This is a genomic window from Streptomyces sp. NPDC104831 (genome assembly GCF_055583025.1).
In genome coordinates, this window is sequence record NZ_JBVJOT010000051.1 from 1 (window position 1) to 56,140 (window position 56,140).

Annotated in this window: 50 protein-coding genes, 3 pseudogenes and 2 CRISPR repeat arrays (1 of these 55 cut by a window edge); of the genes and pseudogenes, 23 read left to right on the forward strand and 30 right to left on the reverse strand. The window is 70.4% G+C overall.

Annotation, left to right across the window (positions count from 1 at the left end; translation table 11 throughout):
• Nucleotides 1-718 precede the first annotated feature (718 nt).
• Nucleotides 719-1,854: pseudogene (locus tag ACZ63H_RS29330) on the forward strand (IS110 family RNA-guided transposase).
• Between the two features lie 133 nt (nucleotides 1,855-1,987).
• A complete protein-coding gene (locus ACZ63H_RS29335; protein WP_469870148.1) occupies nucleotides 1,988-2,398 on the forward strand; it encodes an Imm10 family immunity protein in 411 nt (136 codons plus the stop codon).
• A gap of 74 nt (nucleotides 2,399-2,472) precedes the next feature.
• Here ACZ63H_RS29335 and ACZ63H_RS29340 read toward each other — a convergent pair whose 3' ends face one another.
• From ACZ63H_RS29340 to ACZ63H_RS29350, 3 genes are all read right to left on the reverse strand, one after another.
• The gene (locus ACZ63H_RS29340; RefSeq protein WP_469870150.1) at nucleotides 2,473-2,994 is read right to left on the reverse strand and encodes a DUF6420 family protein; all 522 of its coding nucleotides are present in this window, start codon (nucleotides 2,992-2,994) and stop codon (nucleotides 2,473-2,475) included.
• A complete protein-coding gene (locus ACZ63H_RS29345; protein WP_469870152.1) occupies nucleotides 2,991-3,158 on the reverse strand; it encodes a hypothetical protein in 168 nt (55 codons plus the stop codon). The genes ACZ63H_RS29340 and ACZ63H_RS29345 overlap by 4 nt, the downstream gene beginning before the upstream one ends.
• A 461-nt stretch (nucleotides 3,159-3,619) precedes the next feature.
• Entirely contained in the window at nucleotides 3,620-4,615 is a 996-nt protein-coding gene (locus ACZ63H_RS29350; RefSeq protein ID WP_469870154.1) for a hypothetical protein, read from the reverse strand.
• Between the two features lie 331 nt (nucleotides 4,616-4,946).
• On the opposite strand from ACZ63H_RS29350, the gene ACZ63H_RS29355 reads away from it, so the two are divergent.
• Nucleotides 4,947-5,300 (forward strand): hypothetical protein, encoded by a 354-nt coding sequence (locus tag ACZ63H_RS29355; protein ID WP_469870156.1) that lies wholly within the window; start codon nucleotides 4,947-4,949, stop codon nucleotides 5,298-5,300.
• A gap of 269 nt (nucleotides 5,301-5,569) precedes the next feature.
• On the opposite strand, the gene ACZ63H_RS29360 is transcribed toward ACZ63H_RS29355, so the two are convergent.
• Together ACZ63H_RS29360 and ACZ63H_RS29365 are read right to left on the reverse strand one after the other, a co-directional pair.
• On the reverse strand, nucleotides 5,570-5,806 hold the full coding sequence (locus ACZ63H_RS29360; RefSeq protein ID WP_469870158.1) for a hypothetical protein: 237 nt from the start codon (nucleotides 5,804-5,806) through the stop codon (nucleotides 5,570-5,572).
• 50 nt (nucleotides 5,807-5,856) lie between these two features.
• Nucleotides 5,857-6,417 carry an RICIN domain-containing protein gene (locus ACZ63H_RS29365; protein ID WP_469870160.1) on the reverse strand — a complete coding sequence of 187 codons (561 nt, stop codon included), beginning with the start codon at nucleotides 6,415-6,417 and terminating at the stop codon, nucleotides 5,857-5,859.
• A gap of 599 nt (nucleotides 6,418-7,016) precedes the next feature.
• Between ACZ63H_RS29365 and ACZ63H_RS29370 the strand changes: the two are divergent.
• Nucleotides 7,017-7,202 (forward strand): annotated as a pseudogene (locus ACZ63H_RS29370) (IS630 family transposase); the annotation flags it as partial.
• Between the two features lie 83 nt (nucleotides 7,203-7,285).
• Here ACZ63H_RS29370 and cas6e read toward each other — a convergent pair.
• From cas6e to cas3, 6 genes are all read right to left on the reverse strand, one after another.
• A complete protein-coding gene (gene cas6e, locus ACZ63H_RS29375) occupies nucleotides 7,286-8,062 on the reverse strand; it encodes a type I-E CRISPR-associated protein Cas6/Cse3/CasE (protein ID WP_469870252.1) in 777 nt (258 codons plus the stop codon).
• Between the two features lie 5 nt (nucleotides 8,063-8,067).
• Nucleotides 8,068-8,859, reverse strand: coding sequence for a type I-E CRISPR-associated protein Cas5/CasD (cas5e, locus tag ACZ63H_RS29380; protein WP_469870162.1), 792 nt, complete (start codon nucleotides 8,857-8,859; stop codon nucleotides 8,068-8,070).
• Nucleotides 8,856-10,043: a type I-E CRISPR-associated protein Cas7/Cse4/CasC gene (gene cas7e / locus ACZ63H_RS29385; protein WP_469870164.1), complete on the reverse strand. Its 1,188-nt coding sequence runs from the start codon at nucleotides 10,041-10,043 to the stop codon at nucleotides 8,856-8,858. The genes cas5e and cas7e overlap by 4 nt, the downstream gene beginning before the upstream one ends.
• A 150-nt stretch (nucleotides 10,044-10,193) precedes the next feature.
• Nucleotides 10,194-11,402, reverse strand: coding sequence for a type I-E CRISPR-associated protein Cse2/CasB (gene casB / locus ACZ63H_RS29390; protein ID WP_469870166.1), 1,209 nt, complete (start codon nucleotides 11,400-11,402; stop codon nucleotides 10,194-10,196).
• Entirely contained in the window at nucleotides 11,399-13,075 is a 1,677-nt protein-coding gene (gene casA, locus ACZ63H_RS29395) for a type I-E CRISPR-associated protein Cse1/CasA (protein ID WP_469870168.1), read from the reverse strand. The genes casB and casA overlap by 4 nt, the downstream gene beginning before the upstream one ends.
• A 275-nt stretch (nucleotides 13,076-13,350) precedes the next feature.
• The gene (gene cas3 / locus ACZ63H_RS29400; RefSeq protein WP_469870170.1) at nucleotides 13,351-16,281 is read right to left on the reverse strand and encodes a CRISPR-associated helicase Cas3'; all 2,931 of its coding nucleotides are present in this window, start codon (nucleotides 16,279-16,281) and stop codon (nucleotides 13,351-13,353) included.
• A 728-nt stretch (nucleotides 16,282-17,009) separates the two neighbouring features.
• A CRISPR array of direct repeats spans nucleotides 17,010-17,405; the repeat unit is 29 nt.
• Between the two features lie 282 nt (nucleotides 17,406-17,687).
• Nucleotides 17,688-18,265: direct repeats of the CRISPR family, unit length 29 nt; unit sequence GTCGTCCCCGCGCGAGCGGGGGTTGCCCG.
• A 41-nt stretch (nucleotides 18,266-18,306) separates the two neighbouring features.
• On the opposite strand from cas3, the gene ACZ63H_RS29405 reads away from it, so the two are divergent.
• Both ACZ63H_RS29405 and ACZ63H_RS29410 read left to right on the forward strand, forming a co-directional pair.
• Complete coding sequence (locus ACZ63H_RS29405) at nucleotides 18,307-18,591, forward strand: hypothetical protein (protein WP_469870172.1); 285 nt, start codon at nucleotides 18,307-18,309, stop codon at nucleotides 18,589-18,591.
• On the forward strand, nucleotides 18,588-18,833 hold the full coding sequence (locus ACZ63H_RS29410) for a hypothetical protein (protein WP_469870174.1): 246 nt from the start codon (nucleotides 18,588-18,590) through the stop codon (nucleotides 18,831-18,833). The genes ACZ63H_RS29405 and ACZ63H_RS29410 overlap by 4 nt, the downstream gene beginning before the upstream one ends.
• A 315-nt stretch (nucleotides 18,834-19,148) precedes the next feature.
• Here the strand turns inward: ACZ63H_RS29410 and ACZ63H_RS29415 are convergent, their stop codons facing one another.
• Both ACZ63H_RS29415 and ACZ63H_RS29420 read right to left on the reverse strand, forming a co-directional pair.
• On the reverse strand, nucleotides 19,149-19,610 hold the full coding sequence (locus ACZ63H_RS29415; protein ID WP_469870176.1) for a hypothetical protein: 462 nt from the start codon (nucleotides 19,608-19,610) through the stop codon (nucleotides 19,149-19,151).
• Nucleotides 19,611-19,937: 327 nt separating this feature from the next.
• The gene (locus tag ACZ63H_RS29420; protein ID WP_469870178.1) at nucleotides 19,938-20,117 is read right to left on the reverse strand and encodes a DUF6233 domain-containing protein; all 180 of its coding nucleotides are present in this window, start codon (nucleotides 20,115-20,117) and stop codon (nucleotides 19,938-19,940) included.
• Nucleotides 20,118-20,575: 458 nt separating this feature from the next.
• Between ACZ63H_RS29420 and ACZ63H_RS29425 the strand changes: the two genes are divergently transcribed.
• A complete protein-coding gene (locus ACZ63H_RS29425; protein WP_469870180.1) occupies nucleotides 20,576-21,019 on the forward strand; it encodes a hypothetical protein in 444 nt (147 codons plus the stop codon).
• Here the strand turns inward: ACZ63H_RS29425 and ACZ63H_RS29430 are convergent.
• The gene (locus ACZ63H_RS29430; protein ID WP_469870182.1) at nucleotides 21,010-21,480 is read right to left on the reverse strand and encodes a GNAT family N-acetyltransferase; all 471 of its coding nucleotides are present in this window, start codon (nucleotides 21,478-21,480) and stop codon (nucleotides 21,010-21,012) included. The genes ACZ63H_RS29425 and ACZ63H_RS29430 overlap by 10 nt on opposite strands.
• Nucleotides 21,477-22,673 (reverse strand): cytochrome P450, encoded by a 1,197-nt coding sequence (locus ACZ63H_RS29435; protein WP_469870184.1) that lies wholly within the window; start codon nucleotides 22,671-22,673, stop codon nucleotides 21,477-21,479. The genes ACZ63H_RS29430 and ACZ63H_RS29435 overlap by 4 nt, the downstream gene beginning before the upstream one ends.
• Nucleotides 22,674-23,214: 541 nt before the next feature.
• Between ACZ63H_RS29435 and ACZ63H_RS29440 the strand changes: the two genes are divergently transcribed.
• Together ACZ63H_RS29440 and ACZ63H_RS29445 are read left to right on the forward strand one after the other, a co-directional pair.
• On the forward strand, nucleotides 23,215-23,775 hold the full coding sequence (locus ACZ63H_RS29440; RefSeq protein WP_469870186.1) for a hypothetical protein: 561 nt from the start codon (nucleotides 23,215-23,217) through the stop codon (nucleotides 23,773-23,775).
• A 152-nt stretch (nucleotides 23,776-23,927) separates the two neighbouring features.
• On the forward strand, nucleotides 23,928-24,695 hold the full coding sequence (locus tag ACZ63H_RS29445) for a transposase family protein (RefSeq protein ID WP_469870254.1): 768 nt from the start codon (nucleotides 23,928-23,930) through the stop codon (nucleotides 24,693-24,695).
• Between the two features lie 245 nt (nucleotides 24,696-24,940).
• On the opposite strand, the gene ACZ63H_RS29450 is transcribed toward ACZ63H_RS29445, so the two are convergent.
• The 5 genes from ACZ63H_RS29450 to ACZ63H_RS29470 all read right to left on the reverse strand — a co-directional run bounded on the left by ACZ63H_RS29450 (nucleotide 24,941) and on the right by ACZ63H_RS29470 (nucleotide 32,389).
• Nucleotides 24,941-26,464, reverse strand: coding sequence for an ATP-binding protein (locus ACZ63H_RS29450; protein WP_469870188.1), 1,524 nt, complete (start codon nucleotides 26,462-26,464; stop codon nucleotides 24,941-24,943).
• 35 nt (nucleotides 26,465-26,499) lie between these two features.
• On the reverse strand, nucleotides 26,500-27,240 hold the full coding sequence (locus tag ACZ63H_RS29455; RefSeq protein WP_469870190.1) for a response regulator transcription factor: 741 nt from the start codon (nucleotides 27,238-27,240) through the stop codon (nucleotides 26,500-26,502).
• Nucleotides 27,241-27,325: 85 nt separating this feature from the next.
• Complete coding sequence (locus ACZ63H_RS29460) at nucleotides 27,326-28,783, reverse strand: streptophobe family protein (protein ID WP_469870192.1); 1,458 nt, start codon at nucleotides 28,781-28,783, stop codon at nucleotides 27,326-27,328.
• A gap of 30 nt (nucleotides 28,784-28,813) precedes the next feature.
• Complete coding sequence (locus tag ACZ63H_RS29465) at nucleotides 28,814-31,018, reverse strand: MMPL family transporter (protein WP_469870194.1); 2,205 nt, start codon at nucleotides 31,016-31,018, stop codon at nucleotides 28,814-28,816.
• Nucleotides 31,019-31,198: 180 nt separating this feature from the next.
• Nucleotides 31,199-32,389 (reverse strand): serine hydrolase domain-containing protein, encoded by a 1,191-nt coding sequence (locus tag ACZ63H_RS29470; protein ID WP_469870196.1) that lies wholly within the window; start codon nucleotides 32,387-32,389, stop codon nucleotides 31,199-31,201.
• Nucleotides 32,390-32,568: 179 nt separating this feature from the next.
• On the opposite strand from ACZ63H_RS29470, the gene ACZ63H_RS29475 reads away from it, so the two are divergent.
• Nucleotides 32,569-33,948, forward strand: a complete 1,380-nt coding sequence (locus ACZ63H_RS29475) for an MFS transporter (protein WP_469870198.1) — start codon at nucleotides 32,569-32,571, stop codon at nucleotides 33,946-33,948.
• A gap of 113 nt (nucleotides 33,949-34,061) precedes the next feature.
• Here the strand turns inward: ACZ63H_RS29475 and ACZ63H_RS29480 are convergent, their stop codons facing one another.
• Nucleotides 34,062-34,658, reverse strand: a complete 597-nt coding sequence (locus ACZ63H_RS29480) for a TetR/AcrR family transcriptional regulator (protein WP_469870200.1) — start codon at nucleotides 34,656-34,658, stop codon at nucleotides 34,062-34,064.
• A 161-nt stretch (nucleotides 34,659-34,819) separates the two neighbouring features.
• Between ACZ63H_RS29480 and ACZ63H_RS29485 the strand changes: the two genes are divergently transcribed.
• Nucleotides 34,820-36,376, forward strand: coding sequence for a class I adenylate-forming enzyme family protein (locus tag ACZ63H_RS29485; RefSeq protein WP_469870202.1), 1,557 nt, complete (start codon nucleotides 34,820-34,822; stop codon nucleotides 36,374-36,376).
• A gap of 22 nt (nucleotides 36,377-36,398) precedes the next feature.
• On the forward strand, nucleotides 36,399-37,592 hold the full coding sequence (locus tag ACZ63H_RS29490; RefSeq protein WP_469870204.1) for an acyl-CoA dehydrogenase family protein: 1,194 nt from the start codon (nucleotides 36,399-36,401) through the stop codon (nucleotides 37,590-37,592).
• A gap of 1,068 nt (nucleotides 37,593-38,660) precedes the next feature.
• Here ACZ63H_RS29490 and ACZ63H_RS29495 read toward each other — a convergent pair.
• The 4 genes from ACZ63H_RS29495 to ACZ63H_RS29510 form a co-directional block, all read right to left on the reverse strand.
• Nucleotides 38,661-39,026, reverse strand: a complete 366-nt coding sequence (locus tag ACZ63H_RS29495) for a hypothetical protein (protein WP_469870206.1) — start codon at nucleotides 39,024-39,026, stop codon at nucleotides 38,661-38,663.
• A 267-nt stretch (nucleotides 39,027-39,293) separates the two neighbouring features.
• Nucleotides 39,294-40,187, reverse strand: coding sequence for a hypothetical protein (locus ACZ63H_RS29500; RefSeq protein WP_469870208.1), 894 nt, complete (start codon nucleotides 40,185-40,187; stop codon nucleotides 39,294-39,296).
• A 73-nt stretch (nucleotides 40,188-40,260) separates the two neighbouring features.
• Nucleotides 40,261-40,422, reverse strand: a complete 162-nt coding sequence (locus ACZ63H_RS29505) for a hypothetical protein (RefSeq protein WP_469870210.1) — start codon at nucleotides 40,420-40,422, stop codon at nucleotides 40,261-40,263.
• 225 nt (nucleotides 40,423-40,647) lie between these two features.
• Nucleotides 40,648-41,451, reverse strand: a complete 804-nt coding sequence (locus tag ACZ63H_RS29510) for a DUF3472 domain-containing protein (protein ID WP_469870212.1) — start codon at nucleotides 41,449-41,451, stop codon at nucleotides 40,648-40,650.
• Nucleotides 41,452-42,269: 818 nt separating this feature from the next.
• On the opposite strand from ACZ63H_RS29510, the gene ACZ63H_RS29515 reads away from it, so the two are divergent.
• Nucleotides 42,270-43,052, forward strand: coding sequence for a hypothetical protein (locus tag ACZ63H_RS29515; RefSeq protein WP_469870214.1), 783 nt, complete (start codon nucleotides 42,270-42,272; stop codon nucleotides 43,050-43,052).
• Between the two features lie 67 nt (nucleotides 43,053-43,119).
• A complete protein-coding gene (locus ACZ63H_RS29520; RefSeq protein ID WP_469870216.1) occupies nucleotides 43,120-43,356 on the forward strand; it encodes a hypothetical protein in 237 nt (78 codons plus the stop codon).
• Between the two features lie 1,317 nt (nucleotides 43,357-44,673).
• Here the strand turns inward: ACZ63H_RS29520 and ACZ63H_RS29525 are convergent.
• Complete coding sequence (locus ACZ63H_RS29525; protein WP_469870218.1) at nucleotides 44,674-44,808, reverse strand: hypothetical protein; 135 nt, start codon at nucleotides 44,806-44,808, stop codon at nucleotides 44,674-44,676.
• Between the two features lie 373 nt (nucleotides 44,809-45,181).
• Between ACZ63H_RS29525 and ACZ63H_RS29530 the strand changes: the two genes are divergently transcribed.
• The 4 genes and pseudogenes from ACZ63H_RS29530 (at nucleotide 45,182) to ACZ63H_RS29545 (ending at nucleotide 48,553) form a co-directional block, all read left to right on the forward strand.
• Nucleotides 45,182-45,682, forward strand: coding sequence for a ricin-type beta-trefoil lectin domain protein (locus ACZ63H_RS29530; protein ID WP_469870220.1), 501 nt, complete (start codon nucleotides 45,182-45,184; stop codon nucleotides 45,680-45,682).
• Between the two features lie 365 nt (nucleotides 45,683-46,047).
• Entirely contained in the window at nucleotides 46,048-46,548 is a 501-nt protein-coding gene (locus ACZ63H_RS29535) for a ricin-type beta-trefoil lectin domain protein (RefSeq protein ID WP_469870222.1), read from the forward strand.
• Between the two features lie 67 nt (nucleotides 46,549-46,615).
• Nucleotides 46,616-46,747 (forward strand): annotated as a pseudogene (locus ACZ63H_RS29540) (IS5/IS1182 family transposase); the annotation flags it as partial.
• Between the two features lie 1,128 nt (nucleotides 46,748-47,875).
• A complete protein-coding gene (locus ACZ63H_RS29545) occupies nucleotides 47,876-48,553 on the forward strand; it encodes a hypothetical protein (RefSeq protein WP_469870224.1) in 678 nt (225 codons plus the stop codon).
• 223 nt (nucleotides 48,554-48,776) lie between these two features.
• Here ACZ63H_RS29545 and ACZ63H_RS29550 read toward each other — a convergent pair whose 3' ends face one another.
• Nucleotides 48,777-49,139, reverse strand: a complete 363-nt coding sequence (locus ACZ63H_RS29550; RefSeq protein WP_469870226.1) for a helix-turn-helix domain-containing protein — start codon at nucleotides 49,137-49,139, stop codon at nucleotides 48,777-48,779.
• Nucleotides 49,140-49,344: 205 nt separating this feature from the next.
• Between ACZ63H_RS29550 and ACZ63H_RS29555 the strand changes: the two genes are divergently transcribed.
• From ACZ63H_RS29555 to ACZ63H_RS29565, 3 genes are all read left to right on the forward strand, one after another.
• Nucleotides 49,345-50,274, forward strand: a complete 930-nt coding sequence (locus ACZ63H_RS29555; RefSeq protein WP_469870228.1) for a hypothetical protein — start codon at nucleotides 49,345-49,347, stop codon at nucleotides 50,272-50,274.
• A 221-nt stretch (nucleotides 50,275-50,495) separates the two neighbouring features.
• Nucleotides 50,496-51,410 carry a hypothetical protein gene (locus ACZ63H_RS29560; protein WP_469870230.1) on the forward strand — a complete coding sequence of 305 codons (915 nt, stop codon included), beginning with the start codon at nucleotides 50,496-50,498 and terminating at the stop codon, nucleotides 51,408-51,410.
• Nucleotides 51,407-52,927, forward strand: a complete 1,521-nt coding sequence (locus tag ACZ63H_RS29565; RefSeq protein ID WP_469870232.1) for a hypothetical protein — start codon at nucleotides 51,407-51,409, stop codon at nucleotides 52,925-52,927. Before ACZ63H_RS29560 ends, ACZ63H_RS29565 begins: the two co-directional genes overlap by 4 nt.
• Before the next feature lie 590 nt (nucleotides 52,928-53,517).
• Here ACZ63H_RS29565 and ACZ63H_RS29570 read toward each other — a convergent pair.
• Genes ACZ63H_RS29570 through ACZ63H_RS29580 form a run of 3 tightly spaced genes read right to left on the reverse strand, consistent with a single transcriptional unit; the run spans nucleotide 53,518 to nucleotide 55,153 of the window.
• Nucleotides 53,518-54,366, reverse strand: coding sequence for a helix-turn-helix domain-containing protein (locus ACZ63H_RS29570; protein WP_469870234.1), 849 nt, complete (start codon nucleotides 54,364-54,366; stop codon nucleotides 53,518-53,520).
• Nucleotides 54,367-54,393: 27 nt separating this feature from the next.
• Nucleotides 54,394-54,921, reverse strand: a complete 528-nt coding sequence (locus ACZ63H_RS29575; RefSeq protein WP_469870236.1) for a DUF6879 family protein — start codon at nucleotides 54,919-54,921, stop codon at nucleotides 54,394-54,396.
• Entirely contained in the window at nucleotides 54,893-55,153 is a 261-nt protein-coding gene (locus ACZ63H_RS29580) for a hypothetical protein (RefSeq protein WP_469870256.1), read from the reverse strand. The genes ACZ63H_RS29575 and ACZ63H_RS29580 overlap by 29 nt, the downstream gene beginning before the upstream one ends.
• A 290-nt stretch (nucleotides 55,154-55,443) precedes the next feature.
• Here ACZ63H_RS29580 and ACZ63H_RS29585 point away from each other — a divergent pair, with 290 nt between their 5' ends.
• Together ACZ63H_RS29585 and ACZ63H_RS29590 are read left to right on the forward strand one after the other, a co-directional pair.
• Nucleotides 55,444-55,851, forward strand: coding sequence for an ATP-binding protein (locus ACZ63H_RS29585; protein WP_469870238.1), 408 nt, complete (start codon nucleotides 55,444-55,446; stop codon nucleotides 55,849-55,851).
• Nucleotides 55,848-56,140 carry the 5' portion of a hypothetical protein gene (locus ACZ63H_RS29590; protein WP_469870240.1) on the forward strand. 46 nt of this gene lie beyond the right edge of the window, so only the first 293 of its 339 coding nucleotides appear in the window; its start codon is at nucleotides 55,848-55,850; its stop codon lies beyond the right edge, outside the window. Before ACZ63H_RS29585 ends, ACZ63H_RS29590 begins: the two co-directional genes overlap by 4 nt.

Here is a 56,140-nt window from a genome sequence, read left to right on the forward strand (position 1 = left end):
CCGTTACGACAAACGCGGGTACGTCTTCCTCGGCACCGCCACAGCAGCAGCCCTGGTCATCTGGCTGCGAACTTGATCGCCCGGACAAGTCCTAGTCGTCCTCCACGGTCCGGAAAACTGCCTGCCAGTTCCGACGATCGTGGTCGATACCGACGTTTCCGCAGGTCAGAGGCCATCTGAAGCATGCAGTCTCTTCCCCTATAACAACCCGCCGTCTTGCTGCCGCTAACCTCCCGGCAGCTGGCGAAGCTGGCACCGCCACGAAGCCGTGGAACCCCCCTCACTGCCTTCCGTACCGGTCACGAACCATGAACCCCGGCCAGGGCACACCCGACCCGTTCGGCGCTTCGGCTGTACTGCGGGCTGACCACCTCAGGTCAGCCGCCGTCGGCCCTCTGCCGACGACGTCCCGTCGCTTTCCGGCGCGCACGGTCTGTACGACGACGAAACGGATTCGCGCCGGAAAGTGGCGGGGCAGCGGGGTCCAGGGGCCGGCGAAGGCCCCTGGTACCACGCTGCTTCACCACCGCCAGGACCGTCCGGGCGCTTGGGCTCCTTCACGGCCTGGACCCACGTATCAGGTAGGAAGTGGTGAACCCGCACCCGATGGCCTACCTGCACCAGCAAGAGAGGTCTGCGGAACAGCGGGAATCGCGACTCGATCGCTCCGTAAGACAACGTCGGCGAGGTCGTCTGCGGGAGCGGATGTAACGACGAGCTGGCGGAGGGGAACGGGCCCGAGATCTGGGCCGGACTGGACATCGGCAAGAAGCACCACCACGCAGTGGGGATCGACGCCGACGGCAAGCGGCTGCTTTCCCGCCACGTGCTGAACGATGAGAGCGAACTGCTCCAGCTCATCGCCGATGTCCTGGAGATATCCGGTGACGTGCTGTGGGCCATGGACACCAACACCGGCATCGCCGCACTGGCCACCGGCCTCCTCCTGAACCACGGACAGCCCGTCGCCTACCTCACCGGCCGGGCCATCCACTAGGCGTCCACCACCTACCGCGGCAAGGGCAAGACCGACGCCCGTGATGCCGCCCCAGCGACGACATTGCCCTCGACCTGCGGCTCCTCACCGCCCGGCGCCTGGACGTCGTCCACGACCGCACCCGCCAGATCAACCGTCTGCGCGCCCAGCTCCTGGAGTTCTTCCCCGCGCTCGAACGGCCCCTGGACCTGATGAAGAAGGGCCCCGTCGTCCTGCTGACGGCTTACCAGACACCGGCCGCGATCCGCCGCATGGGCGTTCGGCGGCTGGAGACCTGGCTGCGCAACCGCAAGGTCCAGAGGGCCGGCGCGCTCGCGGCCGCAGCCGTGGAAGCAGCCCAGGCCCAGATGACCGCCCTGCGCGGCGAGGAACTCGGAGCCGAGCTCGTCGGCCGGCCCCCCGCTCGGTGGCCGCCCACAACGACGAGGCAGCCGAACTCGACGCTCTGATCGAAGCCCGCTTTCGCCAGCACCGGGACGCCGAGATCATCCTCAGCATGCCCGGCATGGGCCCCACCAACGGCGCCGAGTTCATCGCCGCCACCGGCGGCGACCTCAGCACCTTCGCCAGCCCCGACAGCCTCTCCGGCTTCGCCGGACTGGCCCCAGTCCATGGGACTCCGGAAAAGTCAGCGGCAACCTGCGCAGGCCCCGTCGCTACCACCGTGGCCTCTACCTCTCCACCCAGTCAGCATCTTCTTCTGCCCGGTCTCGAAGGCCTACTACGACCGGAAGAGGAAGGAGGGCAAAGGGCACAAGCAAGCCGTCATCGCCCTCGCCCGCCGACGCGTCAACGTCCTGTGGGCCATGATCCGCGACCACACCCCCTTCCAGACCGCCCCAGTCGCTGGCGCCTAGGACGACATCCAAGCAGCCACGGCACCGGCTCCGCTGACCCGGTGAGGAACGGTCTGAAACAGCCTCTCCTTGGACCTCGTGGTGCAGACAACCGCATCCGCTCCCTGTCCGACCGCCTTGATAAAACCTCTTCATGACATTCCGATTCACTGCGCGCGTCGCCGGAGTTGAGATCGATCCCGACGGTTACTTCACCGAAGCCGGCCTCTCGGAGACCGAGGACGGCAGCGGCTTCATCCTGTCGTTCATGTCAGGCGAGGAAGATCCCGACGACCAGGAGGTCGCCCTGGGGATGGACACTCACTGCCTGGTCACGGCTGGGCAGGGGACGGCCTACGGCTGCGTCCGCGAAGCCGTCATGGAGGGCAATGTCCTTCGCGTCGTGCTGGACCCCGAGGCGCTGGAGAGCCTTCGGCTGGAGGACAGCGAAATCGAAGCTGTCATTGAGGCACCGGCGCAAGATGTGGCCCGGTTCCGGGAAACCCTCGCTCTGGTACTCGCCTATGGGAGGACGGATGCCTTGCCTACCCGGGTAGCGGTCTGATCCGAGGAGTAGGGCCCCACCGGGCTTGACAGTCGGCATTGGGAAGTCGCCTCTTCGCCCCACAGTCGAACCTATTAGGCCCAATGGGTGTAAAGGGCCCCTGCCTGGTCTTTCTCGCCCGAGTCCTGTGGGCGGTGGACAGGCCCGACCCGTGCTTCGGTCTCCTTCAGAAGCCGGTCAGCAAGGGAGGGGTCGCCCAGTTCGACCGCGAGCGCCGCGCGTACGAACGCGGTGAGCGGGATGCTGCCGGTGCGCACCTCGAACGACCTGAACACCCCGTCCGTGTAAGCGGCGGGGTGGCGGCACTTCGCATGGAAGCAGTAGCCCTCGGCGGCCAGGGCGAGCCGCTTGAACGCGGCGTTCTTCTCCTCGGTGCACTGCGCGGGACAGCCGAGGTGATCCAACGTGATCCGCGTGTGCGCGGCGTTCTTCGCGGGCTTGCGGATGGTCAGCCGCCCGCCGCTGGGGGTGATGTAGCGCCCGGCCTCGACGGGGGCGTACGGATGGATCAGCGGCAGCTTCACCTCCGAGCCGTGTAGGACGGGCAGCCCGTCGTACTCGATGTACGGGCCGGCGGCCCCGCGGTCCTCGGTCATGCGCTCCTCGTCTCTCCCGCCCGGTCGTCGGCGGGCTCGTGGTCCTGGTGCTCGTGGTCCTGGTGGTCGTCGACGGGCCAGGGGCCGAACGGGCCAGCCCAGCCGGGGCCGGTGGCGCCGAGCTGGGCGGCGCCACCCTTGAGCCGGTGGTGGTCGCGGATCACGGGCGCCGTTCTCCGGGCGGGCGACGGGCGGTACGGGCCCATGGTGGCCTCCCGCCTCCCGCCGTACGGCGCATTCCGGCCGCACGCCGCCTGGTCAGGCGAAAGCCCCGCGCGGGGAGGGCGGGGCCGGGTTGGATCTGTTGGCCCCAACGGGTCTACAGCGGAGCGAGGCGGGCGGCGCGGTCCAGGGCCCGCAGCAACTCAGGCTCCCATCCGGCGCGCGGGGTGACGTAGGCGAGCACGCCGCAGCGCGCTGCTCTTGAGCTGGTAGTAGTCCCGGATCAAGAGCGGAGCACTGGGCCGGTCTGGGGGGCGTGGCGGGCACGTTCCGCAGCAGTGCGGCGGTCATCGCCAGGAGAGTCTCTGCCTCGGCGCGGTCGTAGGTGAAGTCCTTGGTGACCGCGTCGTTGTGCATGGCACCGGACGTCTGGCTGTAGAGGGCCTCCCGGATGCGGACAGGGTTAGCGGGTGAGGGTGGGGTTGCCGATGACGACCTCGCCCAGACTGCAGCGGCCTTGGTTGCCGGGGTCAGCGCCATTGAAGGTGATCCGCAGCCGCAGGCCGTTGGCCACGTCCAAGGAGAGGTGTGCGGGTTTACCGACCTCGACTTGCTCCTTGAAGAGAATCTTGCCGTCGAGGCTGACCGTGATCTCAGCAGTGTGCTCGGGCGAGGTATCTGAGACACCGGCGGCCATGGTCAGCTTTTTCCAGGCTCGGCCCAGGTTGTACTCCGAAAAGCCGTCGACGTACCCACAGGGGAGCGGGTAGTTAGGCGGGTAGTCGGTAGAACGAGTGAAGACGAGGGCGTGCCCGTAGCCGTAGTGAACGGTGTCCATGATGGCACTGCCGACGCCGAGGTAGTTGGGGGTGGGGTAGCCACCCCCTTGGTCAACCGGCTGCAGCTCGGTCATCAGCTTGCTCTTTGGGGCCGCTGTCTTCGTCGACGACGGGCTGGGGTCGGGGCCGGGTGTCGGGCTTCCTGTTCCTGGAGGCACGGTCGTGACCACGACAACGGGTGTGGGCGATGTCCGGGGCTGGACGGGCCCGTCGGAGTCGGTCGTCCGGTAGATCAGCCAGCCTCCCAGTACAGCGATGACGACGGCGCCGGCCACGATGGCCTGGGTGGGGGCGCGAGGCGGGGTGTTGCGCTGCGGCGACGGCAACTCCGGCGGCTGTTGCGGGGGCACGCCAACCGGGCGAGTCTCGGGGCGTCGGGGCGCCTTGTAGGCGTCCAGGTCGGACACGACCGCCGCACGACGTCGGGCCAGTCCGGCACGGCGCTGTTCGAGGGCCGCGGCGTTCTCCTCCAGGCGTTGTTGCCGCTCGCGATCGGTCGCCGTTTTGCACCGGTTTCCTGGAGCCCGGGCCTCATCCCGGGTGGCGCGGCCGGCGGGCGTGGTGGCCCGGGCGTCGGGCAGGGCGGCGAGCTGGCGGCCGGCCGTCTCCAGGCGGTCCATGAGGTCGGCGGCTTTCTCCGCGTCGGGGCGGGGAGGGACGAGACCCCGCTGAGGGGTGGCGGACGTCGGGGAATTGTCGCAACACGTGGTCACTGACGTGTGGTGGCGAGCAGTGTGTGCAGGCGCTCGGCCGGGGAACCCCGGCCGAGTGTTTTGGGTGGGCCGTTGTCGAGTTCGGCGGCAGCCACCCCCAGCTCTTGGCGGTTGTGCCCGGCCGACGAGTCTCCAGTTCCTCAAACGGGTGAATCTCATACAAAGCGCTTGACGGGATGCTGGGCTCGGACGTTACTTGTCGGTGCTCGCTGCATGAATGCCGACCAAAGGGGATTCAATGCGAAAGATCATGCGATCGAGGCTGACTGTCACGCTGGCGGTTGCCGCCGTCGTGGGCCTCGCCCTTCCGGGAGTTGCTGGTGCGGCGGATGGCTCGACCCAGCTCAGGTCCAACACGGCCTGTAACGACGGCAAGGCGACAGCAGTGGAAAACGTGGCCATCCGCACCAGTACCAGTACCAGTGCCGCTCTGGTGACCACTGCCCTGAAGGGGCAGACGTGGGCCTGTGGTGCAAACAGCGTCATCCTGGGCGGCCGGTATACCGCTTGCGGGACATCGAACGGCAACGGCTGGTTTTACGTTTACAACGACAACTACGCGGGCTATACCGCGGCAGGTTGTTGGGGGTGATGCTACCCGGGTGAAACCTCCCACCGCCGAGAGGCGCGTTGTACGGAGGGGGAACAGACTTGATCAGCCTCCGTGTGGGCAGGTCGGCCATTGACAACCAGTGCCCGGAGCGCCGGCGAGAAGTGTGGCTCGGTGCCGACCGGCCACGCGGAGCCTGGTGACAACTGCCGTCGCCGCCGGGCGGTGATGGGTGGAAACGGCCGTGGACACGATCGGAATTCCTGACCCCGGCAGTTGCAACGCCGGGATCAGGACGCCTGCACGGGTGGCTATCCGAGCCAGGTGATGGTGAGGACGGACAGGCAGCGCAGGGGCCGGTGCACCCAGTAGGTGAGGGAGAGCTGGCCGACGGAAGCGTGCCGGACGTCCGCGCCCTCGGGATCGTCGGCGTTCCGCCGCCGGAAGCCCCACGCCTTGTCTTCGACATGCTCGGGCAGAGTGCCGAGGACCTTCGCGGCCGGGGCGGCTGCCCGTTGCCTCCCGATGCTGACACTGAGCGCATGCAACAACTGGTGCCAGGACACGCCCGGCCGAGCCGCGCCAGCCCCGTCGCGGCCTAATGCCACTGTGCGTTCTGGTTCAGGTGCGGCCACAACGAGACCTGGCTGCCGCGCCCGTTTGCGCCCCGGTGGATCTTCAGGCTCTGCTTCTCCCACGGACCCATGATCGTGTACTGGAAGGCGCCGCCGTCGGTCGAGACGGGCTGGACGTAGAACACCTGGTTCTTCCCCTTGTTGCAGTTCCAGACGATGAGGCCCTGCCCCTTCTTGTAGCGGGCGTCAGGCACGTCCAGGCACAGGTTCCGGTTGTCCCAGGGGCGGAGATTCCAGCCGTAGCCCTTGGGGCCAGGCGTCAGGCACCACTTCTCGTTCCCCTTGCCGCCCGACCACGGCCACGTGATGACCTTGGCACCCTTGTGACTGCCGCCACCGACGTTCAGGTAGACGAGACCGGCCCCGACGCTGCCGGGCACCCAGAAGGTGTAGGCGTGGTTCTGGTTGCAGCTGACGGAGGCAGCACTCGCAGAAGCCGTGGAATCCGCGGACGCGGCCGGCGGCATCACAGCGCCCCCCAGCGCGACGGCGCCGAGAGCGCCGATGAGCATTTTCTTCCTCAATTTCCCCCCTTGAATCGACTTGGGAAGAAAGATACTCAGATCCTAACTACGCACAATCCATCCAGAGTTGCAATTTCTGTGTCAACTTGTGCGGTACCCCACGTACCGCACAAGTTGATGAGACGAAGCGAAGACAGACCGCTGAGCCTGCGACCGAGACCTGTAGCGAACACCTGGCGCGGCAGAGCCGAACAGATTCTGCGGCTGCACGCTGCGTGCACCGAGCTCAGGCCGCTGATCGTGGGCTCCGCGCCTCCGGGGGTCGATGCGGGACTGGCAAGCGTCGTGCTCCTCGTGCCTCCGGGCTTGGTCCCAATGCTTGGGTCTGAATCACTGCCAGTGTGCCCAGCCTGGCGTTCGCACGGGTGTCGTGGTTCTCCCACGACACGTACCGCCCGCCGCCCGCGACTGCCTCGGAGAGCATCTCTTCAGGGTCTCAAACTGCTCAGTGCCTCTGGCGTGGCCACCGCCACTTCCTCCAGGCGGGCGCCAGCCTCCCGGTATGCGGCTGACGTCGCTCGTGCTGCTGGTAGCGCCAGCGCCTTGGCTTGTAGAGGTCGCAGCAGAGCCGTACGGCGCCGCCCTGGCGGAAGCGCGGCCTCAACCCTGTCGAGGAGATGTGGGCGCACGTCAAACACAGCCTGGCCGACCTCGTCGTCGCCGCCCTGGATCGACTCGAAGCCCTCGTCCGCAACCGGCTCAAGCGCCTGCAGTACCGGCCGCACACCCTCGACGGCTTCATAGCCGGAACCGGCCTTGTCCTCGACAACCCAGCCCCACCCTGACGAGCCGAAGTCAGTCGGCCTACAGGCTGGAGACACGGTCCTCGATCCTGTGGACGTCCTGGGGGGCGGTGCGCCACCAGGGCTCAGGCATGGGGTGCCTCCGGTGGGAACGGGGCGAGGGTGAGCAGGCCTTGTCCGTAGCCCTTGGAGGGGCCGATGCCGCCCAGCAGGGCGGCCCGCAGTGCCTCGGGGTCCGTGACGCGGAGTCTTCCCTGGAAGGTGGCGCTGGAGAGGGTGATGTGGGGGCCGTTGCTGCTCTTGGCGAAGCGCAGGGTGTCCCGGGCGATGAGGGCGACGGCGGGTGCCGGCTCGGCGGGGGCGGGGGTTTCCAGGTCGATGGCGGGTCCGGTGCGGGCGGCGGGGATGGTGAAGCCGTGGCGTTCGGTACGGGCGAGCAGCCAGGCGAGCTGCTGTGCGGCGGTGCGGTGGGCGACGCGGAAGCCGCGCCGTTTTTCGTGTGTATCGGCGAGGGCCTTGAGGCGCTGGGTCTGCTGTTCGCTGGGCTTGTGGGGGTTCTGCACGGTTTGGACGGGATTGGCGGTGAGCCGGAAGGCGAACTCGCGGCCTCGGGTGAGGCGTTGCAACAGGGGGGTGTAGTCGGCGATGAGTGGTTCGGCGCCGTCGGCGTCCGGCCAGCCGGCTTGTTCTACCAGGTGCTGCCAGGAGGGCCGGTTCTCGGTGAGGACGAGGATCTCGGCGCGGTGCGGGGTGCTGTTTTCCAGGCGCCACAGCACGCGTTCGGTGACGGGCTGGACGGCGAGGCCGCCCAGGACGGCGGCGTGCATCTTGTGGGGGTTGGCCAGCAGGGAGACGGCGGCTCGGCGGCGGGGGTTGAGGGCGATTTTCGACAGGTACGGCAAAGGGGTCACCAGCCCAGGAGAGCGAAGGGGTCGTGGCCGGGGTCTGTCCGGTCGGCGCGGTCGTCGGCCTGGTCGTTGGTGGCCTGGCCGGTGGGCAGGTCGATCCACAGGTGCCGGACGGTTCGCTGGCCGAAGACGGTGCCGGTCTTCAGGTCGTAGGTGTCGGGGACATCCGCTGCCGTCAGGTCGCCGGCCGGGTCCTCGACGGTGGCTTCCAGCGTGACCTTGGGCCCCCGGAAGCGGGCGCGGTGGTGCGCGGAGGCCTGCCAGGGCAGGTGGGTGAGGGCCTGTGGCAGTTCGGTGTCGGGGTGCAGGCCGAGACTCACCGGTCCGGCCGGCGGGCAGGACCGGCGTCCCAGCGAGAGCGGGAAGGCCGGGTGGCGTACGGCGTGTTCGAGTCGCTCCAGCAGGGTGGCGGGGCCGCGCAGGGCGGCGGTGAAGACCGCGTCCTGGAGGTAGTAGCGCTGGGTGACACCGGTGTACTTGGCCGGGCCGGTCTTCTTCTGCATGCCTTTCGCGTCGACCTTGGCGGCCGGCAGGGGAAGGCCGCGATGGTCGCTGACGGTGTGGTAGTCGCGCAGCAGCGTGCCGGGCTGGTCGATGCGTACGCCCAGGCGCAGCCCGAGCAGGTCGGTCAGGGAGGCTTCGCGGCGGCGGCCCTCGGCTGCCGCGAGCAGGCCCAGGACGCCGGACTTGGTGGGCTCGGGGCGGGAGTCGCGGCGGTTGTAGCGGGAGGGGCCGCCCCAGGACTGCAGGGGGGCGGCCAGCCGCAGGGCGAGCACGGCCATCTCACTCATCGCTGAACGGCCTCTTCCTTGGCCTGCGCCCGCTGGGCGGGGATCTCCCCGTCGGCCAGCCAGGCGCCGACCAGGTCGCCGACCTCGTCGAGGAGGGTCTGGAAGGGCAGCGAGGGGCCGAAGGCGTCGGTGAGCTTGTCGCCTTCGAGTGCGTACGTGGCCAGGGTCCGCAGGGGCACGGTGCCCCAGGTCTCACCGACCGTCCGGAACTCGGCGGCCAGGGCGGTGGCGGACTCGGCGGCCAGGCCCTGGTTCCCGGTGACGGGTTCTTCGAAGGCGGAGACGAGATTGACGGGCTGGTCGGTGCGGACGGTGACCAGGACCAGGTGGGGCAGGGTGCGGTGGGCGAAGGTGTTCTGGTGGCCGGCGGGCATGGACCGGGTGAAGGCGTCGATGAACCGGACGGTGGCGTCGCGGGTGGCCTCGGCCGAGGTGAGATTGTCGCGCAGCTGGTGGGCGCCGAGGACCGCGTAACGGTAGAGGGTGGAGGAGTTGAACTCCACGGTGCCGATCATGCCGGCCCCGTTGTCGTCGGTGTTCTCGTCGTCGACGGCGGTGTAGTAGTCGAACTCGGTGCGCACCGCGTGGGTGGACAGGGCGTGCGCGACCTGGACGGCGGCGTCGACGTTCAGGTCCTTCAGGTCGGCGACCATCCGGCCGAAGAGAGCGACCTCCGCGGGATGCCCGGTCGCCAGGGCGGAGACCACGGGCAGCTTGCCGGCCTCCTCCTGCAGTTCCTTGTCGGGCAGGGCCGCCAGCTGCGCGGCCCGCCCGTCGAGCAGACGGGCAAGGTCATCCAGCTGGCGCTTGCCGAAGAAGAGCAGGTAAGCGGACTGCTCCTCCTTCTTGGCCGACTTCTTGATACCCAGCGGTTCCAGCAGCGCGGCCGCCAGGCGGTCGGCCTGGGCCGCCTCGAGGCCGGCACCACCGTCACTCTCGGGCCGGGCGAGGCGCTCGGCGAGCAGGGCGGCGATCCGCTTGGTACGGGTCGCGCGGTCGGCGGGCGGCTCGGAGGCGGCGAACTCGATCCGGGTGGCGCGCTTCCACGCCTGGGAGGAGACGCGGGCCCGCCGGGCACCGCCGTACAGGGCCTGCTTCGGGGTGCCGGAGTCATCCCGGTTGATGTTGGACGGCGGGACGCTCTGCAGGATGTGGACCTCGACGAACAGGTTGTGCTGAGACATGAGGAACTCCTTGGCAAGGTGAGTGCCGCACCCTGGCGGCGGCACGGGAAGCCGGGGCGAAGGCCAGCGGCCACGCCCGGAAGGTGCGAGAACAGCAAGCGGGAGCGCACGCACGGGCGGCCGGTGCTGTCGAGACCGGGACCCAGTAGGTCAGGGCTGTGCGGCCTCGCGGCGGAAGTCGCGGTCCCATCCGCTGCGCAGGCGGGACTGTGCCTGTGGCCGCTTGGGGTCGTCCCAGTCACGCAGCGCCCTGCGCACGAGGGTGTAGTCCAGGCCGATGTCGGCCTGCCGCAGCAGGGGCACGAGACTGCGCAGCTGATGGCCCAGCTCACCGGAGTCGAGGGAGGTGAGCAGCGCGCCGAGGCGGTTCTCCAGCGCGGTCCGGTCCCCGTTGTTGCGGGCGAGGAGGAGCCGGCACGCGGTTCCGGGACTGATCCCGGGAGCGTGCATGCCCCTGCTCCGGCCCTGCTGGTGCAGGCCGAACAGGGCCAGCGCCGCGTGCTCGGCGCTCAGGTCCCGGGTCAGAGCGCCCTTGGCGCGCAGCTCGCTGCCCATCCGGGTGCGGTAGAAGGTCCACAGGGCGGGCACCGTACCGGCCTCCCGGCCCAGCCCGGACCGCACGGCCGCCAGTTCGGCACCCGCCTCGGCACGCTTCGGGTCGAACCCGGCCCAGTACCACCTCTCCGCATCCTGCCCGGCCGCCTCAGCTTCCCCGTCCGGCGTTAGGGGAGCGGTGTACTGCAGGCCCCAGGCGCGCAGCACCCGGCCGTGGTGCGGCGTCAGCCAGTCGCTCAGGTCACGGTGCAGCCGCGTGTAGTCCAGGCCGATGTCCGCCTGGCGCAGCAAAGGCACCAGGCCGCGCAGGTGGTGGACCAGTTCGTCCAGATCCAGGGCGGTCGCGGCGGCCGTCAGCCGCCGGGTGACCGCAGCCGCGACACGGTGCTCTTCGGCGAGCGTCAACCGGCGTCCGGAGCCCGCCGCGGCGTCGGCCGCGAGCTGGGCCCGCAGGGCGCGGCACGCTGTGCCCAGGCCGGCACCCGGCCGGTGCGCCGGCCGCGCCATGCCGCTCTGGTGCAGGCCGAACAGGGTCAGTGCGGCGTGCTCGGCCAGGTAGGCGCGGGGCAGCACGTCGGTGCCCCGCGCGGCGTCGGTGAGTTCCACCCGGTGCAGGTACCGCATCCCGGGGACGGTGCCCGGCTCACGGCCCAGACCGTCCCGCAGGGCACGAAGACCCCGCTCCGCCCAAGGCCGGGACCGGGCCGCGCTCCGCTGTTTGGCCGGCGCGCCCCATTCGCTGGTGACCTCTTCCCAGAAGTACGCCCGGTAGGTCCGGCTGGCCGCTGTCCTCGTGGTCTTCATGCCGCCTCTCCCTCGGCCGGTACGGCATCGGCGAGCCGGGTGAGGATGTCACCGAGCTTCTTGTGGAACAGCCCGGCCGCCTTGCCGCTGCGGAAGACGACTTCCTTGCCGTTCACCTTCTCGGTCCGCCCGACCACAGCGCGGGGCGGCACGGCCGCCAGCAGACCATCCGCCTCCCGCAGGGCCGCCCGCCGCAGCGTGACCTCCCACGCCTCCCGGGCCCGCTCCAGCAGGTCGTAGTCCTCACCGATGGTCCGCAGACCTGCGAGCAGCCGCCGCATCCTGCCGTCGACCGCGTGCAGGAACCGGGCCGAGGGCCGCTCCCCCTTGTCCCGCGGAAGCGGCTCCCCGCCACTGGCCCGCCGCAGATCGGCGTGGAGAGCGTCCAGCGCCCGTGCGACCCGGTCGGCCTGCTCCACACACTCCAGGATGGCCGTACGCAGCCAGTCGTCATCGGCGAGGAGGGACGCCACCGGCAGCGGCATGCTGTCGGCGACCGCGTTCTCCACCACAGCGGACTGATTGCCGTACTCCAGACCGCAGACCTCAATCCCCAGAGCGAAGTCGCTGGGCAGCTGGCGGTAGTCCAACAACTCACCCGTCTGCCGCAACAACTGCGACGTGTGCACCCCGTCGCCGTCCAAGGGCAGCGCCAGTGCCAGCAGCGCCCCGAGGCCCTGCCACGCGGCACGGCCCGGGGTATGCCGGCGCGGACGCCGGGCCGGCTGGCCCGCCTTCGGCTTGGCCGTGTGGTTCCAGGCCGTGTGCGGCTCCTCCTGCGGCGTCAGGGCGAGCCGGTCCCCGGCGCACACGACCACCTGCCGCACGCGCGGCCCGTTCTCGGTCTCGGCCGGAATCAGCCGGATCCGGCGGGCCTGGAAGGTCAGCAGATCAAGCAGGCCCCCCGCAGGGCGCACCGACCACTCGGGGCCGGCCGGCGACTTCGCCGCGGAGGAGTCCGGGCGCTCGTCCCACGCCCACTGCGGCCGGTCACCCGCAGCCAGCCCGTCAGCCCACACAGGCGTGTTCAGCAGCAGCGTCTCGTACAAGGTCCGGCCGGTCGGCATGATCACGCCGAACTGGCCGAGCGGCCCGGTCGGATTGCCCGTCGTCTTGCCGTCCTTGGCCTGCCCGTCACCGACCGCCCCCGTCTTGATGGCCGCGGTGTCCCAGCAGTGCGCGTGCAGCAGCCACAGCGCCGCCTGCCCGGGCGTCAGGTCCAAGTGATCGGCCTCACTCAGGGCACTGAACAGCGGCACGTTGTTGCCCGACGCCACCGACGGGATCAGCAGCGTGGACGGCTTTGTCTCACCGTTGAGCGCCGACAGGCCCGCGACCTGAGCGAAGGGGCGTTCGGAGAAGAGCCGGAACCGGTCCCCATAGCGGGGACCGAGGTAGTCGGCGAGCTTTTCCTTCTCCTGGTCCGAGAACCCGCCCTGCGCGAACCGTTCGCCCCATTCTCCACGCGTCCGCGGTAACCCCAGCGCGTCGAACACGACGGGCAGCAACACCTGACGCAGCACAGCGGGCAGCATCGTCGGCACCGGCAGATCCAGCCGCCGGACAGCGTCCGCACCGAACAGCACGTCGAGCAGACCGGTCTCCCGCCACTCGCCCTCCACGCCGACGACAGGCAGCCAGGCCCCCCTGACCAGATCCTCGTCCGGCCCCATGATCCCCTCCCATGAACAAACCAACTCGCCTGCGAGGCAGGCGAGTTCACTGCCTCGTGCGGAAGACCACCGTGGCACAGACCGATAGCAGTTCGCGTGGTTTATTGAGATTTATGGCGAAAAAGAGTGAACATTAGTGCTTCAGGTGAATGGGCGAGCGAACTGTCAGCACGGGCCGCACTCGCCTGTCCCAGCACCATCACGACGTTCCACTCAGGCATCAAAACGCCCCTCTTACAGAGCACCCGGCGTCGCGAAACGCTGGCTCGTCACGCTCAGGCCTGCTTGACCAGCAGTCCCTCAAGGTTGTCGTAGGAGACGCGGGCACCTCCCAGGTCCGCCCACCCGTCTTCCAGCACCAGAGCGGGGGCGTAACGCAACCACGGGTGATCCGCCCACCCCGGAAGCGGTTTCAGCTTCTCGGCTTCCGCCGACAACCTGACCGGCAAGCGGACGCTGCCGCCCAGCAGCCGCTCTACCACCGCCTCGTCCGGCACGTCCCCGTGCACACCGAGCCGCGTCCCGTCCCACGCCGTGTAACCGCCCGTGATGCGGTGCACGATGACGACCTCGACGCTACGGTCGCCATCGCGCACCACCGCGTCCAGATCCTCTTCGGCAACAGCGCTGCTGCCCCCGTAGTGCAGCCCCTCCAGGGTCGCCGTCCCCCACTCACGGGGCCGGGTCAGCAACAACTCCTCCGCGCACGCCCGGCGCTTCTCCTCCTTCGCCCGCCAGACGGCGCGGGCGGACGCCTCGTCCCACTCCTTCGGACAGACGTCCTCGTCCCCGTACGCCCGCGCCACCAGACCAGGCACATCCGCCGGGATACTCCAGGCGCCCGTACCGCTGTCCTCAGCGACACCGGCGCCCGGCAGCGGACCGGCGACTTCGGCGACCAGCGCCGCCGCACGCAACAAAGGCCACGACTCGTAGATCTTCTCCGACGCAGGCAGGAACCGCGGCTTCCCGGATGTTCCGGCGGACACGCCGGTCACCAGGACCCGCGGCACCGCGTGAACGGCCGGACGGCGCGTCCCCGCATGCCGGTGAAGCCGGCCGATCCGCTGCAGCAGCAGATCCACCGGCGCCAGATCCGTGATCAGCACATCCGCATCCACGTCGAAGGACTGCTCGGCCAACTGCGTCGCGATCACCACCATCCGCTCAGGCCGCGCATCACCCGCCCCAGGCCCCATGGCCCGCAGACACTCCTCCGTCCGCTCCGCACGGTGAGCGGTACACAACCGCCCATGCAGCAGATGCAGCACCCCGCCGAAACCACCCTCACGCAGCCCCCGGTAGACGGCCTGCGCCCGGTCCACCTGGTTGACGACGACCAGCACGACTCCACCCCCGGCCACCGCCTTCCGCACCGCCTCCACCACGACCGCCCCGTCCACCTCCGTGTCCGCCAGCCACTCAACACGGGTCGGCACCGGCTCCCGCCACGACGGCACCACCGCACGCGAACTGCTCACCACCGGCCGCCCCTCCACAGCCCACGCCGCGGTCACGCAGGGATACCCGGCCGGCTCGGGAACCGGCTGATCCACATCCGCCGAACCCACCGCCCCCGACAGATACGCATTCACGAACGCCTGCCGCTGCGCCGGCGGCAACGTCGCCGACAGCAGCACCACCGGCACCCCGGCCTGCCCCAGCCACCGCAACGCCTCCAGCAGGAACTGCCGCATGTAGACGTCGGCGGCATGCACCTCGTCCACGATCACGACCTTGCCCACGAGACCCGCGAACCGCAGCATCACATGCCGCGTACGCGTCGCCGCATACAGCAGATGATCGACCGTCCCCACGACGAACGGCGCCAACAGCCCCCGCTTCGACCCCAGAAACCACACCGGCGGCCCACTGCGCTCAGCCCGAGCATCCCCGCCGCCCCTACCGGCCGGCCAGCCCAACTCGTCGTCCTCGTCGATCGCCCCGAAGTCATCCCACGGACTGACCGACCCGGCACCCGCCGGACGGCCCTCCTCCCAGATCTCCCGCCACCGCCGATTGGAACGCCGCTTACCGTGCAGCAACGCCACCTGCGACTCAAGCTCCGGATCGAAAGAACGCACCCACTCCAACACCTGCTCGTACATCGGATCACTCGTCGCCTGCGTCGGCATCGCCACAAACACACCATCAAGCCCAAAACGCGCCGCCACCACCTCCGCCACCGCCAGCGCCCCCTTCGTCTTCCCCTCCCCCATCGGCGCCTCCACCACCAGCAAACCCGGCACCGGCAACGACCACGCCCACTCCACCAACTCCCGCTGCGACCCACGCGGCACCACACCCAAACGCCCCGACAACGGCACCAACGCCGACGACGGCACCACAAGACCACCCCAGCCACCCCGGAAACGAAACCCCCGCCACGCCAACCCCGCCCGACGCCACGCACCAGCCGGCGACACCCCACCCGCATCCGCCAGACCCGGAAAACTCCGGTTATCACTGGCAATCCAGTCCGCCATCACGATCAGCCCCGACAACGCCAGCTGCTCCGCCTTCCTCAACGGCGAAACCGGCCGCACCGCCGCCACATCAGCGAAACCCACCACGCGAGTAACCACATCCACCACCACCCGCTGCACCTCCGCCCACGCCCGCCCCCTGCCCAGCGCATCCGGATACGGCGGCCGCAGCGCCCTCACCGACGGAAACGCACCATGATGGCCCGCCACCAGCGGCCACACCCACCCCACAGCATCCGCATCCCCCCACTCCTCACGTAACCGCGCCACCAGCAACGCCCCACCCGCCACGTCATGCCGCCACCGCCTCCCCGCCGGCACCCGCCCCCACACCAGCCCAGCCGCACGCACAGGAACAGCCTCAGCAGCATCCAGACCCTGGAACGCCGGACACGCCTTCCCGCAGTCGTGGATAGCGCACACCCACATGAACCACGCCCGCCCCCGCCCCCCGCTGATCTCCTCCAGACGCCGACGCAGCGACGGCGCCAGATACCGGTCCCACATCACCCCCGCCACAGCCGCCGTATCCAGCAAATGACCGAGCAGCACATGCGTCCGCCCACCATTACGCGCGGCAGACTTCCCCCACAGCCGCGACACCCGCACCACCGTTTCCTCCGGCACCCCCCACGACCGCATCAGCTCCATGACCGACCGCTCGTCCTCCACCGACCAGACCTCCCACCGCCAGCCCTGCTCACCGATGACCGGCACCATAGAGGCCAGCACTGACAACGCCCTGAGGGCGAGCCGCTAACGGCCCATGCACCCGCAGGAAAGAACGCCGCTCGCTAATATCACTGCAGGCCAGCATGTTTCGTCCCCGCACCGGCGGGGGTAGCTCGAGGGCGGCTTTCTCCCGGTCGGTCTGGGCTTCGTCGTCCCTGCCCGAGCGGGGGTCGCTCGCTGGCTGGCGAGATCCGGCAACGCGTCTCGAAGTCGTCCCCGCGCGAGCGGGGGTTGCCCGGGCCGCTTCATCGAGACTGGCGGTGTCGCCCGGCCGTCCTCGCGCAAGCGGGGGTTGCTCCGACGCGCCGGGGCAGGTGTCCGCTTCATCTTGGTCGTCCCCGCGTCCGCGGGGTTGCTCCCCTCGCTGTGGTGGTCGGCCAGCCCGCGGCCACGTCGTCCCCGCACCGCGGGGGTAGCTCGACTGCCGGCGGCGGTGTGGGCCAGCTGGTCAGGTCGTCCCCGCGCCCGCGGGGGCTGCCCGAGAGCGCACGCACACCTGCACCCCACCCGCCGGGCCGGTCGTCCCCGCGCTCGCGGGGGCAGTTCTCCGCCGGGCTCCAGCTGCTCCACCGCCTCCGGGGCCGTCTCCAGGCCAGCTGAAGTCCGAGCGGCTGCAGGGTTGGCTGGCACGCGTTCTGCGCTCGCTGCCAGCCCAGCAGTACACCGACGTGAATGGAAACGGCTCTCTCGGCTAGCATCGTCCCAGCTCAAGAAGTGTTGTCCCCGCGCGAGCGGGGGTTGCTCTCTGTACGGCGGCCAGGACCCGCGGATCGGTTTGTCGTCCCCGCGCGAGCGGGGGTTGCTCGCCACGATGGCCTGCGTCGCGTCCTCGGCCGTGGTCGTCCCCGCGCGAGCGGGGGTTGCTCGATCCTCGCCCACCACTGGCCGCGCATCCCGAAGTCGTCCCCGCGCGAGCGGGGGTTGCTCCGTCTCGCGCAGCTCCTCACCACCATCCGCGACGTCGTCCCCGCGCGAGCGGGGGTTGCTCGTGCGGCCATGACGACCACTGGCCCCCGTTGCCGTCGTCCCCGCGCGAGCGGGGGTTGCTCGCGGTACCTGACGCGCACAGCGGTCACGGCCGGGTCGTCCCCGCGCGAGCGGGGGTTGCTCGTGTGCCACGCCCGCATGTCCAGCTCGCCGAGGCGACCATCCCCGAGTTCGCGGGGATAGCCCAGGTGCCCGATCGGCCGATGGGAGGCCTTGGCCGTCGACCCCGCGTCCCGCGGGGGCAGCCCTCCGCCGGCTCCGGCTGCTTCACTGCCTCTGGGGCCGTTCCTATGCCCGTCGGGGTCCGAGCGGCAGCAGCGGTGGCTGGCACGCGTTCTGCGCCCAGCACCACGATCGACGTGAATGAAAACAGCTTCCCCGGCTAGCATCGTCCCAGCTCAAGAAGTGTCGTCCCCGCGCGAGCGGGGGTTGCCCGTACGTGCGGTTCATCGCCCCGCCGCTCTTGCCGTCGTCCCCGCGCGAGCGGGGGTTGCCCGCACTGGGCGCCGTCCCGCTCCGCCAACCGGGCGTCGTCCCCGCGCGAGCGGGGGTTGCCCCCGGTTCACCCTCGCCGTGTCCCGCACCCAGATGTCGTCCCCGCGCGAGCGGGGGTTGCCCTACACGCTCGTGGCTGCCGTGGTGGTCCGGGTCGTCGTCCCCGCGCGAGCGGGGGTTGCCCGCCCCCGACTGGTGGCCGGGGGTGGAGAGGCGGGTCGTCCCCGCGCGAGCGGGGGTTGCCCGGGCCTGAAGGACGAGCAGGCGGCGATCGAGCGGTCGTCCCCGCGCGAGCGGGGGTTGCCCGCGCGCTCTCGGCCTCACTGGCGACTTCGTATCGTCGTCCCCGCGCGAGCGGGGGTTGCCCGGGGATCTGACCATGGGACTGTTCAACCGCAAGGTCGTCCCCGCGCGAGCGGGGGTTGCCCGCGCCTCATCGCCGTGGGCGCCGGCAGCTACACGTCGTCCCCGCGCTCGCGGGGGTAGCTCCTCGGGCGCGCGGTCTCGGCTCTGCGCCAGGAGATCCAGGCGATGGGCCAAGGCAGCATCAACGCCCGCCTGGACAAGGTCGTCTCGACCGAGGTCTACACGCTCCAGTCCGCCTACACCGACCAGCGCATCACCGCGTTGTCGCAGGAGATCCAGAAAATCCGCGACGGGCGTGACGCCCTGGAGGACGCGTTCGAGCAGTACCAGAGAGACGAACGGGACCGGCGCGAGCGTGAGCGGCAGGCCCGGCTCTACCAGATGGTCCTGCCCGTCATCATGGGGCTTCTGTCCGCGGCGATCGCGGTGTGGGCGGTGGTAGCACGATGAGCGTCGCGCGTAGGGCAGGCAGGACGCACCGGCGGCTGCCGCGGGCGGAGTGGCTGATCGCGGCGACCGGCGTGATGATCGCGGCCTTCATGGGCTGGCTGGCCGTCCAGGTGGTGGCCTTGTCGGCAGACTTGCACGCTGCGAACGGAGCCCGGGACGCGCTGGCCCGCCAGGTGGAGGGCTTGGGCGGGACGCCGGTCGCCGGGCCGCCCGGGAGCCGCGGCGAGCGGGGGCTTCGGTGACTGGGCCGCTCGGCCCGGCCGGTGGTTCCGGTGCGCCTGGGGAGCGCGGCCCGTCCGGGTCCCCGGGGCCGTCAGGTTCGCCGGGAAGGAAGGGCGCCGACGGCGTGGACGGCGCTGCCGGCGCGGCGGGGGGATGTGTCTAAAACAGGGAATCCCCAGGTCAGGTCGGTTAGGGCCTCCGGTGTCAAAACGAGGATGTCAGTTCTCCAAACGGCTAGGGCAGCGGTCTCGATCGTCTCCAGTTACGCTTCCCGCGTCCTCTGGTCGGTCATCTCGTGCGCTCCTGTTCAGGGCCCGCAGCCGCCGGGGGGCTGCTCAGTAGAGCGTGTGAGAGCCGTCGGGGAGCCAGCCTTCGAGGAATCCTGCGAGCAGGGTGGTGATCCCCTGAGGCGTCACTTGTCTGCGGTGACAGCGCAGATCTTCCAGGGTCCACAGGGTGTGCCGGTTGCCTCTTTCGCATGCTGCGTGCGCTTGCGCGTTGCTGATGCGGGAGATGAGCACGTGTGTCTGCGTTACCCGCTCGTACGTCCAGGCCTGGTCTCTGCCTGAGGTGTGAATCCCCCGGACGTCGACGAAGCGTGGGTTGGTGATCCCGAAGGCCGTCGCGAGATAGGCGCGGGCTTGGCGGACGGGTTCGTCGTGCGTGTCGAGGCGGAGGGTCGGAACGGTCCAGTCTCCACAGCAGGCACCGCACAGCAGCAGGCGCCGGTCGTCGCTCACGAGCAGCAGGAGGGCGCGCCGGTCCTGCTGTGCGCCGGGAATGTGGCCGATGTTCACTTCTCAACCCTCCATGCGTGCTACTTAAATAGTAAGCATGGAGGGTGTTCCGGGCGTGTACTGCCGCGTTCTCGGCCGGTGCCGGCTGCCTCTGGCGGGTCGTTCCGCGTGCCAGGGAAAGAGGAGGTTGTCCAGGGTGCCCAGCCCGAACAGCTCAAGGGCGTGTCGCGCCCCCGCCCGGCGCGGCAGCCGTGCTGGAGGCGCCGGAGCAGGTGCGGGCCGGGTGGGCTGCGGCCGGCGTCCGCTGACCGGCCGCCCTCTGCGGCCGTGAGCACAGACAGGGCGGCCGGGACGCAATCGGGCCCCGGGGATGACCGGCGTTCCGTATCACGGCGGGTCAGAGCCGGTGATGCGGTCGAACCCGCTCAGCATCGCCGTCAGCTCCTGAGCACACTCGCACACGCTGCACAGCCGCGCCCCGGGGGTCTTCGCGATGTTCAGCGCGTTCTCCAGATCGGGCAGCGGCGCGCCCTGCGGTGCTTCCTCGCAGTCCGGCGCGTCCAGCACCCCCTCCGGGGCCGGGCTCTCCGCGCATCGCCGCTGGCATTCAGCCCGAATGCCGGCGCTCCCCGAGGACGTCTCGGACCACCGACTCCAACTGCTCGGGGCAGGTCTTCACGCCCGGGCGGCTTCACCCGACCGAGTACACGAGCCGAGCGCGGCGGCGGATGCGTTCAGCTCGGCACCCCAGCCGCGGTCGTCTCCGTACGAAGGGCCCGCACCGAAGCGTGGGCCCGTCGTCCTGTATTCCGGGGAGAAGCGGCTGCCCGCCAGGTCAGTGGCGCGCGAGGTGTGAGCGGACGGTGTAGCTCCCGGGGGCGGGGGTGGTGACCGTGTAGTCCGACATGTTGGCGCAGGTGTAGATGTCTTTGCCCGGCTCTTTCGTGGCCTTGTGCCGGTACGCCCGGAACTTCAGTGGTTGTCCGTCGGCTTTTACGCCGGTGTAGGAGACGGTGACCGCGGGGATGTCCGCGCAGGTGCGGATGCCGTCGAACTTCTCGATGAACGCGTTGGCCGAGTTCTTGAAGCCGGCGAAGTTCTTCGGGAGGCGCCAGGCGCCGATCGTGCGTACCTTCCCTGTCCTTGACCGTGCCGGTGTAGACGGGCCCGGACCGGGTGTTCGTCTTCCTGGCGGTGATGGTGTACTTCCGGCCCGCCACGTACTTCAGGTCATCGATGCCGCACGTGACACCGTCTTCGCCGTCGGCGCCGTCGTGGCAGTTGGAGCGAAGGGAGGCGGCACCGGCGCCGAAGAAGGAGAAGCGGACGCCGGCCTTGCCGTTGGGGTGCGGCTGGATGCCCGAGTAGACGACCGTCGTTCCCCGAGGCCGGTTCACCGCGAAGGCGGTGTGGACGTGCTTCCTGCCGGCGGTGAAGGGCTACGCCCTCCGGCCCGGGTTCACGGCTGAGCTGTCGGTGCGTGGGGGGCTGTGGACATGGTGATGGTTTCGACGCCTGGGTTGTGCCGGGTGACGTCGCGCAGGCCCAGACGGCGGTAGAAAGCGTGGGCCCGCTGGTTGGCGGCGAAGACGTCCAGGACCAGGGGGCGCTTTTCTTGCGCGGCACGGTGGATGAGTGTGGTCAGGATGCTGGTGCCGATACCGAGTCCCTGGTGGTCGGGGTGGATCTCCAGCCGGGACAGGTAGATGTCGGTGGGGCGCTGCTGGATGTGCAGGATGCCGGTGTCACGGGCGCCTGCGGTGATGATCTGCCAGGCGCCGGGGGTGAACAGGCGGTTGTGGTGGTGCCGCTCGGCTTCCTCGTTCCAGCCCCATGCCGCGGTGATGGCGGGCCGCATGGCGGCGGCGTGCAGTTGGAAGCACACCTCGCGGTCGGCTTCGGTGGCCGGGCGCAGTGCGACGGGTGTCATGAGGGGTGAGCCGCCTTGTCCCCGGGACCGTGGCGGGGGGTGGCTCGCAGGCGCAGCCCCGTCGGGGTCAGGGCACCGAAGGTGGTGACCTGGTGGCTGGGTGCGGGGCCGGGTGGTTCGTGGAGACGGTAGCGGCGGGCGGTCTCCGCAGTGAGCAGGCTCAGCTCGGCCAGGGCCATGGCTGTTCCCTCGCAGCCGCGGGGTCCTGTGCTGAAAGCAAGGAAGACCCCTGGGGTGGTGAGGGAGCCGGTGGCATCCAGCCAGCGTTCGGGCCGGAACGTCTCGGGATCGCGGTGTTCGCGGGCGTCGCGGTGGGCGGTGTAGGGGCAGACCAGCACCGTGGTCCCCGGCGCCACGGGGTAGCCGGACAGCTCCGTCGGCGTGATCGCCTTGCGGGCCAGCAACCAGTTCGGCGGCCACAGTCTGAGGACTTCACGGACCAGGGCCTGGGTGTAGCGCAGGCGGTCCAGATGGTCCCCGGTGACGGCGTGCGGATCGGCGGGCAGTGACTGCGCCTCGGCGGCGACCTTGTCCGCCGCGTCCGGGTGACTTGCCAGGGTGAGCAGGATCCAGCCCAGGGCGCGAGTGGGGGTCTCCGCGGTCGCGACGATCAGCCCGGTCAGGCTGTCGATGACCGCTTCGACCGGTAGCGACCCGTACCGGGAGGTGGGCTGGAGCATCTGCCCCAGCAGGTCCTCGCCCAGCTCTCCGGTCTCGCGCCGCCGCGCGATCACCCGTCGCAGTTCGCTCGCGAAGGCCTTCTGCCGGCGGGCCAGGAACCGCCGTGCCGGGGTGGGCACCCACCCCGGCAAAGGCCAGGAGCCGATGATGCCCTCACGGGCCCGGGCCAGCTCCGCTCCGGCGTCCAGGAGGCTTTCGGCGTCCTGGGAGAACAGGTAGCGCCCGCCGATGTCGGCCAGCGCGCGCTGGGCACGTGCCAGCACGTCGATGTCGCAGCCGGCCGGCCAGTCGGTGGCGAACCGGACCGCCTGCGGGGCGATCACCGCGATCCGTTCCGCCACCGCCTTCGGCCGCAGGGCCCGCATCCGGGCTGCGTGCCCGTGCACCCGCTCCTCGGCACCGGGCCCGGCGCCGCCGACGCGAGGCGTGGGCAAGAACGTGCCGGGCAGCGTCGCGTACTCGTACGTCGCGCGCCGCAGCACCGTCTCGCAGGGCCCTGCCGTGGCCGCCACGAACGTTCCCGGCCGCAACTGCCACACTCCACCGCACTCACGGGCCGCCCGCACCGCCACCCCCAGACGATCACGACGCCAGCTGGCCGCCGTCACACCACCGGCGGGAACCGGGGGCCGCCGCCCCTGCGCCACCTGCTCCACCTCGCCTCCCCCTGTCCCCAGATCGTGCCGAAATCGTGCCGAACCCGGCCGGACGCACCCCCCGAGCGGCCGCGACCGCAAGGCCCGGCCAGGCGACAAGCGCCTCAGTTGTGCCAGTACAGCGGGTAAGCGCCGAACCGGTGAGCGCCGACCATTTCACGCAGCTTCCGGAACATGTCTCCACCTCCCTCCCACACCCGGGGGACCCCACAAGGGGCCCTATCAGAAAAATGCCCATACAGTGCAATCACACACGGCCTATGCGGAGCGCATAGGCGCACAGGAGAAGATCCGCACCCGCCGTCACCACGACGCACACCACCCGCACGCCCCGCACCGACGGACCAGACGCACCCTGCAGCTCGCCGCAGATCGCTTCGTCCCCGCCGGTACCGAAGTGTCCGCAGCTGCCACCGCGGTGACCGCCGTGATCTCGCTGGCGGCGCTGCTCGCAGTAGCCCGGCAGTCGTTCTGGGATCGACGTCTCCCAGGCCGTCCTTTGGCCGGGGACCGCGCCCCGGCGGTCTCGGTCCGGCTCGAAGAACCGGCATGGCCGCTGTGGGCCTGGTCCCACGTCGGGATGCCCTGCAACCCGTGGCCCAACGGCCACGACTGGCACTTCCCCGAGCGGGAGGGCGAACACACGGTCCTCCAGGCTGCGGTCGTGCTGGAGAACCTCAGCAACCGGGCAGTGGAGGCCCGCTTCGAGGGCGACTTCGCCGTCGCGGCGGACGACAACCGCGTGCTGCGCGCACCCTCCCCGATCGCCGTGCCTGCCCGAGATGCCGCCGGCACGGCCGGACAGGTGCGGGTCTTCCTGCAGGCAGACTTCACTGCGAAGGAGCTGTCGGAGAACTACGAGGCCCGTGAGCAGGGCCGGCCGCGTCCGTACCGGGCGGCCGGGACGATCTCGTGTGGGACCACCGGGACAACGGCACCACCGGCACCTGGGACCTGAGCCTGACCGGCTGCCCGATCCAACCTCACGAGACCCGCGGCAGTGAGTCCTTTCCAACCCGCCGATGTGGGTGTGCAGTTGGGGTGACAACGTGGCGAAGCCCCTGCTAGATGGGTTTCGACCAAGAAATCGGTCTCCACCAGAGGCTTCGTGTGCTTGTCTACCCGTCGGGTGTCGACGTGTCCAGTTCTGGGCTGCGCTTCCTGTCCGCCAAGCTCCGTCAGCGCCGCCGGGAGCTCGGAACCCGCTGGAGGCGCCTGAGTGTGGGCCGCCAGGCCCTGCTCACTCTTGCCCATCTCTGCAACGGCCACCCGTATGCCCAGCTCGCAGCCGGGTTCGAAGTCGGGACGACGACGGCATACCGCTACGTCACCGAGGCCGTGGATCTCCTGGCCGCACTTGCGCCCACCTTGGCCGATGCCGTCCGCGCCGCCTCGATGAAGGCGTTCGTCCTCCTGGACGGCACGCTCCTGCCGATCGACCGCACACATGCGGAACGGCCCTTCTACTGCGGCAAACACAAAAGACACGGCATGAACGTGCAAGTCCTCACCGATCCCTTCGGCCGACTGCTCCGGGCCTCACCGGCCCTGCCCGGAGCCGTCCACGACATCCGCGCGGCTCGCGAACACGGCATCATCGACGCCCTTGCCCAGGACCACGTCCCCTGCTGGGCCGACAAGGGCTACCGAGGCGCCGGCGGCACGGTCTGTATCCCGTACTGGGGACGATGGGAGACCCTCTCCCAGGGCAAGAGGTCGGTCAACCGCTCCCACGCGAAGATCCGCGCCCTCGTCGAGCAAGCCATGGCCACCCTCAAATACTGGAGGCTCCTGCGGAAGCTCCGGTGCTCCACCACCCGGGTCACCGCCCTCGTCCAAGCCGTCCTCACCCTGCATCTGGCCAGCTCAAACCGATGATGGAAAAGGCTCACTGTCTCCGTCATCTCGTTGTCGACAGCCTGTCCAGACAGACGTGCCAGACGGAGAGGTAGACAGGAGTGCGCTGACTTGCCATCAGCCCGTGCACTCACGTCCACGCGGCGGGCCAAAAATCCTGCAGCACGGCGGCCCGGCCGCCATCGCGGCCACATGGCCGTCGAAGTCGTGTACCGAGCCCGTTCTCCTTCCCGACGTGGGCAACGAGCAGCAAGGCGGCCAGAATGTCACTCCGGAGCGCCTGGCTCCCGGCATCGCTTCGATGTTCTCGTCCCGTGGCAGACGGGCTGGGGCAGTAGGACGCGGAAAGTGCAGCCTTGGCCGGGGGCGGTGTCGAGGGTGATGTGGCCGGCGTGGGCGGTGACGAGGGCGTGGGCGATGGCGAGGCCGAGGCCGGAACCGCCGGTGGCACGGGTGCGGGAGTCGTCGGTGCGGTAGAAGCGGTCGAAGACGTGGGCGCGTTCGGTGGCGGTGAGGCCGGGGCCTTGGTCGGCGACCTCCAGGACCGCGTGCCGGCCGACGGTGCCGACGCCGATACGGATGGGGGTGCCGGGAGGGGTGTGGGTGACGGCGTTGCCGATGAGGTTGGTGACGACTTGGCGCAGTCGGGCCTCGTCGGCGTGTGCCGGAGCGGTGGCGGGCTTTCCGCCGCCGGGTCCGGTCAGGGTCACCGGGCGCGTGGCGTCCAGGGCCCGGACGTCGTGGAGGGCGTCGGCGGCGAGGGTGCGCAGGTCCATGGGGGCGAGGTCGAGGGCGAAGGCGGGCTCTCGGGTGGGACCCGTGCCCTCGGTGTCCTCGTCGAGGCGGGCGAGGAGGAACATCTCCTCGACGAGCCGGGTGAGGCGTGCGGACTCCTCGGCGATGCGGGTCATCGTCTGGTCGATGTCCTCGCGGGTGGGCATGGCGCCCATGCGGTACAGGTCGGTGTAGCCCTTGATGCCGACGAGAGGGGTCCGCAGTTCGTGGCTGGCGTCGGCGAAGAAGCGCCGGGTTCTCGCCTCGGCCTCGGCGCGGGCCCGGAAGGCCGTGTCGATGCGGGCGAGCATCTGGTTGAGGCAGGCGGTCAGGCGTCCCACTTCGGTGTTCGGGGCGGCCAGTTCGGGGACGCGGTGGGAGTAGTCGCCGGCGGTGATCGCTGTCGCGGTCTCCTCGATCCGGGTCAGGGGGCGCAGTCCGGAGCGTACGGCGAACCGGCCGGCGACGCCCAGGACCGCGAGCAGTACCGCGCCTGCCGTCAGGGAGAGGTTGCGGGTCTTGGTGACGGTGCGGTGCACCTCTTCGAGGGAGGTGGCCACGACGACGCTGCCGTGGGGCGCGGAGCTGTCCGGGGGGAAGACCTGGGCGGGCTGGGTCAGGGCGATGACCCGCCAGTCGTGCGCGCCGTCGCGCGCGGGGACGGTGAAGGGGCGGCCCCGGTGGGCGAGGACGGTGGCCCGGTCGAGGCGGGGCAGGTCGGGGCCGCCGCCCGGGGGTGTGGTGCTGGTATCGAAGGTCCTGCGGGTGGCGCCGGTGTCGGTCACGTACGTGACGGTCGTGTCGCCGAGCACGCTGAGGGCACGCACGCTCGGCGGGGTGCCGGCGCCGGACGGCGGTGCCAGCCGGGCGGCGATCTGTCCGGTCAGGACGAGCCGGTCGTCCACCCGGTCCTGGAGGTAGCCGCGCAGGGCCGTGGTGACGAGCAGTCCCGTGCCGAGGAGACCGACGGCGACCAGCGCGACGGACAGGCACAGCAGACGGGTGCGCAGCGACATTCGGCCGAGCCACGCCCCGGGCGGAGGAAAGCGGCTCACGGCCGGGGCTCGCGGATGACGTAGCCGACGCCGCGGACGGTGTGGATGAGTCTGGGCCCGTCGGTGTCGACCTTGCGGCGCAGGTAGCTGATGTAGGTGTCGACGATGCTGGGGTCGCCGCCGAAGTCGTACTCCCACACGCTGTCCAGGATCTGGCTCTTCGACATGGTGCGTCCCGCGTTGGCGACCAGGAAGTGCAGGAGGCGGAATTCCGTCGGGGACAGCCGTACGGTCCGCCCCGCCCGGGTGACGTGGTGGCTGTCGGGCTCGAGCTGCAGATCGCCGACGGTGAGGCGGGCCGGTGACTCGCCCCGGGTGCGCCGCAGTACGGCATGGATACGGGCGATCAGCTCCTCCAGGTCGAAGGGTTTGGTGACGTAGTCGTCGCCGCCGAGGCGCAGGCCGTGCAGCCGGTCCTGCCGGTCCTCGCGCGCGGTGACGAAGAGGACCGGCACGTCGCCGCCCCGGCCGGGCAGGGGCGAGCGGGGCTGGGCGCGCAGCCGGCGGATCACCTCGAAGCCGTCCATGTCCGGGAGCATGACGTCCAGGAGAACGAGATCGGGGGCGTGCCGCGCGGCCAGGTCCAGGGCTTCCCGGCCGGTGGCGGCGGCGTCGACGTCGAACCCGGTGTAGCGCAGGGCGGTGCGCAGCAGCTCCCTGACGGTGGGCTCGTCGTCGACGACGAGCAGGTGGTCCGGGCCGCCCGCGGTGCGCGGGGGAGTTGTCAGTGCCGCCATGGTCGTGGTCGCCGCCTTTCCCCGATGCCACGGTGCCGCTTCGCGCGGGTGTTGCTCAACGGTCTTCTCAGGAGATCACATGGCCTCAGGGGACCGGGTCCGACGTGAGGGCGCGCCGCCCGGACGCGGTACCGGACGCTTCCGCGGCGCGTTCGCGGCGCCGTGCCCGTTGGCCCTGGAGGCGGCTCCCGCCGTACGCGGCGAGGGCGGCCGCGACGAACGCGGTGAGCGCGGACAGCCGGGGGCTCGACTCGAGGCCGGCGCGCAGGCCGCCCATCTCGCTGCCCATCAGGCTAACGCCGATACGCAGCGAGCCGCGTGCGAGGTAGGGGAGCACGAACGTCGCGGCGCCGACCGCGATGCCCATGCGCACGGCGGTGTCCGTGTGGCGGTCCAGGAGGGAGTCGGCGTCCTCCCGAGCGGTGCGGACCGGGGTGCGGGCGGCGGCGACGTATCCGGCGAGGAGCAGCAGGAGCAGGGTGAGCAGCAGCCCGAGCACCCACAGTGGTACGCCGGCGCCGGCCCAGTGTCCGAGGTCCACCACACGGTCCCGGTCGGTCCCGCCGTCCTGCTCCCCCGCGCCGAGCATGCCGACCATCCCTCCGCCCTCGGGCCGCAGCCGCCGCACCCCCGCCTCCCAAGAGGTGCCCGCCCCCGCGGTGAGCAGTGCGGCGATCAGGTTGGGACCGGCGAGCAGCAGCGCGCCCGCGGCCTCGGCCGCTCGCTCCCGGCCGGTCAGCGCCGCGGCCCCAGCGAGTACGGCGACGGCCAGGGCGGCGCAGCACAGCACGGCCGCGGTCCCCGTCAGGGCCGACAGGACGGCGTGCCACTTCAGCCGCGGCCCGCCGAGGGCGACGGGGCGGGGCAGCGCCGTACGGCGGGCGGCGAGGCAGCCGACCGCGAGGACTGCGGCCACGCCCAGGCAGCCGAGGAACGCGGTGGTGACGACATCGGTCCGGAAGCTCACCGAGGACAGGCCCGAGGCGAGCCCACCGCCTGCCCCGCCGCCGAACCGGCCGGAGCCGGCGCGTTCGCCGATCCTGTCCTTGATGTTCTCCGGCAGCCGGGCCGTGCCCCGCGCCAGGACGGCGCACACCGGGAGGGCCACTGCCGTGATCGCCAGTGCGCCGCCGCACCGCGCCCACAGCATCGCGGGGGTGGGCCGTGCCCGGCGGCGCAGCGGCCGGAAGAACCCCGTGGCCAGGACGGCCGTGCCCAGGAAGGACAGCGTCAGGGGGGTCAGCGCCACCTCGCCGTCCAGTCCGAGGCTCAGGCCGCCACCACCGAGCAGCCCACCGAGTCCTCCCGTGTCGGCGGACCCGGCGGATCCGGTGGCCGATTCGAGGGTGATGCCGCCGCCGACGGCGAGACTCATCAGCGCCGGCACCAGCCGGGCAACCGGTGCGACGGCGCCCGCACCGAGGAGGACGAGGGCGGCCCAGGCGGTGGCGGCCATGGTAACGAGGGCGGTCAGGGTGGCGAGGGCGCCTGCGAGGGCGTGACGCCACACGGGAAGGGAGGGGCGGGACGGCGGTGCGGACATGAGCGGACTCCTCCGAGCGGGGAACGGGGTTCAGGTACCGGACACATGGCCCGCGGCCGCGCCGACGGGGCCGGCGTTGCCCGCCCCGGCCGTGCCTTGGCGCGAGCCCTCCAGCCGCTCCCCCTCCACATCGAGGTTGGGTACGAGCCGGTCCAGCCAGCGGGGAAGGCTCCAGGCCCGCCGGCCGAGGAGGGCCAGCACCGCCGGGACGAGCGTCATACGGACGACGAACGCGTCGAAGAAGACGGCGGCGGCGAGCCCGAACCCGATGGTCTTGAGGATCTGCTCCTCGGAGCCCAGGAACGCGGCGAACACCGAGACCATGATCACGGCAGCGGCGGTCACTACCCGTGCGCTGTGCTCGAACCCGCTGATCACACAGTCCTTCGGTGACTGCCCGTGGACGTACGCCTCGCGCATCCGGGTCACCAGGAACACCTCGTAGTCCATGGCGAGGCCGAAGACGACACCCACCATGAAGATCGGCATGATCGACACCACCGGCCCCGGCTCCGTGACGCCGAAGACGGACCCGAGCCAGCCCCACTGGAAGACCGCGACCACCGCGCCGAGCCCGGCCAGCACCGACAGCAGGAAGCCGAGCGCGGCCTTGAGTGGGACGAGCAGGGAGCGGAAGACCGCGATGAGCAGCACGAACGCCAGACCGACTACAAGGGCCAGGTACGGGATCAGCGCGTCCGACAGCTTCTGCGAGACGTCGACGTTCATCGCGGTCGTGCCAGTGACGAGCACCCGGGCGTCGGCGTCCCGGGCGAGCGCCGGCTCGCGCAGCGCGTGCACGAGGTCGGCGGTCTCCGTACTGCTCGGGGACGTGGCCGGTACGACGCTCAGCACGGCGGTGTCACCGGAGGCGCTCAGCCGGGGCTGTCCCACGACGGTGACGTCCGCGCGGTCGTCGATCCGCCCGGTGACGGTCTTGGCAGCCTGTTCGGCACTGCCGCCGTCGCCATCGGCCTGGACGACCACGGTGAGCGGGCCGTTGAAGCCCGGTCCGAAACCTTCGGCGATCATGTCGTAGGCCCGGCGCTGGGTCGTCGAGACGGGCTTGCTGTCGTCGCCGGGCAGGCCCATCTCCAGGGACGCGGCCGGGAGCGCGACCACGCCGAGCAGCACGACGCCCCCGAGGAGTACGGCCACCGGGCGCCGGGTGACGAACCGGGCCCAGCGCACGCCCGCGCCGGGCCGCTGTCGACCCTTCCGCCGTGGACGGGCCGGGCCTATCCGGCGTCCGCAGAGCCCGAGCAGGGCGGGGATCAGAGTGATGGCGATGAGCACCGCGATGACGACCGTGCCCGCCGCGGCGAGGCCCATCTGGGTCAGCATCGGAATGCCGACCACGGACAGGCCGGCGAGGGCGATGACCACGGTAAGCCCGGCGAACACCACAGCCGAGCCCGCGGTGCCCACCGCGTGCCCGGCCGCCTCCACACGGTCGCGGCCGCGCGCGAGTTCGGCCCGGTAGCGGGAGACCACGAACAGGGCGTAGTCGATGCCCACGGCCAGTCCGATCATCACCGCGAGGCTGGTCGTCGTGGAGCCGAGGCCCAGCGGTTCGGCCAGCACCCGGATGAGCAGCGCGCCGAAGCCGACGCCGAGCACGGCGGTCAGCAGCGGCAGGCCGGCCGCGAGCAGCGAGCCGAAGGTGAGGACGAGCACCACGGCGGCCACCGCGAGGCCCATGGCCTCGGAGGAGTGACCGGCGCCCCTGGCCTCGACGGCGTTGCCGCCCGCCTCCACGGACAGCTCCGGCGAGGCGGCCCGCTCGACGGTGTCCCGCAGCGCGGTGCGGGAGCCGTCCTCCAGCTTCGAGGCGGACACCTCGTAGGAGACCTGGGCGTAGGCGGTGGTGCCGTCCTTGCTCACGGAACGGGTGGCGAACGGGTCGGTGACACGGGCGACCTGCGGAGCGTCCTTGAGGGCGCGGACCGTCTCGCCGATGGCCCGGCGCGTCCCGGAATCGGTGACCTTGCCGTCCTCGGCACGGAACACGACCCGGGCGGTCGCTCCGTCCGCCTTCAGCTCGGGGAAGTCCCGCTCCAGCAGGTCGTACGCCTGCTGTGCCTCGGTGCCGGGCATGGAGAAGTCGTTCGGCGGGGCTGCGGGGGCCCGGCCGGCCAGCACCCCCGCTCCCACGAGCAGTACCACCCACAGCAATGCGACCGGCCAGCGCCTCCGGAAGGAGAACCGGCCCAGCCTGCAGAGGAATGTCGCCACGGAAAGGGCTCCCAGTCGGATCGGGCGTGCAGAAGTTCCGTCGCCGACGCTGTCAGCCCTCTCTGACCGGACCCGGAGAGTTCCTGGGAGTTTCCTGGGAGTCCGGGCCGCCGTCACAGGGTCATAACAGACATACCCGCCGTCAGTGCGGCCCGGTTCACAGGAAACTCCCGGACGGTGTCAGCCCAGGCCGGCGAGGTGCGCGCCGATCCGCAGGAAGGCCCGGACGAACGGGGCGACCGGCACGGACGGCGAGATGACCTGGGAGCCGAAGTGGACGACGACGAGATCGAGTCCGGGCGAGACGAACAGCCGCTGGCCGTGGATGCCACTGGCCATGTAGGAGCCGTGCGGGTCGTTCGGGATCCACCACAGGTCGTGGTACGACAGCGTGGCCGGCGCCGTCGGCGGGGCGGCGGGGAGGCGTACGCGGCGGGAATAGCCGTCGGGGACGTCGGCGGTGATGGACGTGACCACCTCCTCCGGCACGACCTGGCGGCTGCCGACCGCTCCGCCGCAGCGCAGCATCTCCCCAAGGCGGGCCACGTCACGGGCCGTGGCGCTGAAGCCGCCGCACGCCGCCTCGACACCCTCGCCGTCGAGGACGTAGTAGGCGTCCTCCTCCGCGCCGATCCGGGACCAGATCAGTTCGCCGAGCAGCGCGGAGGTGCTCAGGCCGGTGACGCGGCGCAGGACTTCGGCGAGTGCCTCGACGTTGCCGTTCTCGTAGCGGAACTCCGTTCCCGGTGCCCCGGTGGCGCGGGCGGTCAGGAGGTGCTCGCGGATGGTGGCGGGACCGCTGTAGCCGAACGGGCGCAGCTGGGGCGCTATGACGGCGTAGTAGCGCTGGGCCTCGATGGCCTTGTCGTAGGGCCGCCCGGCATAGCTCACCTGGGTGCCCATGTGCAGCAGGTCCTCGACACGGGCCTCTCCGAATGCGGTTTTGGCAAGCTCGGGGACGTAGGCGTCCGTCCGGGCCGAGCGGTCCAGGAGCCCCTCGTGCGCCAGCATCGCCGCGAGGAGGCCGAGGTAGGACTTGGCCGCCGACGCGTTGAAGTGCGGGACATGAGGCGCTCCGCCGTGCGGATACTCCTCGTGGACGACCACGCCTCGGTGCAGGACGAGGAAGGCGTCGGTCTGCGCCGTCGCGAACAGGTCCGGCAGGGTGGCCGTCGCAGCGCCGAGGCCGAGGTCGAGGGTGTCGAGGCCGGCGGGCTCGGCGGGGAGGGTCCGGGCGGGGCCGGGGCCGCGCCACACGCGGCGGCTCGGGGAGAGTTCGCGGCCGGCCGAGGTGAAGCGGCGGATCCAGCCGGGGTCGGTGTAGCCGCGGGTCCACAGCAGGTCGCCCAGCCGGGCGTCCGTGTCGGTCATCTCAACTCCGTTGACGCAGAGGTCTTGAACGGGAACGCCGTTAACGTACAACCTGTTCGATAACTACGACAGCACGCGGCGCTCGCCTTCCCGCCCCCGGGCGCCGTACGAGCCTGGAGATGCCCACCCCCGCACCGGGGGTGCCACCTCCACCCCCTCCCGAGCCGCAGGAGTGCCTCATGGCCGAACCGTCCTCGTCCGCACCATCCCGCTCAGGCGCCGCGGCGGCCTCACCAGGCGCCGGGGATACGGACCGGCGGCGCGCGTGGCTGATCGCCGCGATGATCGTGGCATTCATGCTGGTCAACTACGCCGACAAGTCCGTCCTGGGGCTGGCGGCCGTGCCGATCATGGACGAGTTCGGCATCAGCAACAGCACCTACGGCATGGTCTCCAGCTCGTTCTCGCTGCTGTTCAGCCTCTCGGGGCTGGCCGTCGGCTTCGTCTCCACTCGGCTCTCCAGCCGCGTGCTGCTGTTCGGCATGGCCGTCGTGTGGGCGGTGGCCCAGCTGCCGGTGCTGTTCGTGGCGTCAGTGCCGGCACTGGTCGCCGGGCGGGTGCTCCTGGGGGCGGCCGAGGGACCGGCCGCGTCGATGTCGATGCACGCGCTCTACAAGTGGTTCCCGGCGGACCGGCGGGGGCTGCCCTCGGCACTGCAGATCGGGGGCGCGGCCCTCGGCACGCTGATGGCCGCGCCGGCCGTGACCGGGCTGATCGGCGCCTTCGGCTGGCGCTCCGCGTTCGGGGCGCTGGCCGTACTGAGCCTGGTGTGGGCGCTGGCGTGGTGGCGGGTGGGGCACGACGGCCCGTACGGCGAGCCCCGGACGGCGGCCGCCGTGGTGGGCGGGCAGCGGCTGCCGTACCGGCGCCTGCTGCTGAACGGAACGGTGCTGGGCAGCATCGCCGCGGCGTTCGGCGCGTCCTGGGCCCTGGCGCTCAGCCACGCATGGCTGCCCGCGTACCTGCGCACGCAGCTCGACATGGCGCCGGGCACGGCGGCCACGCTGATCAGCACGGTCTCGGCGTTCAGTCTCGTGCTGCTGCTCTCAATGCCGCCGGTGCTGGACACGCTCCGCCGCCGGGGACTGTCGGACCGGTGGTCGCGCGGCATCCCGCAGGGAGTCGCGGTGGCGGTGGCGGCGCTGGCCATGACCGCGCTGCCGTTCGTCGACGCACGAGGAGCCCATCTCGCACTGCTCACCGTGGCGTTCGGGGGCCACGCCATCGTCTTCCCGCTGCACTACATGACCACCTCGGCCGTCGTCCCCCCGCTCCAGCGGGGCGCGGTGTTCGGCATCGTCGCGGCGTCCGGCACCCTGCCGGGGCTGGTGGCTCCGTATCTGACCGGCCACCTGCTGGACTCCGCGCCCTCGCAGGACGCCGGCTACACCCACGCGTTCCTGCTCTCCGGCGGGGTGATGCTGGTGTGCGGGGTGATCGCGCTGCTCACGGTCCGGCCGGACCGGGACGCACGACGGCTGAGCCCGGACACGGGGCAGCCGGCTGGGGACGTACAGCGGCCCTGCCTGGGCACACAGCGACCGGGCGAGGACGCGTAAACGGCCGAACGAGGCTCGGGGCGGTCCCCCACCCCGGACGACCTGGCCCTGCCCCGGGCCACCCACCCGGCGCGGGCACCCGGCCCCCGCCCCGGGGATGCCGGTCCCGCCGCTCAGGCCGGCGGCTCGAAGCCGCTGGCCCAGTAGCGGCCGCGCATCGCGAGGTCGAGCAGCATGCGCACGACCTCCTCCGCGGGCAGGGACGGTGCGTCCTGCTCGACCCACCAGCGCAGCACCGCCAGCTGCTCCCCCACCCACACCCGGGCGAGCAGCTCGGGGTCGATGCGCGGCTTGACGGCGTTGCGCTCCGCGCGCGCTCGGAACTCCTCCGCGGTGGCGTGCGCGCAGGCGTCGACGAACATCCGAAGCGGTTTGCCGTCTCCCTCGCCGCGCAGCACGATCCGGTACAGGTCGCGTTCCTCGCGCGCGTGCCGCAGCATCTCCAGGACCGGCTTGCCGGTGAAGCCGACCGTGCTGTCGGCGACGGCCGGGGCCAGCCGTTCGCCGAGTCCGGCCAGCAGGTCGGCCGTGACCCGGGCGAACAGGTCCTCCTTGTCCCGGAAGTGGGCGTAGAAGGTCGCCCGGGCCACGTCGGCGCGCTCGGTGATGTCCTCCACGGTCAGCGCGGTGAAGCCACGTTCCAGGACGAGTTCCACCAGGGCCGACCCCAGCGCGCGTCTCGACCGTCTGGTCCGTCTGTCCTCGGCCATGGAGTCCTCCTCGATCCTCGCGCCTCGGTGCGCGCCCAGTGTAGGAGAGCCTTGACACGCGAACAGTTACTGAACAGTCTGTATGACATTGATCAGTCAGTCCGGCACTGGAAGGCCGCTGGCTGCCGTCGTCTCCCGACACACGCCTCGGAGAGGTCTTCATGAACCTCGGCACCTACTTGTCCCGCAGCGCCCGCTACTGGCCCGACGCCCCGGCGCTCGTCTGCGGGGACCGCTCCTGGACCTTCACCGCACTCGACCGCGCGACCGATCGCCTGGCCTCCGCCCTGGCCGCCCGTGGTCTGCGCCCCGGTGACGCCGTGGCCTCGCTCGCGTGGAACCGCGGCGAGCTGGTGGAGGTCGAATTCGCGCTGTACAAAGCCGGACTGACGCGGGCGCCGATCAACGCCCGCCTCGGACGCGGCGAGATCGAGCACATCCTGCGCTACGCACCCGTCCGCGCCCTGGTCTTCGACGGGCCCCACCGCGAGGACGCCCTCGCCGCGATCACCGCCGCCGGCACCGGTTGCCTGCCCGTCCCGCTGGACACGGGAGTCGAGGACGGTGTCCCGTACGACGCTCTGCTGGCCGAGGGCGCGGAGACTCCGTTCCGGGTCGAGGTCGACGAGTCGCAGCCCTGCGTCCTCAACTTCACCTCCGGCTCCACCGGGTCCCTGAAGGCCGCGGTGCAGACGGTCGGCAACCGCCTGGCCAACATGCGCAAGCTGCTGATGGCCGACGAGTCCCGCCCCCGTCCCGGCACCCGCTACCTGGCCTGCGGCCCCATCACCCACGCGACCGGGATGGGCCTGCTGGCAGGGGTGTTCGGCGGCTCCACGACGTACGTCCTGCCGACCTGGAGCCCCGAGGGCTTCCTGGAGACGGTGGAGAAGGAGCGCATCACCGCCACCTTCCTGGTGCCCGCCATGGTGAACATGCTCCTCGCCCACCCCGGCGCCGAGCGCTACGACCTGTCCTCCCTGACGAGCGTGCGGGTCGGCGGCGCGCCCATCTCACCCCGACGGCTGCGCGACGCGGTGGAGTTCTTCGGCCCGGTCGTCGCCCAGGGCTACGGGCTCGGCGAGACCACCAGCGTGGTCGCGGCCCTGAGCGGCGAGGAGATCGCCCGCGCGCTGGAGGAGGACCCGGAACTGCTCCAGTCCTGTGGACGAGCCGTCTACGACACCGAGATACGCGTCGTGGACGAGGCGGGCCGGGAGCTGGGGCCCCGCGAGGTCGGGGAGGTCGTCGTGCGCGGGCCCGACTGTGTGCGCGAGTACTGGAAGGAGCCCGCCCTGTCCGCGGAGACCTTCCGTGACGGCTGGGTGCACACGGGGGACCTCGCGTGGATGCGGGAGGACGGCTATCTGTTCCTGGTCGACCGCAAGAAGGACATGATCATCTCGGGCGGATTCAACATCTACTGCACCGAGGTGGAGACCGCGCTCTACGAACACCCCGCCGTCCAGGAGGTGTGTGTCGTCGGTGTGCCCGACGAGCGGTGGGGCGAGGCGGTGAAGGCGGTCGTCGTGCGCCGCGCGGACACGACCGTCACCGCCGAGGACCTGATCGCGTTCTGCGCGGACCGCCTCGACCGCCTCAAGAAGCCCCGCTCCGTCGACTTCGTCACCGGGCTTCCCCACAACCGCAACGGCAAGCTCGACCGCAAGGCGGTACGCGAGCCGTTCTGGGCGGACACCGCCCGCCGCGTCAACTGACCCCTCGTTCACGGAGCTACCGGTGACCTTTTCCCTGCGCCCCACCTACGCCGACACCCGAACCGCCGAACTGGTTGACCGTCTGCGCGACTACCTCGACGGCGAACTCGCCGACCACGAACGCGAGCACGGCATCACCCGGGCCACCCGCCTCACCCGCGCCGACCTCGAACCGGTCTGGCGCCGCAGCCGCGAACTCGGCTTCTACGGCATCCACCTGCCCGAGGAATACGGCGGCCAGGACCTCAGCTACTCCCAACTCGCCGCGCTGAAAGAGGAAATCGGCGCGAGCGGGCGCGTCCTCGCGCACAGCGTGCTCGGCGACATGGGCGGTCCCCTGCGGGCCGGTGACATCCTCCGGCACGCCACCCCACACCAGTTGGACACCTACCTGCTCCCGCTCGTCCGGGGCGAGCGGGCCTGCTGCTTCTCCCTCACCGAGACAAACGCCGGTTCCGACGTCCGCTCCATGCGCACCGTCGCCGTACGCGACGGCGACGGCTACCGGCTGACCGGACACAAGGTCTTCTCCTCCGCCGGCCCCTTCGCCGACTTCGCGATCGTGGTGGCCCGTATGGCCGGCACCGGCGAACGCGAGGGCGACAAACCGAAGTTCTCTGCCTTCCTCGTGGACCTGGACAGCCCCGGCTGCCGGGTCGAGGACGGCGCGACACCGATGTCCGGCGAACACATCGAGAGCGACATCGTCCTGGAGGACTGCCACGTCCCCGCCGCCAACCTCCTGGGCGAGGAGGGCAACGGCATGCGCATCGCGCTCGGCAGGGTCACCACCAACCGCCTGCTGCACTGCCCGACCGTGCTCGGCGCCACCCGCCGCGCCCTCCAGCTCACCCTGGACCGCGCCCGCACCCGCCAGGTCTCCGGCAAGCCCCTGCTCATGCTCCAGGCCATCCAGCACAAGGTCGCCGACATGGCAACCGACTTCTACGCCGCCCGCTCCATGACGTACGCCGCGCTGGCAGCGCTGGACGAGGGGCGCGAGGTGCCAGCAGAGGCGTTCATGTGCAAGCTGTTCGTCGCCGAGTCCGCCTTCCGCATCCTCGACGAGGCCGTGCAGATCCACGGCAAGGAGGGCCTGACCCAGGGCAACGAGATCGAGTACCTCTTCCGCAAGATCCGCATGTTCCGCATCCTCACCGGCACCTCAGAGATCCAGCGCAACGGCATCGCCAAGCTCTTGGCCTTCCAGCACTGACCTCAGCTGACCGCCCTAACCGGACAGGAGCTGTGGGACCAAGCCCTTGATCACGGTGTTGGTCCAGCGCATCTGCCGCAAGGTCGCCAGACCCTGTCGTCCGCCTCCGTGCTCGCGACGGCGGGCGTCGCGATCAGCGTCGGGGTCACCGTGGTGGGCGCGCACTACCTGGTGGGGCTGGAGTGGCGGCAGGCGCTCCGCCAGGTCGAGGAGCTCGTCGCCCTTGGTGGCCTGTGCGGCCTGTGCGAGTCCGCCAGCGCTGGCCTTTTTCCGCGGCGCCGAGGCGGAGTTCTGCGGCGGATCTCGTGCTCGGTGCGATGGCGCTCGGCCACGGCCGTCAGCCTCCCGGCCAGGTACCTCTCTCCGTGGCGGAGGACTCGCGAAGTGAGAGTGACGCCGAGCCCGGGCCGCCTCGTCACGTTCGTGGTCGAATTGCTCGCCCTGACCGCGCGGTGCTTCGGCGACCGGCCCGTGGGACGGGCGCTGGGCGACCACGCTCATGGCGTCGATCAGCCGTTCGGCCCCGATTCCACGGACCGATCCACGACGCCTCGACCGGAACCTCGGGTTGAAATCGACGGACAGGCACGCGAGTGCGAGTCGAGCGGCATCAAGCGCAGGTGCTTGTCGAGCAGGTGACAGAGTCGCGCCGAGCCGACGGCATCCGTATCTTCTGCCGCGCGGCGCGCCCGAGCGAACGGCGCCAGTCCGCCCGGTGAACTGGAGTGGCTGCACTGGGCCGAAACCTACGCTGAGCGGTTTGATCCGTTGCGCGGGAGTCAGACGAAGATCACCAAGTGGGTCACTTTTGCTGCTCCGTCAGAGGGCAGGGTTCGGCCGTCGCCGAGAGTGTGACCTGGCCCCACCGTGGAGCGCGGCGGCGCTCGGCGTTCCGGCCTCCCAGTTGTCCACTCCCGGAGCACCGGCCACAGCCGACTGCACGTTCACCGAGCCACGCGACCTGATCACCTCCACCGCCGGAAACACTGCGATGCCAGCGATAGCAACACGAAAGAGGCCCCAGCTGATCCCGTGCCGGATCTGCCGGGGCCTCGCCCTGATGCATTCCTACTCGTTGCCCAGCAGATCCGCGATGACCAGGGCAACGATCTTGCCGCGCCAGTAATCGTTGGTGTCGTAGTCACGGAGCGACGCCTGCACCTCCAGCAGAGCGTCGTCCCGGCCGCCACTCACATGAAGGTTCACGACCCCGCGCCCCCAGGGGCGTTCGTTGTTGGTGCCGTTTTGCTGCACGAACTCCAGGTCGAAGGACTGCAGGGCCGCATTGACGACAAGTTTTCGATTGCTGTCCCTACGGATTGCCTCGTCGAACTCGACCAGTTGGCTCTGTGTGAACTTCTCAGCAGTGCTCCGAGTGTCGATCTCAAAGGTGACCGTCCTGAACGCGAGCGGCATGGCATTGACCTCCAGCAACGGATCGAGGGGCGCGTCCGGCCGTATTCCGGGCCGCACCCTGTACAACGACCCACCCGGACGGCGGATACGCCGGTCACTCCTCCTCTTCGATCGCGCTGGGGTCGCGTAGAGGGCGCAGGCTCTGGCCAGGGCCGCCCGCGAGGTGAAGGCCCCCTGCCCGCCGGGGAGAGGGGCGGCGGGGTCGGGGTCTGCCGGTTGGGTCCTGCTCGTGTACGGGCCGGGCAGTCTGTTTCGCGGACGGCCCGGCCCGCGCGCTATGGCAGATCAGTCGCGCAGCTGGTACAGCAGCCGGCCCAGCAGCCACTGGCCGAGTTCGGGGGTGACGGCGGTGTGCGTCGTCATGTCCGAGGAGCAGGTGAACTCGAAGACCTCGCTCTCCTCGGGGTCCAGGTCGTGGATGTTCGTGTAGAGGTCCTTGGGCTGGTCGATGTCGCGGATCGCGACCGCGCTGACGGTGGGGACGAAGCAGACGCTCTCGTGCCGCAGGTCGGTCGTGGCGCCGACCTTCTTCAGCGCGTCGGCGACGATGCGGTACGAGTGGAGGGTGCCGCCGGGGGCACCCTCCAGTTCGGGAAGATCACTCGTCCTGACCGTGAACTGCAACGGGGGGAACCACCGCTTCAGCTCGGCGACGGTGACGTCCTTGCCCTGGGCCTGTGTATAGAAGGCCGTGTCCGGGTAGACCCGCCCGAACTTCAGCGCCCTCTCGCCGGGAGGGATCTCCAGGCCCACGCCGTCGCCGCGGCCGTTGGCAACCGCGAGCTTCCTCGGACGGCTCGGCCAGCCGCCGACATCGGCCAGGTCCTGCAGGAACTGGGTGCGCTCGGGGGCGATGACGGGTTTCCTGGTCTTGGGGTCGTAGTGCCGCCAGAGCATCTGCCGGGCGGCCGGGCTGTTCATCTGCCGGGCGAAGGGATTGTTCGGCCAGGGGATGAAGTGCGCGAACGCCTGGAGGGCGATGGGCACGACGGCGCCGCGGTGCGGGGTGTCGTAGGAGAAGTACAGGCCGACGCGGTGGTCAAACTCCTGCTTTTCCTGGCCGGCCTCGGCCTGGAGCGGGCGGCACAGGCCCTGGACGCGGGGCAGACCGGAGCCGGCCCACCGGCCGCACTGGCCGTGTCGTTTCAGATTTCCGTGGGGTGGGTGTGGCCGGCGCACCGGTCACACCCACCCCACAACGCCGGGCCTATCAGGAGAGGCCTCTCCTGGTAGGCCCGGCCGGACCGCTGATTCAGCCGATGACGATGAAGTTGAAGGGCCGGTTGGCCGTGTTGTACACGGAGTTGGCGGTCTTGAAAGTCACCTGATCGGTGTCGATGGAGACGACGTGGACGGTGTCCTGCATGGCCAGGGGCTGGTGGTGGTGCCAGATGGTGGCCGTTGCGCTCGGCACCTCAGTGAGGCCGGCGCTCCCCGAGGACGTCGCGGACCACCGACTCCAACTGATCGGGGCAGGTCTTCACGCCCGGGCGGCTTCACCCGACCGCGTACACGAGCCGGGCGCGGTGGTGGATGCGTTCAGCTCGGCACCCAGCCGCGGTCGTCTCCGTACGAAGGGCCCGCACCGATGCGCGGGCCCGTCGTCCTGTGTGCCGGGGAGAAGCGGCTGCCGGGCAGGTCAGTGGCGCGCGAGGTGTGAGCGGACGGTGTAGCTCCCGGGGGCGGGGGTGGTGACCGTGTAGTCCGACATGTTGGCGCAGGTGTAGATGTCTTTGCCCGGTTCTTTCGTGGCCTTGTGCCGGTACGCCCGGAACTTCAGTGGTTGTCCGTCGGCTTTTACGCCGGTGTAGGAGACGGTGACCGCAGGGATGTCCGCGCAGGTGCGGATGCCGTCGAACTTCTCGATGAACGCGTTGGCCGAGTTCTTGAAGCCGCCGAAGTTCTTCGGGAGACGCCAGGCTCCGATCGTGCGTGCCTTTCCCGTCGCGAGGTCCTTGATCGTGCCGGTGTAGACGGGCCCGGACCGGGTGTTCGTCTTCCTGGCGGTGATGGTGTACTTCCGGCCCGCCACGTACTTCAGGTCATCGATGCCGCACGTGACACCGTCGGCGCCGTCGGCGCCGTCGTGGCAGTTGGAGTGAAGCTTGGTGGCGCCGGCGCCGAAGAAGGAGAAGCGGACGCCGGCCTTGCCGTTGGGGTGCGGCTGGATGCCCGAGTAGAAGCCTTCGCCGTTCTTCTTCGCGTACATGTAGTGCGCGTAGTAGATGTGGTTGGTGGTCAGGGGGGTGCCGACCTTGACCGTGTAGGTGTAGGTGCTGAAGTTTCCCGGGACGGCGAAGTCGAAGTTGATGAAGTGCTGCGGGTTGTCAGCGGGGATCCGCCCGGGGTCATCTGCCCGCGCGGTGTTCGGGGACAGGGTCAGAACAGCGGCGGCCGCGGCGGTCGCGGCCAGCCGGGCGCGCCGTGGCAGGGGATGCTGCACAGGAGTCCTTTCGTGTGTGAGTGCTCCGCGGCAGGGCGCGGGGCGTTTCGGGTGCGCTGTCCATGCCGGGCTGCCGCGGCACCCTGCGAGGGAAGCGACCGCATGCCTGACGTCACTCCTCTCACTCTTCGAGGCGCCGGGCAGCTCGCTATGCACCGTCGTCAGCAGCCGGCGACGGTCAGACAGAGAAGCGAGGGGACAGCGACGGTCTCCGCGTTCGGTGCGGGCTACTCCATCTCGCTGATCTGCTCCTCCAGCTCTTCGATGAGGGCGTCACGTTCGACAGTGGGCATGTGCTGTCTCCTTGGGGGATGGGCCGGTGCTGGACTCCCGGAGAAGCCTGGCCAGAAGTGCGCCACCGACCGGAACGGACTCTCCGCCACGACAGGAGGTGCCCGCCCACAGGCTGACGAAAGTCGCCCAAACGGCTATCTGCGGCGCACAACCGCGCAAAGCCTCAATGCGCTCACACCGCGCACGCCCAGCCGCATCACGGAATCGGGAACCCGCACGCGTTGCCCGCCGGCAGGCTGCCGGCCTCACAGCACCGGCAGAAGGGCAACGGCGACATGATCAGTGGCCGTTTGAAGCGGGCTCGGCGACGGACCATGTGATCGCAGCAAGCCTGTCGTGGGGGGTCTGGCAGGCCATGCCCGTCAGCGGCCGGAGGCCGGCCCTGTGCCACGCCGCCGCGCGTCGTGGATGTCCAGGCGGGCGAGGGGGACATGATGGGGCAACGGAGGCGGCGCGAGGAAGGGTGCGGTGTGAGCGGGTTGGGCTCTGGCGGTGCGGGGCACGGGAAGTCACGGTTCGACGACGTGTACGTCCAGCCGGACCCGCGCGCCTACTTCACCCGGCTGGCGCCGCTGGGCTACGAGATCCCGCACCACGCCCAGCCGGTGTTCCGGCGACTGGCCGCGGAGCGGGCGGCACACGGTGACGGCCGGGCCGGGGGACCTGTGGTGCTGGACCTGTGCTGTTCCTACGGCATCAACGCGGCCCTGCTCAACCACGAGGTGACGCTCGCGGAGCTGTACGACCGGTACACGTCCGACACGGCACGGCGGATGACGTCTGCGGAGCTGGCCGCGTGGGACCGCGTGTTCTACGCCGGGCGGCGCCGGCCGGACGCGTGGCGGGTGTACGGCCTGGACATCGCCGCCCCGGCGGTGCGCTACGCCCGGGAAGCCGGTCTGCTGGACGCCGGTTTCACCGACGACCTGGAGCGGGTGCCGCCCGGACCCGAGCTGCGCGATGCCCTGGAGGAGGTCGGGCTGATCACGCTGACGGGCGGCGGCAGCTACATCACCGAGCGGACGTTCGCCGCGCTGCTGGGCAGGGCCCGGCGACCGGTGTGGGTGAGCGCGTTCGTGCTGCGGACCGTGTCGTACGAGCCTGTCGCGCGGACGCTGGCCGCACACGGGCTGCACACCACGACGGATGCGTCCCGGACCTACCCACAGCGCCGGTTCACGGACGAGCGGGAGCGCGGGCACGCGATCGAGGCCGTGCGGGCCCTGGGCGGTGACCCGTCGGGACGGGAGAAGGAGGGCCGCTACCACAGCGTGCTCTACACCTCCCGCCCCGGCCCGGCGCGGTAGGCGGTTGCACGTGAGCGGACCACCTTGCACTGAGGTGGCGTCGGCGGGTGGGCGTGGAGTGCCGCTGGTGCCGCACCGGAAGGCGGGCGCGGGCGAGGATGTCCTGCCGCCGGACTACCAGCGGCTCATGAAGATCGTGCGGAATGCCGGTGGCCCGGTCAGGATCAAGGACGTCGGTGTCGAGCTGCGCCTGGAGGTCGGGGTGAAGGGCCGGCTGGAGCCGCCGCGCGGCAAGTTGAGCAAGCTCGCCGGGCAGGGCCGGCTGCGCAAACTGCCTGACGGACGCTTCCCGATCACACCGTAACACCACCTTCCTTCACCTGCGGGCCGTCTTCGACTGGGAGTGCGAAGCCAAGCGGGGCGTGATCGGGCGCCCGGTGGCCTCCGGCGGGGAGGCGGAGACCGGCACCCCGCGTCGAGCCGCGTAGCACTCACGCTTCCGGTGCGGTCACCCCTGAGGACAGAGTTCCGCGTTGCCTCCGTGCAGGCATACCGTCCTCCACTCGGAGGTGTATTCAGACGTCATACCACTTCCTGGTAGAGGGTATGCATAGCCGATCACTGCCCGGACCTTAGCTACTCGTTCCGGGTCGAACGAGCCCCCCTCGTCCGGCCATACGGCAGCGTGGGTGCGCGCGTGGGAAGACGGGCATGATGCTTCTAGCGTGTGTCCCTGCCCGGTGACATTTCCTTGGCGCATCTGGACGTGGATTGCTCCCACGAACGGTGCATCAAGTGTGGGGCAGGTATAGGTGATTTCGACGCCGACTTGACCCAAGGCGCCAATATGGGCCTGTCCCGTCTTTACCCACCAGTCCGGCTGGGCGGAAGCGTTGCTCGTAGTCAGAGCGAGGGCGATGGACGCTGCTGCGAGTGCGGTAGCCAGCTTTCGGATCCTCTTTCCGGTGAGGCTCATGCAGTAACCCCTTTTCTCTGTTTGATGCCACTAATGCCTACGTCCCCCTTTCACGCAGGCGATACGCGATCATCACTCAAATGATGAAAGGTGGAATGAGAGTTCGACCGTTCCTGTCACGGGCCCCGGGGCATGGCAACAGCGAGAGGCCCGGCGTACGGCTGCCGGGCCTCTTGGCTGCCTGATACCAAGCGAGATCCCAAGGAGCGCCTCCGCGTGTTCGGCACCGATTCCGCAGCCCGCCCCAAGGCGTTCTCCAGTGACTACGTGGGCCGCTTCCGCGCGGGCCAACAGCTCAACGGCCGCCCTGCCGCGCTGAAGACATGGAGGATCACGACCGGGGACCCGGAGGTGGGCAAGGCCGTGCCCCCTGTACGGCGGTACCCCGCAGCCGTGGGAGACCTCCCAGGAGGACTCCTTGGAGGTGCTGACCGGCACGATGACCCGGAGCCGGGCCGCTTCCGCCTCATGACCGGTTCCTGGGACTCCGTGAAGAGCCTCGAAACCGTGTGACGAGAGCTGGAGGTCGTCGGCGGCCCCGCGCTGTGCTCCCTGTCCCTGGGGCTGGTCGAGTTCACCGCCAAGTCCAGCGTGGACACGGCCTACCGAAAGCCGGTGCTGAAGGTGCACGGCCCGGCCCCGGCGGAGGCCGCCCCGGCCATCCCGTTCCTATCCAAGGCCACCGCGGATTCCGCCCCCTTCTGATCACACATGGCTAGCCAGTGGCCGGGTGCCGGGTACGTCGACGAGTTCGTACAGTTCCTGCTCGCCCGTACCCGGCGCGGTTGGAAGATCGGCGTCGCCGATACCCGTGCGGGACGCCACCGGTGTCGTACCCATGCCGGGCTCCTGGCCACGGTTGACGTCACCACGGTGGGGCCACATCAAGCAAGGCACCAGGAGAAACGGCTCCGGAATGGGGCGGCTGCCCTTCATGAAGATGGGTGTCGCGGCGTAGTCGTGCGCGACATCCCCGTGAGTTCCCCTGAGCCCGGCTGAGGTGCTGGCCCCGTGGCCGGGAGGTCCATCCACCCGTGTGCTCCAGCGCCTGTCCGGCGGCGCTGCCCGGCTGTGGAAGTTACCGACTTCAGGTGACGGCAGACGTGGAAACGCCTGGCCGGCCGGCTCACGGGCAAGGCTCATCCCGCAGTGCTTCGAGGACTTGGGAGGCCCTGGTACGCGATCCGGGCCGGCACGAGTGAAGGAGTCATCCGTGGATACCACAAGGACACGCGCGGTCGTCACTGTGATCAGCGCTGGGCTTCTGGCCTTCCCTGCCCTGACGGGGCAGGCGGCGGCACAGTCCGGGCTGGTGCTGGAGAACGTCGCCAGCCCCGGTTACGTCCTCGACAACGACGCCGGCCGGGGAGAGGACTCTGGTGTCCTGGTCTATGACCGGCACGGCGGGCCGAACCAGGTGTGGGAGGTGAACCCCGAGGGCGGCAACACCGTCCAGATCATGCAGCGGATCGGCGGGCGGGAGCTGTGTGCCTCCGCCGTGTTCAACGGCATCGCCGAGGTGTCCATGCAGGGCTGCGGCAACAACGGGTCGGTGACGCGGTGGACCCAGATCGCCGTGGGCGGCAACCGCTGGGTCTACCGGAACAACGCCCAGCACAAATGCCTCGCGGCCACCCGGCTGAACGGTCCCGTCGAGCTCGTCGAGTGCGCGTTCGGAGACCAGGAACAGCAGTGGATCAAACGCGCTGGGTGAAAGAGCGCACAGCTGACATCCTCCCCGCCGTAACAACACTCCCGGGACAGAAACCCCGCCACGATCTCTGACTGACACCGAATTGCTCGACGCTGAGATAGCCGGCACAGCGGCGCGGGCGGATGCTTCGCATCTCGATGACCGGCCGTGCCCCAACTGCAGTACACCGCGCGGGCCCCGGAGGCTCGCCGTGATGCATGTTGCGCAACCGGTACGTCCTTTGGGATCACCCTGACAGTGGTATATGACTACGCGCCGTCGATCAACGGCAGGGACACTCGTAGGGGCACCGCACCGGTCGAGTGCTGCCGCTGCGATGCTCAACCCGCACGACCCGCTCCGTAACTCCGAAAGGCAGGAAAGTAATGGCTGCGCACTATAAACGCCTCGCCGCCGCCCTCGTTCTGACAGCGGCCCTCACTCCGACCGCCACTGCCGAAGCTGCCGCATCCGGCAAAATCAGAGCAGTCGGTGACTGGTGTCTCGCCAACGAGCTGGGCACCGACAAAATCGTCACCAAGAGGTGCAACTCTGCCGACAATGGGCAGCACTGGGAGCACGTCGACTATGACACATACCGGAAAACAGGAATGTGGCGCCTGGTGACGGCGCCGGACTGGTGTCTCGCCAACGAGCTGGGCACCGACAAGATCCAGACCAAAAAATGCAGCCAAGGCGACCGCGGGCAGCAGTGGTATCAACTCACAGACCGCCACTGGAGCACCATGCCCCTGCTCCACGCTAATGAGTGGTGTCTCGCCAACAACCTGGGAACTACTAAGGTCCTCACCAAAAGGTGCAACTACATCGACAACTCGCAACACTGGCAAAAGTACAACGGCGACATGATTAGCCTCGCCGTTTAAGCGCGACTATCCCGCGAGCCCTTAAGGTTGTCCCGTGCCGGTGGTTCCGCTGGTGCGTTGGTCCGGCATGGGTGGGGTTATCTCAGCAAGTGATCCGAAATGGATCGAGCCGGTTGCGAGCCTGACCGATGTGCAGTTCGCGAGGCTGGTGACACTGGCACGGCGCCGAGGTGGCGACGTTCAGCGTGGCGGCCGTTGGATTCACCCATACGGGCACGGGCGCCCTCGCGAAGCGCTCCGTCCGGACCTGCTTGCCGCATGCGTGAGCATGTGGACGAGGATCTGGCTGTGACGTCGTACGCCACCGCACAGCGGCCTGGTGACCAGGCCTTCCAGTGCGACGCGACCGCCGTGTTCACGGCGCCGGGCGGCACCCGCGCCTACGTGCTGCTCGACGGCGTCGGCGGCACCCAGGTCGTCCGCTCCTGGACGCGTGCCGCCGCCTTCCTCCCGGCCCGCGCGGCCGCCGGGAGCACAGATGCGGAGGCGGGCTGCGCGCCGAGTACGCCCACTATGCCGCCAACCCCGCCCGCACCGCCGGCCACGGCCTGCCCTGCGCGGCGTCCGTCGTCGCCTTCCAGTCCCCGGCGGCCTGCTCTCGGTCGCGTGGTCCGGCGACGCCCGCGCCTACCTCCTCCTCGACGGGGACCTGCGCCTGCTGACCGAGGACCACAACGCCCGCAGGGCGTGCGACGGCGGGGACCGCAGCCTGATCACCGCTTGCGGCGGCCTCGATGCCGCGCCGCCAGCGCTAGCGCCCGGGGTTGAGGACCCGCAGGTTGACGAACGCGGCAGGCGGGACCCACCACGGGTCAGCGGGCGTATATCTGGCTTTGTCACCTGTGTTCCCCGGGGCCGCTCGAATGGATGACGGCGATTTTCAGGTGCCGGACGGGAGACCGAGCGCGGCTCCGGCCGAGCCGTTTCCGCCGAAGCCTCGACCCTGTCCCGCGTGGGGCAGCCCTGTGCTGTCGCCCGTCCCGGCAGCAGGTCTCCATCGCAGCCGGGCCGCGGCAGGAGTTGCCGGGAACGCGGTCGCCTCACGGGTGTTGTCTCCTGTCCTGCCAAGGCATACCGAGGTGTGGTGGTTCTCCTGAGTTCTGCTCCGCGGCCGGGCTGCGACCGAGCTTCTCAGCCTTTCTCCGCCGGGATCCCAGCTGCCTCCTGAGGTCGTCACACGAGGTCAGACACGCATGCAGGCGGCGAGGTTGCACGTGCGGGCCGGCTGCGCCCGTTGCAGCCGCGCTCCCTGTGCGCCCGGGCGGACGGGCCTGGCTGGGGGCCACGGCGTGCGCGCCTGTGGTGGCAAGGCCCTAGGGTGAGCGCCATGCAGCCCACCGACGGTGCCACTGCGTCCGCCGACCCGAGCTGGGTGGTGGCGGACATGCGCGCCCTGATCCACCAGTGCGACGCGAAGCTGGCCGAGCAGGACGCCACGCTCGACCGCCTGGCGACGGGGGTTGCCGCGCTGCAGTCCCGGATGGCGGCGGTGCGCGGCGAGCGTCAGCAGGTGGTGATCGTGCGCGAGCGGGCGGTGGAGGTCCAGGAGACCCTCCTGGAGGCGGCGCGGGCCGGGGCCGCTCTTCGCAACGGCGAGTTCGATGCGGACACCGCACCTAAGGACGCGTCCGGCCCCGATGAACAGGAGGGCCGTGACGACGCGGAGGATGCCGCGCGCGCGGCCGAGACGCCCGAGGCCGGGCCGGCCGCGCAGGACGGCCAAGCGGTCCCGGTCGGCGCGCAGGCGGCGTCCGCCGCCTCGAAGCTCGGGCCGCGGGGCATGCAGGCCCTGGAGGTCATCAACCGTGTTCCCGGCCGCGAGTGGACCCCGAAGCTGCTCGCCGTCCAGTTGGAAGGCCAGGAAGCCGGGGCCGACGAGAAGGCCCACAACCGGGCCCGTGCCCTGCTGGACGATCTGGCCAAAAAGCAGTTCGTGGTGAAGAAGCACCGGGACAACAGCCGGCGCTGCTACTTCGTCGCGGCCGCGGCAGCGGAGGCCGCCTAGAAGAGAACACCAGGCGACCGCCTCCCGTGCGACAGCAAGGTTCCCAGGCCGGCGCAGTACGCGCGGGAGGCGGTCTGACGACGCTGGGCCGCACCCCCACGCTACCGGGTCACCCCCGGACCGGGGGCCCTCCGGCCTGCCTTTTCCCCCGATCGTGAGGCCATCCCCCCATGCGACAGACACATCATCCGACTTTTCCCAGGCTGCCCCGCCCGGGATGCAACTACCTTTCGCGGCCCGGCCGGTGGGCGGGAAGAGGCTGGTGACGGGCTCCGTCATCACCCCGTGGCCATTCGGTGTGCCGCGGCCAGAGCATCTCATCGAGCGTCGCCTCGAGGCTGGCGACCGTGAACATGTCGGGCCACACGGTGCCGGCGAGGATGTTGGAGATGACCTGCCGGTTGACGCCGGAGGCATCGGCGAGCGCGTTGGCCGAGAAACCGTGCCGCTCCATCGCCTCCGCCAGGGCCCGGGCGATGGCCTGCCCCACCTGCGCCTGGCGGACGCTGTCCATCACCGCGTACGGCCAGTCGCCGGACACGGCATACTCGCGCGGCTTCTTCCCACGTCTCGTTCCTCCGGGCATGCGACCAGTGTGACGGACGGGATGCCGACTTGCGCGCCTCGCCCAACCATGGGTTGCTACCAGAGTAGCAACCCGTGGAGTGACGACTGGTCACCTGTCTGTGCCGGACTGCTTGAAAGGTGTGGTGTCCACAGTGTCAACCCGGCAGCAGGCGGGGGATCCGCCGGCCACGGGCCGCGTCAGGCTGGCGCCTGAGGAGCGGCTGATGCCGTCGCCGAAACTGCGGGCGGACCAGCAGCTGCTGGTCCTCGTGGCCGCCTGCTCGGCACTCGATCCGGTGGGGGCGGTGGAACTGGCGGCGGTGACAGGGCTGTCCGCGAAGAACTGCGGGCTCGTGCCGGTGTTCGCGCAGAACACCGGTCTGCTCACCAAGGGCCACCGGCGGGCGACCTATCTGCCCAGCGACAAGGGCCGGTATGTGGCGCGGGCCTTCGCCCGCGGCCAGGCCGAGGGGCTCGATGCCCTGCGGGCCAAGTGGAAGGGGCAGTGGTTCGCGCGGACGGTCAGGGAACGTTGCCGCCGCGGCCCCGTCTCCCGCGAGGCTCTGGTGGCCACGCTCATGACGGCCGCCCGCGCCGGCAGTGAGCGCATCAAGCAGGCCCACGTCCTGCTCGACCTGATGGTCGCGGTCGGTCTGGTCACGGTGAACAGGCCCGGCGAACTGCACTGGTTCGAAGGCACCCGGCCCGCCGATACCCCTTACGCCGATATCCCTGCCGCGGCCACCGTTTCCGGTGACGCCGCTTCCCCGGGCCCCGTTGACGCGGCCGCACCCGGCACCGGTACTGCGCACGAGAGGCCACCGGCCGGTGAAGCCGATGCGCCCGGCCCGCGGGAGGAACCGGCAGACCCGGCCGGCGACGGGGCCGGTGCCGGCGGGCGGGGGAAGCGCCAGCACCGCCAGGACGCCCCCGAAACGCCTGCCACCGGGGTGCCCGGCCCGCGCGCCGGGACCTCCGGCGGCCGCACTCCCACGGGCCCGGGCCCGGAACAGGACCTGCTGTCCTTGCTGCTGCCGCCCGTGCTGCTGGCGGACCTGACCCGCCTGACCGAGGAGGAGGTTGTCGAACTGCACCGTCATCTCGCGGCCGTTAAGGCCCTGACCGCCAAGCTCCGGGGCCACCGCGTCACCTGACGCCCCCGCGAGCGCACATAAGACAGTCCGGCAGTGCCCGATTCCTTGGCCGGGACGGCACTGCCGGACTCCACCTCCACCCGACGACCAGCGCGGCACAGCCGCGCAGGAAGGGGGCTTCGGCATGCCCTCACCCAAGGCGAGGAACACCCACCGTAGCGCGACAGCCACCCCACCCACCCCCGTTCACGCCCACGCCGCACTGTGCGAGGGGACCCGGCATGGCTAGGACAACCATCCGCACCGCGCTGCTGGAAGTCAGCCGCCGGTGGCTGCAGCAGGCCGCCGACGCCACCCTGGCCATCGAGACCGCCGACCTCTACATCCAGATCAGCGAGCGGTTCGACGCCTTCGCCGGCGCCCACGACATCCACCGAATGGATGACGTCACCGCACAACTGGCCGAACGCTTCATCAGTGCCCCGGGCCGCGACCGCCGCGACACCATCACCCTCCACCCCGCCAACAGCACCCGCCGCCAGCGCCGCTGTGCCCTCGCCTCCCTCTTCGCCCACGCCCGGGCCCTGGGCATGACCCAGGCCGCACCCCTGCTCGACACCGCGCCCATCCCGCGGCCGCCCCGCAGCACCGGCACCGAACTCACCGCAGCGGAGATCGAAACCCTCCAGTTCCACTCCGAGCGCGGCATGCCCGCAACCCGGCACGCCGCCCTGCTCGCCCTGCTCCTGACCGGCCTGACCAGCGCCGAGACCGCCCAGACCACGGCGGGCGACCTGGACCTCGTCCGTGCCACCGTGACCACCCAGGGCAGCACCCACACCAGAGCCCGCGCCTGCCCGCTCAACCACTGGGCCGTCCGCGTCCTGGGTCTGCGCGCCGGCCACCTGGCCGAGCACCGCCCCGCCCAGCAGCGTCTGGTCACCAGCGACTCCTCCACCCGCTCCACCGCCCAGGCCAGCGTCGGCGCCGGCTTCAACGAGATCGCCCGCCGCTGCGGACTCGCCACCACCATCCGCAAGGTCGAACCCCGCGACATCACCCGCTACACCGCCCGCCAAGTACTCCTGGAAACAGGCCAGATCTGCGAAGTCGCCCGCCGGCTCGGCCTCACCTCCCTCGACAGCGCCGCCGCCCTGGCCGGCCTCGCCTGGAACACCGGCGAGGCCCCCCGATGAGCACCCGGAAGACCGCCCCCGCGCCCTCCACGGCCACCCCGGGTGCCGGGAAGCGCACCCGGACGGCCGCAAAGCTCCCTCCGTACGTCTACGGGGCCATCCCCGACGACGCCTTCGGCGCGGCCGACGAGGCGCCGCCGGCCAAAGGACCCCAGGCCCCGCACCTGATCCCCACCGTCCGCTTCACCCACCTGATCAACAACCCCGACCTCTACACCGCGGCCGCCGCCCTGCCCGCCGCCGGCCCGGTCGGCCGGCGCCCCCACCACCCGCCCATCGTCTACCTGATCTTCCTGTGCTCGATCTCCGTCTTCGGCTCCGCCCGCTCCACCGCCAGCCACTTCCAGCACAAGAACTGGTGGGAACCCGTCCGCACGGCGATCCGCACCCACATAGGAGACACGGCCGCCGACGCCCTGAGACCGGCCGGCCCCACCCGCAGCAACTGGAACCACTACTTCCGCCGCCACCTCAAACCCGCCCACGACCAAGTCCGCGACCTCAGCAGCGACCTGTGGATCCAGCAGGCCCTGGCCCACGGCATGCTCAGCGATACCGGCCACAGAACCAGCCGCGCCCGCCCCGGACGCCACCAGGTCATCCACGGCGACGCCACCGTCGCCAGACCCCCCTCCAGCCACCCCCAGCACACCGTCGTCGACAAGACCACCGGCGAGGTACGCCACCACCGCGTCGACGAAGACGCCGGCATCACCGTCGAAGGAGGCGGCCACCTCGTCTACGGCAACAAATTCCTCTCCACCGCCGTACGCCTGGCCGACACCCCCCACAGCCGCGTCATCCTCGCCCTCGAATCCATCCGCCACAAATCACCCCAAGCCGACCCCGACCGGGAATCGGAAGGCAGCGCCCTCGTCGCCATGGTCAAACGCATCACCGCCCGCGCCCCCGGCACCAAAGCCGTCACCTACGACGCCGCCCTGCGCGGCAAACACCGCGCCCCCCTGATCTCCCAGGGCCTCGTCGTCTTCACCCCGCAGCACGACGGACTCCCGCCCCAGTCACTCCTGCGCCACAAACACGGCCCCTGCACCCACGACCTCTACATCACCCAGGGCCGCATCTGCGAACGCCACCTCACCGACGACGGCAAGACCACCCACTACACCCCGCTGCCCGTCGCCGAACTCGAACACCGGCAGGGCAAGACCACCACCCGCTTCTACCACCGGATCACGATCACCTGCCCCCTCACACCCCACACCCTCCGCATCCGATGCGACGAGACCGACGAAGACCGCCAGACCGATCCGAAAACGAAGAAACAGCGCTTCAACCGCACCGAACACCTCCGCCAGGTACCCCCCGACACCCCGGCCGGCCGCCGCCTGAAAGGCTTCCGCCAGGACAGTGAGTCCATCCACTCCCGCTTCGACCAGAGCTACCCCCACAAGCGCGTCCCCGCGTACGGCGCCCGCGGAGCCCTGCTGATCTACCTCGGCTACGCCTGGCTGAACAACTCCATCACCCGAGCACTCAACACGATCACCTCCTGACCACCACCACAGCGCCCCACCCGGTCACCCCAGCTCCCCCGGCAGGATCACCCAGCGAGCCACATCCCCCCGCACACCGAGCACGCCACCCGCTACACTGGCGGCGGCGAGCAGACCCCACCGGTCGATCACCAACCTGTCCCAAACACGTCAAGAACGGGCTCAGCCACACGGCCTCGTTTTAGACACGTTTGTCGACAGATCCCCGCGGCGGGTGCACGCGGAACGGATGGGGAGCCGGGACCTGCTGGCGTCGTCGGTCCCGCTGGCGCCGTCGGCCCTGTCGGTCCGGCCAGTCCGGCGGGACGGTCTGGGCCTCAGGGCGAGCCCGGGCCCGCTGGACCACAGGACCCTGCTGGCGAGCGCGGCACGGCCGGACCGCAGTGCCCTGACGGGTACAGCCTCCAGCACCCGAGCTGGGACGACGACGCTCTCGTCTGCCGTCGCGATGATGCGCCGTCCGGCGGCGAGCCGAGCCCGACTCCTTCGTCAGAGTCGCGTGTGCTGGGGCTCGATCCGCAGCGCCGGCAGTACCCCTGATTCAAGTGCCCTCTCTCGCCTCCGGGCGGGAGGGGGCCGTTTCGTCGTGCTCAGTCCAGGGCTTCAATCGCGCGGCGGATCAGCGCCCGAGCCTCGGCCCCGTACACGGCCATCGAGCGCAGCTCCTCGAAAGCTCGGAGGTACAGGGCGACTTCGGACGGCTGCGTCACACGGATGCGCGCAGCCATCAGCTCCACGGAGACCATCTGATCGTCGTAGACGTGAAACAGCTCCTGTGGCCAAAGAGAGCGCCGCCTGGCGTGAGGGATGATGCCGAGGGAGACAGAGGACAGGGCGCCGGCGGTGAGCAGGTACCCGAGCTGGGCGGCCATCGCGTCGGCGTCGCCCATCTGGTGGTAGAGCACGCTCTCCTCGATGACTAGGACGAAGCGGTGCCCAGGTTGGTGGATGATCTGGTTGCGATGTACCCGGGCGGTCGCAGCTTGCTCGGCGTCATTGGGAATGTCGAGCAGCTTGGCGACGCTGGAGAGCACTGCGGTCGCGTAGCCCTCGGTCTGGAGTAGGCCCGGGACGAGGGTTGGCGAGTAGACCCGGAACAGTTCTGTGGCCCGGTACAGCGTGACGTAACTGTCCTGGAGGCGCTTCAGCCCCGCACGCACTTGCCTGCGCCATTCCATGTAGGCGGACTCGGCGTCTCGGGACTGGGCGATGATGTCCTCGGCCTGGCCGTCGGCGCCGCAGGCCGCGCACCAGCGGCGGATGTCGTCGGGGGTGGGGGGTGTGCGCGCGTTCTCCAGGCGAGATGTCTTGGGATGGGTCCAGCCGCACCGCGTGGCCAGCTCGGTGCCGGTCAGGCCCGCGTCCGCTCGCAGGTCTCGCAGGCGGCGGGCAACGCGCTCGCGTGCGGCCTGCGCCGAGGACGACGGGGATGTGGCCATGTGGTGCGGCGGACCCTTCTTGACGCGCTAGCTGATCTTGTACTCGTCGTGCGGGATGGCTCTCGTCCACACGGCCTCGAAAGCCGCAGCACACAGGCGAGCCGCAGCCGGGTCCTCGCTGATCTCTCCCGGGGCGGAGGCTCCGTCACCGGTGAAGTGGTTCCAGCGGATGGTCCGCCCGTCGATCAGCCAGAAGTCGTTGCCGGGCAGGGCGATGTCGGACGCTTGCCGGCGAGGCAGCCAGCGCACCTGTTCGCCGGCCGCAACGTTCGCGGCCGTTCCGGCGTGCTCGTACCGGATGTAGTCGCTGACCGGCTCGGAGACGATGCGCGCCCGCCGCACGGTCACGCCGCGCGAGACAAGACGACGGATCAGTGCGGTCCACGGAGCCCAGTAGGGCGACTCGGGATCAGCGTCGGCCTCCCTTGTCGCCTTCCAGCGGGCGACGGCGTCGGCCTCGGCGGCAACCCCGTAGGAGTCCCGCATCTCCAGATGCACGGCCGACTCGCGTGCGCCGTCCAGAAGTTCAGCGAAGCTGGGCACGCTCTGCGACATCGCACGCCTCCCTGAGGATCGACACCATGCTGACTGGCACCCGCACTACCTGCTCGTGGTCTGGGATGCCGACCGCGTGGCCTGGCACCTCGAAGGCAGCGCACTGCGCCTCCGTCGCCGCGTCCGGCTTCCACCCCTGAATGACCAGCTCGCCGCTGCTCTCGTTGACCCAGATGGTCGGGCTCTCACCTTGCCCCGTGTTCGGGTCGATGCCGATGAACCGTAATGACATGGTGTCCTCCAACGCTCGACGTGTGCACGGATGTACACAAGCTCGTCTGATTCGGTGGCATGGTCAAGGCCGCAGGGCTACCCAATGACCTGCGTTCGGGGAGCGTCGTGAACATCGGTGAACATCACTGGAAGTGCTGCACATCACACTTCTAGCGTCGGCGGGGACGAAAGCCCCCGGCGAGGCGGTCACCTCCCGGGGGATGGCCGACGCCCGAGGAGCGCCGACATGCAGCACGGGAAAGCCGCCCAACTCCCCGCCCAATCCTCGCAGCTACGGCGGTGACAGCCGTGGAGCGCAGGCAGCTGCCACAGGTCCGCGTACTGCCCCGGCAGACATGTGCCGCGCCGGACGCCCGGCACTTCGTTGTCGACGTCCTCAAGGACTGGGGGCTGCTCGGCGCCTTGGACGATGCCGCGACCGTCGTGACCGAGCTGGTGACCAACGCGGTCCAGCACACCGAAACACCGACCGTCCGGGTCATCGTGCGCCGACTGCCGCCGGACGCCGTGCGGCTCATCGTCATCGACAAGAGCCCCGACGCCTGGCCCGCCCTCTGCACCACAGGCCCCCGCGACACCACCGGGCGCGGCCTGGCAGTCGTGGACGCCATCACCAAGGGATGGGGTTGCACCCGCTGGCCCTGGGAGAAGCAGGTGTGGGCCGACCTGGAAGCCCCCGGGGAGGACCGGGTATGACCGCCCCCTCGAGGGCCCTGACCCTCATCCCCGCCGACCTCCGCCCGCTGCTCCCCCTGCCACCCCTGGACGACCTCCCCGCCGCCAAAGCGCGCGGAGCAAAGTGCGCCTGGTGCGGCAAGCGGCTGTCCATCGACACCGTCGTGGACCTCGGTGAGCGCCCGGCCCCCGACGGCACGACGCTGTTCTTGCGCGGCTGCTACCGGTGCACCTTGCGGGGCGCGGCCCAGGCGTACATCGCCCATCCCGGCCCCTGCCGACAGTGCGTCTACGACCTGAAGCCCTGCCC

What these genes read in the sequence shown, in the direction of transcription:
- ACZ63H_RS29475 (WP_469870198.1), top strand. Translation starts at nt 32,569, where the DNA reads ATGGCCGAACCGTCCTCGTCCGCACCATCCCGCTCAGGCGCCGCGGCG.
- ACZ63H_RS29350 (WP_469870154.1), bottom strand. Translation starts at nt 4,615, where the DNA reads ATGGACCGCCTGGAGACGGCCGGCCGCCAGCTCGCCGCCCTGCCCGAC.
- ACZ63H_RS29565 (WP_469870232.1), top strand. Translation starts at nt 51,407, where the DNA reads ATGAGCACCCGGAAGACCGCCCCCGCGCCCTCCACGGCCACCCCGGGT.
- ACZ63H_RS29340 (WP_469870150.1), bottom strand. Translation starts at nt 2,994, where the DNA reads ATGACCGAGGACCGCGGGGCCGCCGGCCCGTACATCGAGTACGACGGG.
- ACZ63H_RS29575 (WP_469870236.1), bottom strand. Translation starts at nt 54,921, where the DNA reads ATGTCGCAGAGCGTGCCCAGCTTCGCTGAACTTCTGGACGGCGCACGC.
- cas7e (WP_469870164.1), bottom strand. Translation starts at nt 10,043, where the DNA reads ATGTCTCAGCACAACCTGTTCGTCGAGGTCCACATCCTGCAGAGCGTC.
- ACZ63H_RS29480 (WP_469870200.1), bottom strand. Translation starts at nt 34,658, where the DNA reads ATGGCCGAGGACAGACGGACCAGACGGTCGAGACGCGCGCTGGGGTCG.
- ACZ63H_RS29335 (WP_469870148.1), top strand. Translation starts at nt 1,988, where the DNA reads ATGACATTCCGATTCACTGCGCGCGTCGCCGGAGTTGAGATCGATCCC.
- ACZ63H_RS29535 (WP_469870222.1), top strand. Translation starts at nt 46,048, where the DNA reads ATGGCTGCGCACTATAAACGCCTCGCCGCCGCCCTCGTTCTGACAGCG.
- casA (WP_469870168.1), bottom strand. Translation starts at nt 13,075, where the DNA reads ATGGGGCCGGACGAGGATCTGGTCAGGGGGGCCTGGCTGCCTGTCGTC.
- ACZ63H_RS29525 (WP_469870218.1), bottom strand. Translation starts at nt 44,808, where the DNA reads ATGGGTACGACACCGGTGGCGTCCCGCACGGGTATCGGCGACGCCGAT.
- ACZ63H_RS29405 (WP_469870172.1), top strand. Translation starts at nt 18,307, where the DNA reads ATGGGCCAAGGCAGCATCAACGCCCGCCTGGACAAGGTCGTCTCGACC.
- ACZ63H_RS29410 (WP_469870174.1), top strand. Translation starts at nt 18,588, where the DNA reads ATGAGCGTCGCGCGTAGGGCAGGCAGGACGCACCGGCGGCTGCCGCGG.
- casB (WP_469870166.1), bottom strand. Translation starts at nt 11,402, where the DNA reads ATGAAGACCACGAGGACAGCGGCCAGCCGGACCTACCGGGCGTACTTC.
- ACZ63H_RS29560 (WP_469870230.1), top strand. Translation starts at nt 50,496, where the DNA reads ATGGCTAGGACAACCATCCGCACCGCGCTGCTGGAAGTCAGCCGCCGG.
- ACZ63H_RS29355 (WP_469870156.1), top strand. Translation starts at nt 4,947, where the DNA reads ATGCGAAAGATCATGCGATCGAGGCTGACTGTCACGCTGGCGGTTGCC.
- ACZ63H_RS29460 (WP_469870192.1), bottom strand. Translation starts at nt 28,783, where the DNA reads ATGTCCGCACCGCCGTCCCGCCCCTCCCTTCCCGTGTGGCGTCACGCC.
- ACZ63H_RS29485 (WP_469870202.1), top strand. Translation starts at nt 34,820, where the DNA reads ATGAACCTCGGCACCTACTTGTCCCGCAGCGCCCGCTACTGGCCCGAC.
- ACZ63H_RS29450 (WP_469870188.1), bottom strand. Translation starts at nt 26,464, where the DNA reads ATGTCGCTGCGCACCCGTCTGCTGTGCCTGTCCGTCGCGCTGGTCGCC.
- ACZ63H_RS29455 (WP_469870190.1), bottom strand. Translation starts at nt 27,240, where the DNA reads ATGGCGGCACTGACAACTCCCCCGCGCACCGCGGGCGGCCCGGACCAC.
- ACZ63H_RS29570 (WP_469870234.1), bottom strand. Translation starts at nt 54,366, where the DNA reads ATGGCCACATCCCCGTCGTCCTCGGCGCAGGCCGCACGCGAGCGCGTT.
- cas3 (WP_469870170.1), bottom strand. Translation starts at nt 16,281, where the DNA reads ATGGTGCCGGTCATCGGTGAGCAGGGCTGGCGGTGGGAGGTCTGGTCG.
- ACZ63H_RS29545 (WP_469870224.1), top strand. Translation starts at nt 47,876, where the DNA reads ATGCAGCCCACCGACGGTGCCACTGCGTCCGCCGACCCGAGCTGGGTG.
- ACZ63H_RS29470 (WP_469870196.1), bottom strand. Translation starts at nt 32,389, where the DNA reads ATGACCGACACGGACGCCCGGCTGGGCGACCTGCTGTGGACCCGCGGC.
- ACZ63H_RS29430 (WP_469870182.1), bottom strand. Translation starts at nt 21,480, where the DNA reads ATGACACCCGTCGCACTGCGCCCGGCCACCGAAGCCGACCGCGAGGTG.
- ACZ63H_RS29425 (WP_469870180.1), top strand. Translation starts at nt 20,576, where the DNA reads ATGTCCGCGCAGGTGCGGATGCCGTCGAACTTCTCGATGAACGCGTTG.
- ACZ63H_RS29580 (WP_469870256.1), bottom strand. Translation starts at nt 55,153, where the DNA reads ATGTCATTACGGTTCATCGGCATCGACCCGAACACGGGGCAAGGTGAG.
- cas5e (WP_469870162.1), bottom strand. Translation starts at nt 8,859, where the DNA reads ATGAGTGAGATGGCCGTGCTCGCCCTGCGGCTGGCCGCCCCCCTGCAG.
- ACZ63H_RS29550 (WP_469870226.1), bottom strand. Translation starts at nt 49,139, where the DNA reads ATGCCCGGAGGAACGAGACGTGGGAAGAAGCCGCGCGAGTATGCCGTG.
- ACZ63H_RS29555 (WP_469870228.1), top strand. Translation starts at nt 49,345, where the DNA reads ATGCCGTCGCCGAAACTGCGGGCGGACCAGCAGCTGCTGGTCCTCGTG.